At 38.9% G+C, this 52,946-nt stretch carries 37 protein-coding genes (1 of these 37 cut by a window edge); 16 read left to right on the forward strand and 21 right to left on the reverse strand.

Annotated features, from left to right (window positions below; all coding sequences use genetic code 11):
- Positions 1–351: the 3' end of an SDR family oxidoreductase gene (locus tag MM239_RS02680; RefSeq protein WP_241346379.1), read on the forward strand. The gene continues 522 nt to the left of window position 1, outside the view; the window shows 351 of its 873 coding nt (coding positions 523–873); its start codon lies beyond the left edge, outside the window; it ends in the stop codon at positions 349–351.
- A gap of 60 nt (positions 352–411) precedes the next feature.
- Here MM239_RS02680 and MM239_RS02685 read toward each other — a convergent pair whose 3' ends face one another.
- Complete coding sequence (locus MM239_RS02685) at positions 412–927, reverse strand: hypothetical protein (protein ID WP_241346381.1); 516 nt, start codon at positions 925–927, stop codon at positions 412–414.
- 523 nt (positions 928–1,450) lie between these two features.
- Between MM239_RS02685 and MM239_RS02690 the strand changes: the two genes are divergently transcribed.
- The 5 genes from MM239_RS02690 (at position 1,451) to MM239_RS02710 (ending at position 10,833) form a co-directional block, all read left to right on the forward strand.
- Positions 1,451–1,831, forward strand: coding sequence for an HYC_CC_PP family protein (locus MM239_RS02690; protein ID WP_241346383.1), 381 nt, complete (start codon positions 1,451–1,453; stop codon positions 1,829–1,831).
- A gap of 275 nt (positions 1,832–2,106) precedes the next feature.
- Positions 2,107–5,973 carry an efflux RND transporter permease subunit gene (locus MM239_RS02695; protein WP_241346385.1) on the forward strand — a complete coding sequence of 1,289 codons (3,867 nt, stop codon included), beginning with the start codon at positions 2,107–2,109 and terminating at the stop codon, positions 5,971–5,973.
- Positions 5,974–6,190: 217 nt separating this feature from the next.
- Entirely contained in the window at positions 6,191–8,095 is a 1,905-nt protein-coding gene (locus tag MM239_RS02700) for a four helix bundle protein (protein ID WP_241346387.1), read from the forward strand.
- Between the two features lie 148 nt (positions 8,096–8,243).
- Positions 8,244–10,007: an efflux RND transporter periplasmic adaptor subunit gene (locus tag MM239_RS02705; RefSeq protein WP_241346389.1), complete on the forward strand. Its 1,764-nt coding sequence runs from the start codon at positions 8,244–8,246 to the stop codon at positions 10,005–10,007.
- A 268-nt stretch (positions 10,008–10,275) separates the two neighbouring features.
- Positions 10,276–10,833, forward strand: coding sequence for a DUF2911 domain-containing protein (locus tag MM239_RS02710; RefSeq protein ID WP_241346391.1), 558 nt, complete (start codon positions 10,276–10,278; stop codon positions 10,831–10,833).
- Here MM239_RS02710 and MM239_RS02715 read toward each other — a convergent pair.
- Both MM239_RS02715 and MM239_RS02720 read right to left on the reverse strand, forming a co-directional pair.
- Positions 10,830–11,471, reverse strand: coding sequence for a hypothetical protein (locus tag MM239_RS02715; protein WP_241346393.1), 642 nt, complete (start codon positions 11,469–11,471; stop codon positions 10,830–10,832). The two genes, MM239_RS02710 and MM239_RS02715, sit on opposite strands and share 4 nt — an antisense overlap.
- Before the next feature lie 435 nt (positions 11,472–11,906).
- Positions 11,907–12,554, reverse strand: coding sequence for a DUF4494 domain-containing protein (locus MM239_RS02720; RefSeq protein WP_241346394.1), 648 nt, complete (start codon positions 12,552–12,554; stop codon positions 11,907–11,909).
- 150 nt (positions 12,555–12,704) lie between these two features.
- Here MM239_RS02720 and MM239_RS02725 point away from each other — a divergent pair, with 150 nt between their 5' ends.
- On the forward strand, positions 12,705–14,996 hold the full coding sequence (locus MM239_RS02725) for a patatin-like phospholipase family protein (protein ID WP_241346397.1): 2,292 nt from the start codon (positions 12,705–12,707) through the stop codon (positions 14,994–14,996).
- Position 14,997: 1 nt separating this feature from the next.
- On the opposite strand, the gene MM239_RS02730 is transcribed toward MM239_RS02725, so the two are convergent.
- Positions 14,998–17,016, reverse strand: coding sequence for a monovalent cation:proton antiporter family protein (locus MM239_RS02730; RefSeq protein WP_241346399.1), 2,019 nt, complete (start codon positions 17,014–17,016; stop codon positions 14,998–15,000).
- A 305-nt stretch (positions 17,017–17,321) separates the two neighbouring features.
- Positions 17,322–17,801 (reverse strand): Mpo1 family 2-hydroxy fatty acid dioxygenase, encoded by a 480-nt coding sequence (locus MM239_RS02735; RefSeq protein ID WP_241346401.1) that lies wholly within the window; start codon positions 17,799–17,801, stop codon positions 17,322–17,324.
- A 90-nt stretch (positions 17,802–17,891) separates the two neighbouring features.
- Here MM239_RS02735 and MM239_RS02740 point away from each other — a divergent pair, with 90 nt between their 5' ends.
- The 3 genes from MM239_RS02740 to MM239_RS02750 are packed head-to-tail and all read left to right on the forward strand — an operon-like array spanning position 17,892 to position 21,146.
- The gene (locus MM239_RS02740; protein ID WP_241346403.1) at positions 17,892–19,010 is read left to right on the forward strand and encodes an NAD(P)/FAD-dependent oxidoreductase; all 1,119 of its coding nucleotides are present in this window, start codon (positions 17,892–17,894) and stop codon (positions 19,008–19,010) included.
- 55 nt (positions 19,011–19,065) lie between these two features.
- Positions 19,066–20,547 carry a Na+/H+ antiporter NhaC gene (gene nhaC, locus MM239_RS02745; RefSeq protein WP_241346405.1) on the forward strand — a complete coding sequence of 494 codons (1,482 nt, stop codon included), beginning with the start codon at positions 19,066–19,068 and terminating at the stop codon, positions 20,545–20,547.
- Complete coding sequence (locus tag MM239_RS02750) at positions 20,544–21,146, forward strand: 3'-5' exonuclease (RefSeq protein ID WP_241346407.1); 603 nt, start codon at positions 20,544–20,546, stop codon at positions 21,144–21,146. The genes nhaC and MM239_RS02750 overlap by 4 nt, the downstream gene beginning before the upstream one ends.
- Here the strand turns inward: MM239_RS02750 and MM239_RS02755 are convergent.
- Positions 21,136–21,732, reverse strand: a complete 597-nt coding sequence (locus tag MM239_RS02755; protein WP_241346408.1) for an IMPACT family protein — start codon at positions 21,730–21,732, stop codon at positions 21,136–21,138. The genes MM239_RS02750 and MM239_RS02755 overlap by 11 nt on opposite strands.
- Before the next feature lie 84 nt (positions 21,733–21,816).
- On the opposite strand from MM239_RS02755, the gene MM239_RS02760 reads away from it, so the two are divergent.
- From MM239_RS02760 to MM239_RS02770, 3 genes are read left to right on the forward strand one after another with little or no spacing between them, the layout of a single operon-like run.
- Complete coding sequence (locus MM239_RS02760; RefSeq protein ID WP_241346410.1) at positions 21,817–22,218, forward strand: sugar 3,4-ketoisomerase; 402 nt, start codon at positions 21,817–21,819, stop codon at positions 22,216–22,218.
- Complete coding sequence (locus tag MM239_RS02765; RefSeq protein ID WP_241346413.1) at positions 22,172–23,134, forward strand: hypothetical protein; 963 nt, start codon at positions 22,172–22,174, stop codon at positions 23,132–23,134. Before MM239_RS02760 ends, MM239_RS02765 begins: the two co-directional genes overlap by 47 nt.
- Position 23,135: 1 nt before the next feature.
- On the forward strand, positions 23,136–24,113 hold the full coding sequence (locus tag MM239_RS02770; RefSeq protein WP_241346416.1) for a glycosyltransferase: 978 nt from the start codon (positions 23,136–23,138) through the stop codon (positions 24,111–24,113).
- Here the strand turns inward: MM239_RS02770 and MM239_RS02775 are convergent.
- The 5 genes from MM239_RS02775 to MM239_RS02795 are packed head-to-tail and all read right to left on the reverse strand — an operon-like array spanning position 24,065 to position 31,290.
- Positions 24,065–25,336, reverse strand: a complete 1,272-nt coding sequence (locus MM239_RS02775) for a M16 family metallopeptidase (RefSeq protein WP_241346417.1) — start codon at positions 25,334–25,336, stop codon at positions 24,065–24,067. The genes MM239_RS02770 and MM239_RS02775 overlap by 49 nt on opposite strands.
- The gene (gene porV / locus MM239_RS02780; protein WP_241346418.1) at positions 25,333–26,547 is read right to left on the reverse strand and encodes a type IX secretion system outer membrane channel protein PorV; all 1,215 of its coding nucleotides are present in this window, start codon (positions 26,545–26,547) and stop codon (positions 25,333–25,335) included. The genes MM239_RS02775 and porV overlap by 4 nt, the downstream gene beginning before the upstream one ends.
- A complete protein-coding gene (gene porU / locus MM239_RS02785) occupies positions 26,544–29,909 on the reverse strand; it encodes a type IX secretion system sortase PorU (RefSeq protein WP_241346419.1) in 3,366 nt (1,121 codons plus the stop codon). The genes porV and porU overlap by 4 nt, the downstream gene beginning before the upstream one ends.
- A gap of 29 nt (positions 29,910–29,938) precedes the next feature.
- Positions 29,939–30,640 (reverse strand): CDP-diacylglycerol--serine O-phosphatidyltransferase, encoded by a 702-nt coding sequence (pssA, locus tag MM239_RS02790; RefSeq protein ID WP_241346420.1) that lies wholly within the window; start codon positions 30,638–30,640, stop codon positions 29,939–29,941.
- Entirely contained in the window at positions 30,637–31,290 is a 654-nt protein-coding gene (locus MM239_RS02795; RefSeq protein ID WP_241346421.1) for an MBL fold metallo-hydrolase, read from the reverse strand. Before MM239_RS02795 ends, pssA begins: the two co-directional genes overlap by 4 nt.
- Before the next feature lie 59 nt (positions 31,291–31,349).
- Between MM239_RS02795 and MM239_RS02800 the strand changes: the two genes are divergently transcribed.
- From MM239_RS02800 to MM239_RS02810, 3 genes are read left to right on the forward strand one after another with little or no spacing between them, the layout of a single operon-like run.
- Entirely contained in the window at positions 31,350–32,402 is a 1,053-nt protein-coding gene (locus tag MM239_RS02800) for an NAD(P)/FAD-dependent oxidoreductase (RefSeq protein WP_241346422.1), read from the forward strand.
- A 21-nt stretch (positions 32,403–32,423) separates the two neighbouring features.
- A complete protein-coding gene (locus tag MM239_RS02805; protein ID WP_241346424.1) occupies positions 32,424–35,849 on the forward strand; it encodes a biopolymer transporter Tol in 3,426 nt (1,141 codons plus the stop codon).
- A gap of 22 nt (positions 35,850–35,871) precedes the next feature.
- Positions 35,872–36,750, forward strand: coding sequence for a YicC/YloC family endoribonuclease (locus tag MM239_RS02810; RefSeq protein ID WP_241346425.1), 879 nt, complete (start codon positions 35,872–35,874; stop codon positions 36,748–36,750).
- A 121-nt stretch (positions 36,751–36,871) separates the two neighbouring features.
- Here the strand turns inward: MM239_RS02810 and MM239_RS02815 are convergent, their stop codons facing one another.
- The 10 genes from MM239_RS02815 to tatA form a co-directional block, all read right to left on the reverse strand.
- The gene (locus MM239_RS02815) at positions 36,872–37,546 is read right to left on the reverse strand and encodes an energy transducer TonB (protein WP_241346427.1); all 675 of its coding nucleotides are present in this window, start codon (positions 37,544–37,546) and stop codon (positions 36,872–36,874) included.
- Positions 37,547–37,617: 71 nt separating this feature from the next.
- Positions 37,618–37,998, reverse strand: a complete 381-nt coding sequence (locus MM239_RS02820) for a VanZ family protein (RefSeq protein ID WP_241346429.1) — start codon at positions 37,996–37,998, stop codon at positions 37,618–37,620.
- On the reverse strand, positions 37,991–38,368 hold the full coding sequence (gene gcvH, locus MM239_RS02825) for a glycine cleavage system protein GcvH (RefSeq protein ID WP_241346431.1): 378 nt from the start codon (positions 38,366–38,368) through the stop codon (positions 37,991–37,993). Before gcvH ends, MM239_RS02820 begins: the two co-directional genes overlap by 8 nt.
- Before the next feature lie 54 nt (positions 38,369–38,422).
- Positions 38,423–45,502, reverse strand: a complete 7,080-nt coding sequence (gene sov / locus MM239_RS02830) for a T9SS outer membrane translocon Sov/SprA (RefSeq protein WP_394801480.1) — start codon at positions 45,500–45,502, stop codon at positions 38,423–38,425.
- A gap of 70 nt (positions 45,503–45,572) precedes the next feature.
- A complete protein-coding gene (gene ruvA, locus MM239_RS02835; RefSeq protein ID WP_241346433.1) occupies positions 45,573–46,172 on the reverse strand; it encodes a Holliday junction branch migration protein RuvA in 600 nt (199 codons plus the stop codon).
- Positions 46,169–48,442, reverse strand: a complete 2,274-nt coding sequence (locus tag MM239_RS02840) for an NADP-dependent malic enzyme (RefSeq protein ID WP_241346435.1) — start codon at positions 48,440–48,442, stop codon at positions 46,169–46,171. The genes ruvA and MM239_RS02840 overlap by 4 nt, the downstream gene beginning before the upstream one ends.
- A gap of 21 nt (positions 48,443–48,463) precedes the next feature.
- Entirely contained in the window at positions 48,464–49,573 is a 1,110-nt protein-coding gene (locus tag MM239_RS02845) for a DUF4837 family protein (protein WP_241346437.1), read from the reverse strand.
- 69 nt (positions 49,574–49,642) lie between these two features.
- Positions 49,643–51,052: a LysM peptidoglycan-binding domain-containing protein gene (locus MM239_RS02850; RefSeq protein ID WP_241346439.1), complete on the reverse strand. Its 1,410-nt coding sequence runs from the start codon at positions 51,050–51,052 to the stop codon at positions 49,643–49,645.
- Between the two features lie 14 nt (positions 51,053–51,066).
- On the reverse strand, positions 51,067–52,494 hold the full coding sequence (gatA, locus tag MM239_RS02855) for an Asp-tRNA(Asn)/Glu-tRNA(Gln) amidotransferase subunit GatA (RefSeq protein ID WP_241346441.1): 1,428 nt from the start codon (positions 52,492–52,494) through the stop codon (positions 51,067–51,069).
- Positions 52,495–52,506: 12 nt separating this feature from the next.
- Positions 52,507–52,713, reverse strand: a complete 207-nt coding sequence (tatA, locus tag MM239_RS02860) for a twin-arginine translocase TatA/TatE family subunit (RefSeq protein ID WP_241291522.1) — start codon at positions 52,711–52,713, stop codon at positions 52,507–52,509.
- Positions 52,714–52,946 lie beyond the last annotated feature (233 nt).

A 52,946-nucleotide genomic window follows, 5' to 3' on the forward strand; every position in this document is an offset into this window, starting at 1 on the left:
GCTATGACGAGGTCACTTGCTGTAGAATGGGCAAAATACAATATCAGGTCAAATGCTATTGCTCCTGGACCATTTCCCACAGAAGGAGCTTGGAGTAGGTTGTTGCCTGGGGATTTGGTTAAGAAATTCGATCCCGCAAAGAAGGTACCAGTGGGTAGGGTTGGCGAACATCAAGAACTAGCCAATTTAGCTGCATATTTAATGTCAGATTATTCTAGCTATGTCAATGGCGAAGTGATTACGATAGATGGAGGTGAGTGGCTTCAAGGCGCTGGGGAGTTCAATAACCTAGAAGCAATTCCTCAAGAAATGTGGGATATGCTTGAAGCATCTAGAGGAAAAAAGCCATAAGCCCCAAATTGCTTTGGGGCTATTTGAAGACAAAATGGCAATTCAGCAAGCTTAGATAAATCAGATACCTTGCATTTTCAAAGCTTGCTTGTACCTACGCTTTAGCTTTCGGTCAAGCTGCCGCACCAAGTAGTTTAAATTGTAATTGGTGTCATTTGAAGATTCTTTGAAGACAGTTTCCACTATTTCATCATTAGAATTCCTTATGTTGAGTTGGATAAGAAATTGATCATTTCTTTCGCCATAGTTTTCAGTAATGTCTATAGTGACATAGAAGTTTGCCTTATCAGTCTTTGAGTCTTTCGTTACATTAAATTGTGAAAAGCTATAGTTTTGGCGAAAAGCATCCTCCAGCTTTTGGTTGAAATTATCAGTTTGCCTTTTTAGACGATCAGCTCTCCTGTTTTGGTTATACTTTCTGTGTAGATTGATGTCATCATCTCTGTCAGAAAGAAATACATATAATGTGTCATCATGCAGGTCTTGAATGTCCTCTAGCTTCATCAAACCAACTAGTGATGGGGCGCATGCATTGGTTAAAATGATAAATCCGAATATGAAAAGTCTCTTGATCATGTTTATTAAGAATTTGAATGAATGTATACCAATGAACGTGAAGATTTGTTTCTAGTTCTAAAGGATTATAATATATAAAGCCGAACAACCAAAGTGGTAGTCGTTTTTGGTTGCCATACTTGATATCCTCAGCAGTGATAAAACTATTTTTGACACCTTTGATCTGCTCAGAAGTTTTGTTTTTCCCACCTATTTCAAAAGTATATTTACGATCTACTCGAAAATCACCGTCCTATATATACTCGATAGTATGTCTATAGGAAACTTGAATGAGGAAAAATGTATCCCTTAGGTTACCCAAATCTGTATTTTTTGGAGTAAATGCATATTGAAAGTTGGTGTTTTCTAAGTAGATTTTCTCTGATTTTTGCATTTAGGTAATGCCCTTTATATCCTTATACAGGTTTTTAATTATTCCGATTGGCTATACTTTTTGTATATTCAACAAAGTTGTAAAGATTGACAAAAATTTTATACATTTAACTCTTATAGCTTTATTACATTTGAAGCGTAATTTTATACTGTGAAGTCATTGATCAAAATAGCACTCCTTATCTTCTATGTGTTTTTCAACGCAGGGTTTAGCTATTCCATGCATTTTTGTGGAGATGATTTTCAGAGAATTAATGTATTTGCAGAATACAAAACTTGCTGTGAGTCCAGTACCCCGATGCCAGGCTGTTGTGACGATGTTTCGAATTTGGAACTTCCCAATACAGATCAGCAGGTTTCTGATGTTTTATATTTCCAACCTCGGGCTTTTGAGCAGTTGATCGCTGATTTTTCATTTGAATTACCCTTAAATTTTACTGCTACAGAAGAGATAACAGCCTTTGCTGATTCCTCTCCCCCCATATTTCAAGATACGCCGATTTATATTTTTTGTCAGGTATTCCTGATTTGATTTTGTACCCTATTTAATAAGGTATAGCCTCGAAGGCACAAAGATTCAATTTCTTCTAGTTTGTAGATCCAGTTTGAAGACTTGGCAGGTTTTCAAAGCCTGACAGGTTTTGCCAAAGCGCTATCCGCTATTCCCTCATTTAAACAAAACTAATTCTAGTTTTGGAAATCTAATACCCACCAATATCTAGTCCGCCGCAGGCGGAAAAGTATCCATCAATATCTGTCTCTATCATTCAAAAGAGTTGGAGATGGATTAAGTTAAATTCAGAATTGATGTTAAATAATATCATAAAATTCTTCCTCGAAAATAAACTGGTGACCATCATCCTACTTGTCCTTGTAGTGGCTTGGGGAGTCGTGACAGCTCCTTTCAACTGGCATACCGGTTTTCTTCCTAATGACCCTGTGCCGGTCGATGCCATTCCTGACATCGGGGAAAATCAGCAAATCGTTTTTACCGACTGGATGGGACGCTCTCCGCAGGATGTGGAGGATCAGATTACTTATCCGCTGACCACATCCCTACTTGGAATGCCGGGAGTGAAATCTATCCGAAGTACTTCTATGTTCGGCTTTTCTTCTATTTACATCATTTTCGAAGATGATGTGGAATTCTATTGGAGCCGATCCAGAATTTTAGAAAAAATCAACTCCCTTCCTTCAGGATTACTTCCAGATGAGGTACAACCCAAGCTCGGACCTGATGCGACAGGTCTTGGACAGGTATATTTTTATACTTTGGAAGGCAGGGATGAAAATGGCAATCCAGTCGGAGGTTGGGACTTGCACGAACTCCGTAGTATTCAAGATTATTATGTGCGCTATGGCTTGGCTGGGACGGAAGGAGTTGCTGAGGTAGCAACCATAGGTGGGCATGTCAAGGAATACCAAGTTGACCTGGACCCTGTGGCCATGAAGGCCCACAACGTCTCCATGATGCAGGTGATGAATGCGATCAAGCAATCCAACCTCGATATCGGGGCCAATACCATGGAGATCAATCAGGTGGAGTTTATCGTCAGAGGCTTAGGTTATGTGAAGTCTCTGGAGGATATTGAAAAGGCAGTAGTGAAAACTACCAACAATGTTCCCTTGAGAATCAGGGATATTGCCAAGGTGAATATTGGGCCTGCAAGTAGGGCTGAAAGGGCTATTTTGGATAAAGGAGGTGCCGAAGCAGTAGGTGGCGTGGTAGTGGCACGCTATGGAGACAATCCTCTTCATGTAATTGATGCACTCAAAGCCAAAATTGATGAAATCACCCCGGGACTTCCGAGCAAAACGCTCGAAGATGGTACGGTCTCCAAGGTGACAATAGTACCTTTCTATGACCGTTCTGGCTTGATTAAGGAAACCCTGAATACGCTTAAGGAAGCCATCAGCTTACAGATTTTGATCACCATTATTGTGATCATGGTGATGGTGTATAACCTTCGGGCTTCGATTTTGATCTCCGCATTGTTGCCATTGGCAGTTTTGATGTGTTTTATCATGATGAAGTATGTGGGAGTGGATGCGAATATCGTTGCACTGTCAGGGATAGCCATAGCCATTGGGACCATGGTTGATTTGGGTATTATTCTGAATGAAAATATCCTTCGTCACCTAGAAGAGTCTGATGATAAAAAGTCCAAACTCCAGATCATTTATGATGCGACCACAGAGGTGAGTTCGGCGATCTTGACGGCTGTGATGACTACGATTGTCAGCTTTTTGCCCGTATTTACCCTGCAGGCAGCAGAGGGAAAATTGTTCGGGCCATTGGCTTATACCAAGACCTTTGCTTTGATCGCTGCCTTGATCTTTACTTTGGTCTTTATGCCAGCTTTTGCCCATTGGGTGTTTGGCATGAAAGTGAAGTCTAAGAATTATAAGGCGGTACTGAATATAGCGATAGCAGTTTTGGGCTTTGTGCTACTGTTTTACTTCCCTTGGGCGGGATGGGTCTTGTTGGCTTTTGCAGCCAATCATTTGATCCATCACTTTTTCCCAAAACAAACAAAAGAGGCACACTACAAAAATCAGATCGCCATGCTGATAGCAGTGGTAGCGGTGTCCGTTTTATTGGCAATTGAGTGGAGACCATTGGGTTTAACCCAATCTGTATTTGTGAATTTCCTCTTTATCAGTCTAGTAGTAGGTTTGGTTTTGGGGGTATTCGCCTTGTTTATCCACTACTATGCGCAACTGCTGAACTGGTGCTTGGAAAACGCTAAAATATTTTTACTGATCCCCTTGACAGTCATTCTTTTGGCTTTGAATATATGGTTAGGGTTTGGAAGTATTTTCGGTTTTGTGGCTACCGGTTTTGACAAATTTGGAATCAATATCCGGACCACTTCTGTATGGTCAGGGCTGACCCATACTTTTCCTGGCATGGGTAAGGAGTTTATGCCAGCCTTGAATGAAGGCTCTTTTCTCTTGATGCCAACCGCTATGCCTCACGCTGGCGTGGAGGCCAATATGCAGATTGTGAAACAGCTTGATATGTTGGTACAGGCCATTCCGGAGGTGGAAATGGTGGTTGGAAAAGCAGGCCGTGCAGAAAGCCCGCTTGACCCAGCTCCTATGTCCATGTATGAAAATATCATCAATTACAAAACCGAATACCTACAGGATGATGATGCCCGCAAACTCCGATTTGAAGTAGATCGAGAGGGAAATTATCAGCTTGAGGTTAATGGAAAAACCTGGTGGTACGACCGTCAGGATGGCGCCATTTGGGATGAAGAAAAGAATTACATGGATGAATCCCAGCGCAGGTCTGTGGCCAAAAATATTGCCAAATATTTGCTGCCAAATGAAAGACGAGGCCAGTACTTCCGTCAGTGGAGGGATGAAATCCGCACACCTGATGATATATGGAATGAAATCCAAGTGCGTACCTCCAATCTTCCTGGGGTAACTTCCGCTCCTAAACTCCAGCCTATCGAAACCCGCTTGGTGATGTTGCAGACGGGAATGCGTGCGCCCATGGGAATGAAGGTAAATGGCCCCGATTTGGAAACCATAGAGGATTTCAGCTTGAAGTTGGAGTCGGTGTTGAAAGAAGTGCCTTCCGTAAAGTCTGAGGCAGTTTTTGCAGACCGTTCTTTGGGTAAGCCGTATCTGGAGATTGATTTGGATAGAACCCAACTGGGTAGGTTTGGGCTGAACATTGCCGATGTGCAGGAATTTATCGAAGTGGCTATAGGCGGAATGGTCTTGAGTAAGACTGTGGAGGGTAGGGAGCGCTATGCTATCCGTGCCCGATATGCTCGAGAGTACAGGGATGATCCCGAAGCTTTGAAACGGATTTTGGTCAGCACGCCTACAGGTGCGCAGATACCTTTGGGGCAATTGGCAGAGATCAATTACAGACCTGGACCAATGATGATCCGTGGGGAAAACACCTTCTTGGTGGGTTATGTGCTTTTTGATAAGCGAGATGGCTTTGCTGAGGGTTCCGTGGTAGATGATGCGCGCAACTTTATCCAACAAAAAGTTGACAGAGGTGAGTTGAAAGTACCAACTGGGGTATCCTATACATTCTCCGGAAGTTACGAAAATCAGATCCGTGCTGAGAAGCGACTGGCGATCGTGATACCACTATGTTTGGCGGTGATTTTCCTAATTCTTTACCTTCAGTTTCGTTCCACAGCCATGGTCTTGATGATCTTCTCAGCCATTGCTATGGCATTTTCAGGAGGTTTTATGATGCTTTGGTTGTATGGTCAGGATTGGTTTTTTGACTTCAACTTCTTGGGGACCAACATGCGGGAACTCTTCCAAATGCGCACATTCAATCTTTCGGTGGCAGTTTGGGTGGGCTTTATCGCCCTCTTCGGTATCGCTACTGACGATGGGGTAGTGATGGGGACTTACCTGAAGCAAAGCTTTGAAAAGACCCGACCTGAGCATGTCAAAGAAATAAGGAAGGCAGTTCTTGAAGCAGGCATGAAAAGGGTTAGACCTTGCCTAATGACTACAGCAACGACCTTGCTTGCTTTGCTTCCGGTATTAACAAGTTCAGGCCGAGGCTCGGACATAATGATTCCTATGGCCATTCCTGCATTTGGGGGGATGGCGGTGGCTTTGATCTCTTTATTTATAGTGCCGGTGCTTTATGGGAAACTTAAGGAGTATGAGTTAAGGATGTAGATTTAGAGTTGATATTAATTTGTATTGTGTTGTATTTCAGGAGTTTATTTGGGTTTAGAGAAGTTGTTGGGGGTAAAAAAGATATTCATAGGTATCAGGTGTTTGTGGGTATTGTACTGGTTTTCAGGTGTTAAGTTTGAATGGTTAGCTGGTTGGTAGTTGGGAAGATGGGATAGGTAATATTAGTAGTCTTTGGTTTAAGTTAAGTTTTAATGCTATGGAAGAGAAAAGAGGATATATACAATTGGAGGATTTGGAGGTGTATAAATTGTCAAGAGAGCTGTCACGGATGGGATGGGCTATTTATAAAAAAATGGATTGGCAGACACGGAAAATAATTGGAGATCAATTTATTGAATCGACGGATTCTATTGGGGCAAATATAGCTGAGTCTTATGGTCGGGTTCATTATCTGGATAGAATCAGGTTTCTCTACAATAGCAGAGATTCTATGATTGAGGCTGTCAATCACTTTTTAAGCTTAATACTTGAAATAGAAATTATAGCAAAAGAGGAGTTTGATAACTTCAAGCAAGTGTCTGACAAACTTTCACTAAAACTCAACAACTACATTCAATCTATTTACAATTCAAAAAACGAATCGAAAAAGCTTAATACAAAGGGGGTATTCCATATTCATAAAAAGGGTTCTCTAGAGAAACGATATCAATCAATATCCAATATCCACAAATATCTAGTTCTGACCATATTTCTATGTATTTCCACCATATTTCAATTACAAAGTCAAACTTTAGAAAACTACTTAAATGAAGCAATTGAAAACAATGCGAGTTTGCAGGGTAGTTTCAAACAATATCAAGCCAGTCTTGAAAAAACAAAGCAAGTAAGTCTTGAGTCACCCCAATTGAATATTGGTGTTTTTACCAGACCGATGGAACTGTTGATGGGGAATCAGCGGGCGGAGGCTTCGGTGATGCAGATGTTTCCTTGGTTTGGGATGCTCAGGACGCAGAAAGATGAAGCTACATTAATGGCGGAAGCCAAATACGAGGAATTTAGACAGCAGCGGAATGTGCTTCTTTATCAGGTCAAGGAGACTTACTTCCAATTGCAGCAATTGCAAAACACCATTGACATCACTTCCTCAAATTTGGAAATTTTAAAATCCTTGGAGCAATTGGCCATTATCCGCTATCAGGGAGGAAGTACTTTAGAAGCTGTTTCATCTGTGTCATCAGCGGTAAGAAGACCAACACGTGGCACCCAACAGGGAAGCGGAGAAGATGGAATGGGCATGGGAGGTGGAGGTTCTTCCGCTACTACTTCAGGTCAATCCTCAGCTGCAGCTTCCATGAACAGTATGGGTTCGGGTGGAGGTTCTGGTAAACTCACGGATGTACTCCGTCTGCAAGTTCAGGTCAAAACTTTAGAATCTGATTTGGAACAGCTGGAAGTGGACAAGCTCCCATTGACAGTAAAATTCAATCAACTATTAGGCAGAGATAAAAACGAAGTTATAGCCATAGATAACCGGTTGGAAAGTCAAAAAGCTATGGGTTGGGAAGTAGAAATGCTCGAGCAAATCCTGGAAACCAATCCCATGCTGTTGATGCTGGAAAAAGAAGGTTTGGCCTATCAGAAGCAAGGTGAAATGGCCAAATTAGAAGGTAAACCCATGTTTGGGTTGGGATTGAATTACATGGTGTTTTCACCAAGGTCAGAAATGGGTGTGCCTGGCGGCATGGGAGGAATGGATTATATGCCTGCTGGTATGGGCAACAACATGATCATGCCTATGGCGAGGATTTCTATGCCGATTTACCGTAAAAAATACAAATCTATGGAAGCGGAATCCAAGCTTTACTGGGAGGCTAATGAAAGACAAAAAGAAGATCTGCAAAGAAATCTGGAAACTGAGTTTGAGATGATTCTTGCCTCCATTAAAGATGCGGATAGAAAAATCAAACTCTTAGAAGATCAAATCGAATTGACCGAGCAAACGCTAGAGTTATCCGTGACTTCATACGCAACAGAAGGTAATTCCTTCGAAGAGATCTTGAGCATCCGAAGAGAATTACTGGATTTTAGCTTGAATCTGCTGAATATCAAGATTGAAAGGGAGATTCAGTTGGCTAGGCTGGAGACATTGGTTGGAATTTGAATTGATATTGATATAAAATGATATTAATGATATTAAGATATCGGCTTTCGGTGCCGTGTCATTGATTGGATCCATGTTTAGGAGCGAATTCAATGTCTATGAATATCTATTAATAAAATGGATTAGAGGTATACTTTAAAAAAACATAATGAGCAAAAATAAGCAAATAGTAATCGTAATCCTAAGCTGCCTTTTCTTTGGGGCGGTAGCAGGATATCTGATTCGTGGGGGAAGGGAAGAGCATCCTGACCATGAGCATACGCATATTGACGAAAACGGGGTGGAATACACTTGCTCCATGCACCCTCAAATCCGTCAAAATGAACCTGGGCAATGTCCGCTTTGCGGGATGGCACTTACTCCAGTCAGCAATAAAAAGGGCGGAGAATCCAGCCCCTTTGTGTTGGAAATGACTCCCGAGGCAGTTGCTCTTTCCAACGTGCAGACAGTCAGGGTTAAATCTGGGGCTGGTACAGGGCAACTTTCCCTAACAGGAAAAATCCAAAGTAATGAACAACGTGTGAAAAGTCTTACTGCCAATTATGCGGGAAGGGTGGATCAACTGTTTATCAACTTTACCGGGCAGGAGGTCAGCAGGGGTGAAAAATTAGCTACCCTCTATTCTCCCGAACTGGTAAATGCCCAAAAGGAGCTGTTGGAAACCGCCAAAATCAAAGAGCGTCAACCAGCACTCTACCAAGCTGCTAAAGAAAAACTGAGACTTTGGAAAATTTCGGAAGAGCAGATTGCAAAGGTAGAAAGTTCGGGTGAGGTACAGTCCCAATTTGACGTCTATGCTGATGTGGCAGGTGTGGTGACAGCTAGAAATGTGTCTGTTGGTGACTTCGTCAGCAGGGGTTCTGTGCTTTTTGAAGTAGTGGACTTGAGTACGGTATGGGTGATTTTGGACGCTTACGAATCTGATCTAGGTGCTATCAAAAAAGGAGATGATTTGAGTTTCTCTGTTTCCGCTTATCCGGGAAGGGCTTTCAATGCCAAGGTGACTTACATAGATCCGGTCTTGAACCCAGATACCAGAACTGTAGGAGTCCGTGCCGAAGCAATGAATCGGAATTTTGAGTTCAAACCAGAGATGTTTGTCTCTGCCAATATCTTTACAGGTCAATCGGGTCAGTCAGGTTTGATAATTCCCAAGACAGCAATACTTTGGACAGGGCCTAGATCGGTGGTCTATGCGCAGGTAGGGGATAAGGAAGCTCCGGCATTCGAGATGCGTGAGGTAGAATTGGGGGCAAGGGTAGGGGAAGACTACTTGGTTTTGTCAGGAGTAGAAGAAGGTGATCAAGTGGTTAGTAATGGGGTTTTTGCCATTGATGCAGCGGCCCAGTTGAGTGGAAATTATAGCATGATGACAAGACCGGAAGTGAAGACTTTGGATACACCTGAGGAATTTAGAAAACAGCTCACCGCTTTCGTTCAAATCTATTTTCCTATCAAAGATGCCTTGGTCAAATCTGATGCGGATGCTACCCAAAAGACAATCAGTCCTGCCAAAGCCAGTTTGGCCAAAGTAGATATGAATCTTTTGGAAGGAAAGGCCCATGACATTTGGATGGATCTATTGAGACCTATGCAGAACAGTCTGGATAAAATCACACAGACTTCAGATGTGGAGGAACAAAGGAAGCATTTCGAGACCTTATCCGATAACCTGATTGAAGCAGTGGAATACTTTGGTGTAGTGGGTAAAACCACCTACCGTCAGTATTGTCCCATGGCCTTCAAAGACCAGGGAGCCTATTGGTTGAGCTCAGAAAAGGAAATCAGAAATCCATATTTTGGGGACACAATGCTGACTTGTGGAGAGGTCAAGGAAACTTATCAGCCGGGTAAGAGAGTCTCTTTATCATCTGGCAATCAGCCGGAGGTACAGGTGGGACATAAACATTAAACTGATGTTAGTTGATAATGAGTTGATATTGAGATATTAGTCCCTAGATTGTCGGGATGTCTTCATTATATAGAGGTATATTGGTTTGGGATATTCATGTTTGCCTTGGAATCGAGTCTTTTAAAAGAAGCGGTTTTAGGCTTCTTTGTCTAAAGATTCAAATCTTTGGTTTACTGAGTACTATTGGTCAACATCAATGAATATCTTAATTTAAAAAATCAAATTTTAAAATATAAAAGCTAAAAATTACCTGATCATCTTACTCTTAATGATTATCTTTTCATGCACCTCCAACAAGACTGAGGAGAAGCAAGTAGCAAAAGATGAACATGCCCATCATGACCACAGTGTCCATGCAGGAGCATCTAATTCCAAAAGCCCAAGGACTGCCGCTATGGCCATTATTGGTTCCAACCATATGCACATAGACTATGCTGCTCCCAGTGTAAGAGGAAGGAAGGTTTTCGGTGGGCTCGTGGCCTATGATGAAGTTTGGGTGACTGGGGCACATTCGGCCACAAGTATTTCTTTCAATGAAGATCTTGAGATCGAGGGGGAAGTGTTTCCTGCTGGAAAATATGCGTTATTTACTATTCCTGGTAAAGAAAGCTGGACGGTTATACTTAATACTAATTTTGAACAACATCTAGCTGATGATTATGATGAAGCTAAGGATGTGGCAAGGTTCACCATTCCATTGCATGTATTGGATAATTCCGTAGAACAACTGAAATTTGAAGTGGTAAGCAAAGAAGGGAATCAAGGAGAAATAATATTCAATTGGGCTGACAGGGGATTTGTATTGAATGTGAGATTAGTTAATTAATCAACATTCTCTAAATTCTGTTGATTTAAGGAACTCGATGAGTGGATACTTTCTTGTAATGCATTATCGAGTTTCTGAGCTTCTTCTTTTAGTATCGAAATTAGCTCAGGAATCTCCTCTGGATTATTTTGAGGTTGGATTACCTCTAATATTCCGATGATATTTGCAAGCTTTGCACGCATAAGGTGAGATTGGTTGAAAGTAAGCTTTTTTAGGAACTCACTTTGTTGTTCAAGAATGCTATTAGACTTCTTTTTTTTGATAGCTTTCTTTTTGTCTTTGTTTGATATAATATCATGTCCAAAACCTATCATTTTAATTTGCGTGTTGGGTGAGTTAAACAATTGAAACTCCCAGCGAGTCCGTTTAAATTCTCCCTCAGCTATTCCTTTGATTCTTAACTCCATAGTGAAAGACTCTTCGTTTTCAACTAGGGCTATTTCTGTTCTTTTTTGGAACAAAATATAATCATTGGCATGAAGCATATTTTGTATACTTTCCTGAAATAAGGTGTTTTGATCAAGGGAAATTTGCCTTTTAAACTTTTTGTTGGCATCTATGATGACACCACGTTCACCTATTTTTAAATGATAGAAATAGTTGGATTCAATAATTGGTCTTTTTTCAGTAGCTTTCATTTCGGTGATGGATAGCAGTCACAAAGTTAACGAATAAAAGCATGATAATATTTAAAAAGCAAAAAATATTATTCAAGATGCAAAAAACTATATTTAACATTCTTTTTACAGCTTTTTGAATTAGTTTGAATTATGATTGGAATATGCTGACTGGATATTAAATGTGCTTTTATGGTATTTATCTTATGTTTTTTGGTGAAATACCTATTTTATGGTTTTTTGAATTGGAGTGGTTTTTCCAATTTTTCACTTAGCAAAAACCAGAAATAGACTTCTGGTAGTGTTTATCATAAAAATCCAATCAATTGATGATAGTAGCTTTCTGTAAAATCCGACTATTCTAAAAAAGAAAAGCCTCTGCAAGAGACAAGCTTGACTTGTTCTATATTTGCAGAGGCTAATTATGATTATATTTTAAAGGATTATGGTCTTAATTTAAGCATCTTTTCCTTCAAAGTTGTCTTCATCATCTTCTTCGTATTGAGAAAATTCAGGTGTCTCATCTGCTTCGTTGTCAGCTTCAAACACTTCGTCTTCATTTGTAGCGTCTGCGGGTCTATTTGCTGCCCTAGCTTCATCTCTTCTGTCTTGATCAGCCTTAACTTCGCTTAGAGGTTTGAGATTTGAAGGTGGTGGTGGAAGAAGTTCTTCATCATCTCTTTCATACGGAAAAACCTCTACTATTGGGCTTTCGGTAATATCTGGAACACGGAAAGTGACAAGCATATTATTTAAGCTTTCAAAAATCCGCTCATAGGCTTCCTTTACATCATGGGCTGTGACAAGCATGAACTGGGTAACTTTCTTTTCTTTTCCACTATCTGCATCAGTTATGATGTATGTGATTTTACATTTGTGCCAAATGTCAATATCCTCATATGGAAACACATCTACAATATTACTTTTGCTGATATTTGTAACTTGGAAGTCTCCTCGGATTACTGACCCGAGCAAGTCGTATATTCTTGCTTCTGCCTCGGTAAAAGACACTGCATCCACTAAGTATTGCTCGGATACGTTTTTCAATAGGCCTTCCTCATTCTCCTTGGCATACTTTACTTTACACAGGAACCAAACTCTCATATTTAAAATAATTTTTGTGCTTGCGAAGGTAAGATTAATTGTCAAAAGCAACAATTCAATCGTTATGAAAAGAAAGATTATTTATCTTAGGTCAACTTGTCTGGATCTTCTTGTCCTTCTCGTAATATTTCTCGTATATTCCATTCGAATATGTTAGAAAAAATCCAATATAGCTTTCCAGTTCAGCTTTTACTTCTCCATTTGAAAAAGAATCTTGCATTGATTTTTCTATGGGTGTTACTAACGCTGATTATCACTCAAAACTTTGGGACTGTATTGGGAATTCCATATTTATTTCTTGATCCAGAGTATTTGAATGTGGTCAATTGGAGAGGCTTTTTTCTGATGGGCATTGCATTTGCGATTTTCACCATGTCTTTTCATATGACGACATATATCTTAGATGGTGCTAAATTCAAGTTTTTGGCTGTAGTATCTAGACCATTTATTCAGTTTTGCGTCAACAATGCGCTGATTCCATTGATTTTTTACTTGATCTACATCTACTCTTTTATGAGTTTTCAATTTGATAATGATCCAGATGATTATTGGAGCGTTTTCAATCTTCTGTTTGGGTTTTTAGGCGGTACTTTTTTAAGTTACACTTTGATTTTTGTGTATTTTGGCTTTACAAATAAGGATGCATTTTTGTTGTTTGCGGACTCTGTCGAGAAGAGGTTGAAAAAAAATCCGATTACCAGAGCAAACATGCTCAAGCGAATCAAAGAAAGTAAAGAGTCTAAATACAAGGTGCTTGATTACCTTGATTTTAGGATGAAAATTCGATTTGTAAATAGTGATTTGTCCAAGTTCAAACAGTATCAACTACTTCGTGTTTTTGACCAAAATCACCTGAATTTGTTTATCATCCAATCTATCCTGATAAGTTTAATTCTATTATTAGGGTTTTTTCAAGAATATCCTGTTCTCCAAATTCCAGCAGCTACAAGCGCTACATTGCTGTTTTCGATCGTAACGATGCTCGTGGGGGCAATAGCATTTTGGTTGAGAGATTATTCCACACCGCTTTTGCTTGGGATTTTGATTTTATTTAATGCATTTTCTAATATTCCGCTCTTCAATCGACCTCATACTGCCGTGGGCTTGGATTATGAAGCATCTCCTGCCTCATACAAGCTGGAAAAGCTGGACGCTATCCTTCATCCGGACACGGTGTCCAAGGATAAAATGCAAACCATAAAGATTTTGAACAATTGGAAAGGGAAATTTCCTCCAAACTCCAAGCCAAGAATGATCCTAATCACTACGAGTGGTGGAGGTCAAAGGGCTGCACTATGGACCATGAATGTGCTACAACAAGTGCAGGCTCATTCTGATGGGCAGGCTTTTAAGCATACTCAACTCATCACAGGGGCTTCTGGAGGGATTGTTGGAGCCGCTTTTTTTAGGGAACTTTATCTGCGCTATCAGCAGGGTGATATTCCTAACCTCTTGGATAAAATATACTTGGACCAAATCTCGGCGGACAACCTGAATCCTATCATTTTCACTTTGATGGTGAATGATCTTTTTATCAGGAGTCAATATCATGAATATAATGGACGAAGGTATTTGAAGGACAGAGGTTTTTCTTTTGAGAAGCAATTCAATACCAACACAAAGGGCTTTTTGGATAAATCATTAAAAGATTATGCTGATCCGGAATTCAAAAGTTTGATTCCTATGCTTCCTGTGACTCCATTGATTATCAATGATGGTAGAAAACTGTTCATTTCCCCTAATAGCATGTCGTATATGGGAGTGTCTGTGTCTAGCGTTGGCTCATATAATGAGAAAAGTCAAAGTATAGATTTTAGGCGCTTTTTTGCAGGTCAAGATGCTGATAATTTACATTTTATAAGTGCCTTAAGGATGGGGGCTACTTTTCCTTTTATCACACCAAATATTCAACTCCCTTCTGATCCACAGATGGATGTGATGGACTCTGGATTGTCAGATAACTTTGGGATGCAAGACGCCTTGCGGTTCTTACATATATTTCAAGAATGGATCAAAGAGAATACCTCAGGTGTTACTTTAATTACCATAAGGGATTCTGAAAAATCTTCTGAAATCGAACCCAAGCTTCAGCCTAGAGTTTTTGAAAAATTGATAACACCACTTAAAAACATTTATATCAATTGGGATAATGTACAGACACTAGACAATGAAGTTCTGTATTATAAACATAAAGAATGGCTTCCATTTGATCTTGATAGGATAGAGTTTGAGTATTCTACTAGTCAGTTTATAAGAGATAGGGGATTGGTAGATCAAGAAGGTGGTGCTGCACAACAAGAGCGAGAAATTCAACGTGCTTCACTCAATTGGAGGTTGACTAGTAGGGAAAAAAAATCAATACTTGAAGCAATAGATAGTCCTCACAATAGAGAGGCATTAAAAAAAGTAGCTAGGATAAATTACCTAGCTACTGAGGAGTGAATCAAATGATTTCGACTTCTTCTTCAAAATTTTCCAAAGCCTCTGGGGTTCCTACCACATATACTACATCCCCAAGTTTGAGCTTTTCATTTCCAGTGATTTCAGAAATGGTTTTGCTCCCTTTTTTAATCGCTACGATATTTACACCAAACTTTTCTCTAATTTTTGCCTCTCTTATGGTCTTATCTAAGATCTGACTATTATCTTTTTCAATTTTTAAGCTGACAAAATTGATGTGAGGGAGGTCTATTTTGAATTTCGAACCCCCTTCTGGACTCAATGAGCGAAACATTTCATAGTTGTCTGAACGTACTTTCAATGTAAATTCATCAATGTCATGTTTAGGGATGAGGTATTTGCTTAGTACCCTAGTGAAAATCTCAATCGATGTTTCAAATTCTTCAGGTATCACTTCGTTTGCTCCCAAATTTATATTTGCCTCCATTTCTCCGAGATACCTTGTTCGCACGATAATGTATGGGTTCTGGGTGATATGGCGAATGGACGAGATGATGTTTTTTGTAGCTTCGGGGTTAGATATGGCTATCACAGCTACTCTTGCTTTATGAATGTAAACATGCTCAAGCACAGCCTCATTGGCAGCATCTCCGAAGATGATAGGCTCTCCTTTACTTGCTTCTTCTCTTACCGTTTCTGGATTAGTTTCTATGATGGTGTAAGGGATATTCGCAGATTTTGCAGCCTTGGAAAGATTTCTTCCATTGAGACCATAGCCTATGATTACCAAGTGATCTTTTAAACTTTCTTCATCTAGACTGATATTCTGAATTTCATCAGATTTATTCAGCCTGCTTGCGAACCTATTTGGAAGTGGGAGATTCAATACACCACAAGCTAGATTTTCCCTTTTCTTAAGGACAAAAGGAGTCACTGTCATGGTCAAGATGGAAATAGCGAGAAAGTATTGATAAGTTTCTGGGTCTAATAATTCATATTTCACGCCTTCTTTAGCCAAGAGTAGTGAGAATTCACCGACTTGGAATATTGAAAAGGCAACCATAAAAGCTTCTTTATACCCCTGACCTATCGCTTTGACCGAAAGTACCACCATGAGGAACTTTACGCCAAAAGTAAGTAAGGTCAATGCAAGGATGATTACTATATGTTCCCAAAGGAATGTGATGTCAAACAACATCCCTACTGAGACAAAGAAAAAGCTCAAGAAGATCTCTCTAAAAGGAAGGATTTTGCCTGTCGCATGGTGACTATAGTCTGATTCACTGATGATCAGCCCTGCCAAAAATGCGCCTAAACCTAATGAAAGTCCTAAAAGAGAGGTTAAGTAAGCTACTGCAAAGCAGGTTAATATGATGCAGAGTAAAAACAATTCCTCGTTTCTTGTTTTCGTGATGCGAAAAAGCAATTGAGGCATGATGTATTTGGCGCTTATGATGGTGAATACAATTACCACTGCACCTTTAATGGCCATATACAACAAGGAAAGGGCTATATTATCAGACTCTCCAGCCAGCATTGGTGTAAATAGCATCAAAGGAACAATGATGATATCTTGAAATATCAAGATTGCTAGTGTTGTTCTTCCTGGAATGGTATTGACTTGCCCTGACTCTTGTAGCATTTTGAGTACTATCGCCGTACTACTCAAGGCAAAAAGAAATCCAAAAAACACTGCCACATTCCAATCAAAGCCAAAACTATATGTTAAAAGTGTAGTCGCTGCAATGGTCAATACCACTTGAAGTGATCCACCTATAAAAACAGCTTTCTTGATTGATAAAAGGCTTTTTAAGGAAAATTCCATACCTATCACAAACAGTAGTAGGATCACACCTACTTCAGACAATACTTCTACAGCAGTAGAAGCATTCACTAAAGAAAGCCCGTAAGGTCCCGCCAAAGCTCCAGTAAAAAGAAATCCAATGATAGTAGGGACTTTGAGCCTCATAAAGAGGAGAATTACCAAAGTGGCTAATCCAAAAATGACAACGATATCAGAAAGTAAAGGGATTTCAGCACTCGCTATAATCAAGTTATTCATAAAAAAAGGTCGTAATTAAATAGTTGTAATAATTCTTTAACCCTCGAAAATACAATATTTATGCTGATTTTCCGAATACTAGAAAGATTTGAGTTTTTTCTTTAATGGTGATTTTACAGTTTTTAGGCTTCTTTTTGCTTCGTTTCCTTTGCCTTCGCATCTCTCAAATACAACTGTTATTTGAATTCTTATAAATCAAACCACTCCCTTGTTTTGTGTCCCCACAAAACAAACTCCAATATACTCTATGTCCTCAAAGAGCAATTTTTAGAAATCTACCTCATTGCAGTGTGATCTATAGAATATCAATAGGCAAAGCCCACCTTTTTATAAATGAAATGCATCAACCATGCTGGGCCAATCAAAAGAAATTGAATGTCTTTCAAGAATGAGGGCTTTTTGCCTTCAATTTTATGTCCATAAAATTGAAAAACCCATGCTAGGATAAAAATCCCTATAGATATACTCCATAGTGGAATTGGAGACACCAAGTAGATCAAGTTTGCTACAGCCAAACATAGCGCAGAGAAAAAGAACATTCCTAGTGCCAAAGGTGGTGAAATGGTAAGGTAATATACTAAAACTATAGCTAAGACAATTGTCGCCCAGTTTGCGAAGTTTTGTAGAAATGGGAGGTATTCTTCAATGAGTCCTGAAGGAATGCTGAAAATCAGTCCTACTATGCTGAAAAAAATAGCTGGAACACAAATCCAATGTATAGTTTTGTTAGTTTCATTTTGATGACTTAGTCCATATTCATTCAATAAGATGTCTATTTTTCTCATGATAGTGCTTTGTAGATTGCCATTCTTTTGGAAAATCATTCTTAATTTAATAAATAGTAATGATAAAATATCTAAACAACTAGGATAAATATGTGGAGCTACTGGGAAAAAGCGTATTTGGTAAACTATGATTTGATCATCATAGGTGGTGGCATAGTGGGTATGTCTACAGCGATCTGGTACAAAGAACAATATCCTGAATCGGCTGTTTTGATATTGGAAAGAGGTTTACTTCCAAGCGGCGCAAGTACAAAAAATGCAGGTTTTGCATGTTTTGGAAGCTTGACAGAGTTTGTTGATGATTTGAAAATAATGAGTGAAAGTGAAGTTCAAACACTGGTTAGAAGACGGTATGACGGTCTTTGTGCAATGAGATCATACTTTGGGGATAGCCGTATAGGATATAATCCTTCAGGAGGATTCGAACTCATTTGCCAAGGTGAAGAGGCTGTTCTAGACCAAATACCCAAAGTTAACAAACTTCTCAAACCCATATTTACCGAAGATGTTTTTGAAGTATTGGATGATATTGAAGACTTGGGGTTTGGAGAGCGAGTGGTGAAAATAGTGAAAAATAAGTTCGAGGGTGAACTAGAGACTGGGAAGTATATGGCTTCATTGATGAATACTTGCCAAATTAAAGACATTAGAATCATCACTGGTGCAGAAGTTATTGAAGTTGAACCAGAAGTTTTGGTGAAAGACCCACTCGGAGCATCTCCGAAAGTATTTTCAGCAAAAAAAGTGGCTGTTTGTACCAATGCTTTTACAAAAAGGTTTTTGCCAGCACTAGATATTCAACCCGGTAGAGGAATGATAATGGTGAGTGATGAACTTGCTGGCCAAATACCATGGTCTGGATCTTTTCACTATAATAAAGGGTACGTTTATTTCCGGAAAGTTGGTCAAAACAGGATACTCATAGGTGGTGGGCGCAATGTAGATTTTGAGGGAGAGCGTACTACTACATTTGGAATCAACCCAAAAATCAAAACTTACCTACAAGAACTGGTGCAGCAATTGATCTTACCAAATCAGGATTTTAACATGGAGTTCGAGTGGTCAGGAATAATGGCATTTGGAAAAACAAAAGAACCAGTAGTTAGGAAAGTTTCAGATAAGTTGAGCGTAGCTGTTCGTCTGGGTGGAATGGGAGTGGCTTTAGGTTGGGAGTTGGGAAGGCAGCTGGCAGAGAGTTTTAGTGAATGATATTTTCCAAAATTTTGTTAATTTCAAACTTTATATGAATTCCAAAAAATATTGAATGGTAAAGATGCGTAAAGAACCTGGTCTTTTAGAGGCTTTGGTACCGATTTTATTTTTGATCATACTACTCGTAATCAATATTAGTATTTTCGGCACAGATGGGTTGGATGGATCCAATCAGATTGTATTGATTATTTCTTCTGCGGTTGCAGCTTTGATTGCAGTGTTCAGGTTGAATATCAAATGGGAAATACTACAAGATGGTATTGTAAAGAGTATTAGCTCTGCGATGTCAAGTATATTGATTTTGTTGTTGATAGGAGCACTGGCGGGGACTTGGATGCTAAGTGGAATAGTGCCAGCAATGATTTATTATGGGCTTCAGGTATTGAATCCTACCATATTCTTGATAGCGGCTTGCATCGTTAGTGCTATAGTATCTATAGCTACTGGGAGTAGCTGGACTACGGTAGCCACAGTTGGAGTGGCACTTTTGGGAATAGGCAAAGCACTTGGATTTAGTGAAGGGATTATTGCTGGAGCGATTATTTCTGGTGCTTATTTTGGAGATAAGATGTCTCCACTTTCAGATACTACGAATTTAGCTCCGGCCATGGCAGGGACTGATTTGTTTACCCATATCAAGCACATGACCAAGACCACGGTTCCGTCGATCTTGATTACTTTGGTGATTTTTGGAGTGATTGGTTTTACCTCAGGAGCAGAGGGCTCGGTAGAGCAAGTAAAAGGTATTTCGAGTGTGATTTCAGAAAAATTTAATATTAATGGCTGGCTTTTTATTGTGCCAGCTGTGGTATTGGTTATGATCGTAAAAAAAGTGCCAGCAGTGCCAGCCTTATTGGCAGGAGCACTTTTGGGAGGATTGTTTGCAGTGATATTTCAGCCACAGATCATTTATTTGATCGCAAGTGAGGAGTCATCCAATTATGCCTACAGCAGTTTTAAAGCTGTAATGATGGCCTTGTATGGGGAGATCAGTGTAGTGACATCCAATGAAGTAGTCAACGAGCTGCTAGTTACGGGAGGAATGGCAGGTATGTTAAATACCATTTGGCTTATCATATGTGCAATGATCTTCGGGGGGATTATGGAAGAGAGTAAAATGCTTGCAGTATTGGCAGAAGCAGTGATTAGAAAAGTACATTCTATTGGTTCATTGGTAGCATCAACAGCCGCTACATGTATGTTTTTCAACGTGACGACATCGGATCAGTATTTGGCTATTTTAGTTCCAGGCAGAATGTATGCCGATATTTACAGAAAAAGAGGCTTGAAGCCAGAGAACCTTAGCCGAACATTGGAGGATAGTGCCACGGTGACTTCTGTACTCGTACCTTGGAATACCTGTGGGGCCACGCAAGCCTCCGTACTGGGGGTTGCCACACTTACTTATGCACCTTATTGTTTTTTCAATATTATCAGTCCATTTATGACGATCATGTATGGATACTTCAAGCTAGGGATCAATTTCTACAATGAAGAAGAAATGGAGGAAATCAAAAAAGAATTCAAAGCATGATTCAAAAAAGCATAACCAAGGAAGAGGTTAATGGTTTGCCTTTAGGGCAGTTCGATGGTGAAATAGTTTTAGTAGATACCTTAGCGTTGATTGAAGAAGCTGTAGAGGATCTTTCTACCTATGATTATATTGGTTTTGATACAGAGACTAAGCCAGCTTTTAAAAAAGGAGTTCATCACCATGTAGCTTTACTGCAATTGGCGACACCAAATGTTGCCTATCTGTTTAGATTGAATGAAATCAGCTTGCCTAGTCCAGTGCAACAAATTATGGAAGATTCTAACATCTTAAAGGTTGGTGCAGCAGTACTTGATGATCTTCGAGCTTTAAAGAAGCTATCACCTAGTTTTAAACCTGCTGGATTCTTTGACCTCAACGATGAGCTGAAAAAAGTAGGGTTTGAAAATATTGGTGTAAGAAACCTTGCCGCTATGGTACTTCATTTTAGAGTTTCTAAATCAGAGCAAGTATCCAATTGGGAAGCACCTGAGCTTACTGATAAGCAGCAATTGTACGCCGCCACAGATGCTTGGGTTTGTCTAGAAATATATAAGAAGCTTCAGTTTGGTGGGTACTTAGATGAGCTTTTCAATCGATGATTTGTACTTGATCTAAGTCAGTAATCCTACTTTCGAATACATCCACAAGTGTTTTTCTTACATTTAGTGTTATAAGGCAGGTGTTATCAAATTGTTGGTTTAATATCTCTAAGTCCATATCCTTGATGAGTTTCATCACGTCATTCATGGCAAGATAATCGAACTTTAGCTGAAATTTTGATTTGACAATTTCCTCTATGATGTTATTGTTTTCTAAGGCTTCAGCAGCAGCAGTTTTATAAGCCGCTATCAAACCTCCCACCCCTAGTTTTGTCCCTCCAAAATACCTCACCACGACAACAAGTGTGTTTGTTAGTTGATTAGATCGTATTTGACCTAGGATGGGATCTCCAGCCGAGTGATTGGGTTCGCCATCATCATTTGCTCTAAACCTATCCTGCTCTGCGCCTAAGATATATGCGTAGCAGTGATGCCTGGCGTCGTAGTACTTTTTTCTCAACTCATCCAAATGATCTCTAATATCTTCTTCATCTGCTACGGGAAAAGCAAAAGAGATGAATTTGCTGCCTTTTTCTTTATATAGGCCTTCGGATATGCCAGATACTGTGAGGTATGTGTCTTCCATGTTTATTTTCAGGTTCTCAAAATTAATAAAATAGCAATCTTCATAGTCCTTAAGTGTGAATTTTTCTCTTAATTTTGAAGATCTATGAGTGATTTTACTTTCCCTAGGCTGCTTCACTTTGATGGTCAAAACCGTTTAGATGGTCATATCCGGTTTTTGAGTACAGGAGAAGATTTTGATTTTGACGTCAAGAGGGTCTTTTGGATTAGTGGAGTGCCAGAAAATGCTGTCAGAGGAGTTCATGCCCATAAAAAAGAAGAACAACTTTTGGTGGCAATATCAGGCACATTGATTATAGATTTGGAAGATAAAAGTGGGATAAAATCCAAGTTTGTACTAGACGAACCTTCCAAAGGCTTATTCATTCCGGCAATGCATTGGTCTTCTGTGGAGTTTGCCCATGATGCTATTCTTTTGGGTCTGGGAAATATGCCATTCGATGAAGAAGACTATATCAGAGATAAAGATGCATTTGATCAAGCTTGAAGAAAAGTGGGATAAAAACACCTCATTTACTTTGAATGAAGTAAATGAGGTGAGGCATGATTATTTTTTACAATCCTTCAAAACAGTTGAAACCAAGCACCTACTTCAGGCTTGTATAATCAAAAAGGGCAACCGCATAGCCTTGATCACTTTTTCAATTAATGATGAAGGAGAGGCTTTTTCATTACCACAGACTCCTTTTGGTGGCTTGTGGGTTGATGGGAAAATTGACTCGGATAGTTTGCTCGGATTTATTACATTTTTTTCAACAAGCTTGAAAGAGCTGGGATTTTCTAAGATTACAATCGTGCAAGCACCCAGGGCATATGGGGATTCCTCTGGGTTATTTACTTATCTTTTATTCAAGTCTGATTTTCAGTTACAAAGAGTGCTTTGTCATCAGTTGATGAAAGGGAGAAAGCAGATAAAGAAATGGATAGAAGGGAATTTTCCCCAATTGATCAAAAAGGCTAAAGAGAATAAGTATAATGTGAGCATGGGAAATGTTCAAAGTTTTTCTTTTTTGGATGAAATCGCTTCGTGGAAAGAGGATAGAGGGCATATACCTCATAAGGATTTGGATAGGTTAATCTTTCAAGTTTCCAATTTTCCTGAGCGTTATTTTGTGATTACCATTATCCAAGAAGGGAAGGCTGTCGCACACGCCTTGGCAGTAAAGCTAACCCATGATGCTTTGTATTATTTCTATTCAGCAATCAATCCAAAAAATCAACAAAACCTGACGGGGAAACTATTGATAGCTAGTTTGATTAAGCTGGCAAATGAGCAGAAAGTTAGTTTACTAGATTTTGGGTCATCTGAAGTTACCGAACAGATCAATCATAAGTTGATGTACTTCAAGGGGACATATGCTGAAACCTTTGATAATAGAGAAACTTGGGTCAAAGAATTGTGATATGATTGATCTTTCTCTAGTTTCTATAGTTTGCACTGTTTTCAATCAAGAAGAATACGTAAAGGCAGCACTCGACTCGGTGGTCAATCAAGGGTATGAGAATTTTGAATTGATCATACTTGACAATGGAAGTCAAGATGGCTCAGTTGCTGTTATTAAAAGTTGGCTGGAGCAACATCAATCTTACAGAATCACTTTTATCTCATTAGATTCTACCATTGGTTATTGTAAAGCTTTCAATATAGGACTGGAAAGGTGCAAAGGAGCATATGTTATTGACCTTTCTGGAGATGATTTAATTTGTGAAGGGCATTTGGAAAAAAGTATTCAACTTTTGCAAGGAAGGAGTGGTGTTGGATTTAGTTTTTCAAATTTGACTTTGTTTGATGATGCTGGGAAACTTTATCCATATTATAGTCTTGAAGAAATGAAGAAGATGAAATTGTCTGTTGAGCAAGGTGATTTGTATACAGCTGTAATAGCTGGCAACCCCATTTCGGCTTCGACAGCGGTATTTGATTTGGAAATACTTAAGGGGATAGGTGGGTATGATGAGTCTCTCTCCTATGAGGATTTTGATGTACTAGTAAGGTTGACCAGATCACATAAGGCGCTGTTTTCTGATCATATTGGTATACAAAAGCGCATCCATACTAATTCGTATTCACAACGACAGTACATGCCAAGATACTCCAAAATGTTGCCTTCTACCGTCAAGGTTTGTCAAAAAATTAAAGCACTCAACCAAACAGGGGCTGAAGATGAAGCATTGATCAGAAGGGTTTCATATGAGCTGAAGCATGCTTTTATGTCAGCTAATTTTGAAGCCGCAGCTGATCTATTGAGCTTGTTGCAATCTTTGTCTCCAAATAGTTTACTGGCCAAAGTAATGCCTCATGCCATTGGTTATAGGATAGATGTGTCATTTTTTTACCCTACGATAACCTCAATTAGGTCTTGGGTGTCAAAGTACTTTTGAGCTACACGCTGTACATCCTCAGCTGTGAATTCTCTAATATAGGCTAGTTTTTTAGCATAAAAGTCCATATCTAATCCTGCGTGATGCACAGTCTTGAACTTATTGATTAATTCAAATGGACTACTAAATGTAGAAAGGAAATTGCCAATCATGTAGTTTCTTACTAACTCAATCTCTTCTTCAGGAACCAAGTTGGTTTTTAACAAATCGATCTCTTTGTATATCTCCTCTATCACTTCATGGATATAAGCTTTTTGTACATCAGCCATGATCACCCAGTAATCCGCTTGCTTCAAAGATCCTATGGTGCTGTAAATCCCATAAGTATGTCCTTTGTCTTCACGTATGTTCTTTATCAATCTTGAACCAAAATACCCGCCCAATATTGTGTTGAAAATGGTGATAGGGAAATAATCTGGATGTGTTTTAGCAAGCAAATGGAAGCCTATTCTTAAAGAAGATTGAACAGCCTCTTCTCTCAATTCATATTGTCTTTCTTGAGGCTTATTTTCAAAATTTAGTATTTCTTTTTCTGTAAAAGTCACATTTAATTTCCCCAAGGTTTCTGTAATCAATTCAAGCTCAAAAGCACCGAGGTTTCCTGTTAGAAATATTTCTGGATTAACCAGAAGAGACTCTTTGTAGTATTGAATAAGGTCTTGCCTTTGTACATCAGCTACATCAGATTCATCGGCAATCTGGCCATAAGGATGGTCGGCACCAAAAAGCTGTTGTCTAAATTGCTGACTTGCACTTACAGATGTCTTTTCTTTCTGAATGCTTATGTTAAGTGCTTTTTGAGATTTTCTTTTGGCTAATTCTTTTTCGGGAAAAATGGCATCAGTAAGCAATGAGCTAAAGATTGGGAGAACTTTAGAGAAATGCTTCTTGGTAGTGAGTAATGAAATGCTATTGTGCTCGAAACCAGAAGAAACATCTACCTCACTTGCGAAGAAATCAAAAAAGTCATCGATTTCACTTGCGGTCATTCCACGAGTCCCCTCCATGATCATGTGAAGAGTGAAAAATGAGGTTAACTTTTTGTCGCTACTTGAATGAGCAAGCTGGGCATCTGTGCAGATTTCTAATCTACATGCATCTATTTCAGGAGTTGGTATAAAATACAAATGGACTCCGTTTGCCAGAGTCCTTTTGATTGGTGAAGGAAGATTGATGTCCTGTGGTATCTGAAAGTCAGGAGATTTACTTCTGTCTAATATCATCTGTTGAATATGTTGTAAGCTAGTGAAAATCTTAAAGTTTCTGCAAGTGGATGATTTTGCTCCATAGGTACTAGATAGGAGAAGTCGAAGCCTAGCATCTTATAGTTGAATCCTACGCCCATGGTAAAATACCTTCTTCCGCCTTTGTTGATGTTTTCATGGAAATAACCTGTCCTCAAAGCTAATTTTTCATCATATAGGTATTCCATGCCAAATGAAATCATGAATTCTTGTAACTCTTCGCTAAATCCTCCTGGAGCATCAGCAAATGAGCCAAACATTCCAGCAATAAGTGGTCTATTGGGATCCTTACCTTCTAGGATCTCAAGATCACCATTAGGATCAGTATACAGCGTACCATCTTCATTCCTTCTATATATCGGAGGTGTAGGGACCATTAGCTTATTGAAGTCCAAAGCAAAAGTCAAAGAATTGTATTGATCAAAAATAACTTTGTAAGATGTTCCTATTCTAAAATTCGTAGGAATGTAATCTAAATCTTCTGAACTATTGTAAGTAAGCTTCGGTCCAATGTTCGATATCACAGCTCCCCAGGACCAGACGCCTTCTCTATTGCCAAAGAATACATCTTTGGTATAATACAAGCCTACATCTGTTCCTACTGATATCCCTGGTCTACTTTCAGAACCAGTTGAAGAGGAGATGTTTCCTGATAAGTTGGAATGAATAAATCTTGCGGAAATACCCAAGCCCAGATTTTCTGAAAGTCTTCTCGAGTACGTACCACCAATAGCAATATCCCTGGGAGTAAATTCTCCCAACTCTTCCCCTCTCTCATTGGTCAGTTGGATGTCACCCATATTGAAATACCTCAGGTCAAAACCGAAGGCAGAGTTTTCATCAATTTTTTTATAACCTGTCAGATAGCTGACAGACATATCATTGACCAATCTTCCTAGCCAAGGTGAGTAGGAGAGGGAGAATCCCATGTCATTTTCAACGAAAGCCAATTTTCCAGCATTCCAATGTGCAGAATTAGCATCAGGTGAAGTGGCTACACCAGCATCGCCCATTGCTGAATGCCTGCTGTCTGGTGCAAAATTCAAGAAAGGAACTGCTGTGGTGATAACTCTACGATTTGGGTCTTGACCGGCTATGATCGTAGAATTTTGTGCCAAGACATTCGCCGAGGACAAGCATACCATTGATAAAAAAAATGGCTTGAATAATTGGCTTATCGATATTTTCATTTAATCAATATTTTTCCGCTAACTGTATCAGAAGATTGATCTGATTCTGATACTAGCTCTATTTCGTAAATATAAGTTCCTTTTATGGGATAATTTGTTTTGGAATGGAAAAAAATCCATTCAAGATCATTGATCTGGTGATCAGCCTCAAGATAACGCTTGCTTGTTTCATATATTTTGCTGCCAGTCACACTATAAACTTTAAGATTGATGGTTATGTTTTTACCTGTTTGATTATGCCTAAACCTAAATTTACTGTAGTCTGAGGCAGGGTTAGGGTAATTGGAGATTTCTAGGACTTTTGCCTCTAAGCTTCCTTGAATCATGATCTCTTTTTCACTTACTCCAAAGTTGCCAACATTGTCCCAAGCTTCTAGCCGTATAAGATTCCTACCTTCTTTGAGACCAGTTACTTCTGTTTCAATTACACCCTTTTCAAAGGAATTTTCAAGTGATAGGTAATTATGATTTAGTATAATAGGATCTTGGTCATTTATATACATTGAGATATCTTGTCCAAGGTTATTACTTGACACGTTTACCCCACTTTGATCGAAGAAAGAGGCTTGCATCTTGATGTTTGATGAGGTCATCGTGAGCAAACTTTCTCCATATTTATAACCAAATTTCAAGTCGATTTCGGGACCGATTGTGTCAGCTTCAGTGGTTTGTGAGCCACCGATTAGTACTTGATCTGCTCCCATAGCTTCTGAGCCATCTTGTAATGTTGCAAATACAACCATCTTGCCATTGCCTATGGTGTAGTCTATGTTTTTTGGGATGAAAATTGAGGCTTCAAAATCCCCGCCAATTATTTCTCCTGTACCTTTAAACAATACATGTCCTTCATCAGAGAAATCGGTAGGACTACTTTCATCGCCTAAAGTCCTTCGGGTAATTGGCTTATCTGTAAGTGTAATTTGATATGCTCCTGATTGCAAAACTTTTGCTCCTGTAATAGGGTCTATAACTATCCCAGTCAAATTAACTTGTTGCATAGCTTTCAGTGTATCTATTTGCATGTCAAATTGGATATCATAGTATTGAGTAACTTGACTTTCTAGTTCGGGCGTTGCTAGCTTTAGCGTTGGGTCTCCAAGAAGGGAAAAGTTGCGATTGAAAGGGCCATTGAGGCTATTATTTTTAGTTCTTTTGAAAATCTCCCCTAAAGTAAGCGGTTGGCCATTTGATTTTTCAAACACAGCTTCAATAAAGGCTTTGTTGAGCGTAAAGTTGACACTGGAAAAAACAGGTCTTCCTGTGGTAAGCAAACCAATTGCACCTTTTCGAACTGCAAAAAGCATTTCTTCAGCTCCTGATCGAATAAACGGACTATCATGTTTTCCAAACTCACATGTAGCAGTTACTATCAAGGGAAGCAAATTGTTTTCAGGCCAATTTCTAAAGTCGGTGATTTGGAATACTTGTTCAGCGGTCAAGGTACTCTCATTACCATGCCCAATATAGTTCAATAGCAAAGTGCCTTGTTCGATGGCTTCTCTTAAGGCTTCTCTGGCTTGAGGTGAGGTTTGTCTTCCGCCACTTCTTACTTGTTCGAATCTGTCTAGGTATATTTTCTCAATTTGATATGCTGGATAATTTGTTTGAATATAAGAAGCATGGCTCTCTGCATCATTGAGGTGGATGTTGCTGTCTCCGTCATCTGCAAACATGGTGATTTTCCTTTTCCATTCTCCCTCATGTTCTATTTGTAATTCATAATTGATAATTTTGGAGACTGCCTCTCTAGCCTCACCGCTGTTGATCGCAGGTATTCGTCCCACACCGATTAGTAGGTTTTGATCTCCATCTGTGGATTCTTCCCACTCACCATCTCCCCAGTCCAAAAAACCAAAGAAGTCGTCAGACGAATAGGTGGCTAAGGGGTTGAGGCTGTTTCTTGAGCTGTAAGAAGGAACTAAGTTAGGTCGAGGGCTTTGATATTTGTTTTTGTGGTCAATAGTACTTTTCCCTAAAAAGAGGACGTGCTCAAGTCTGTTTGCTTGATGATATTGGTAAGCAAGATAGTTTCTTATCGCAGTAACATCATAAGTGCCATAAGAGAAATTATCAAATATGTCTTGAAGTTCTATTACTTTGGTTTGGATGCCCATTGTTCTTTTGTGAGCAGCGAGCCGGTAAGCTTCATGGGTGAGCGAAGGGTGACAAATTATCACAAAACTAGGTTTATCATCCCCTTTTCGGAGAGATAAATTTACTGGCAAAAAATGAGTTAAGCTTGGAGTTTGAGCTGAAGAAAAGATTACAGCTTTTTCACCTCTCTGAATGGTAACAGGAGAATCTGCTGAGCTGATGCTATGAGAATTCCTGATTCTCCAAAGTTGTAGATTTGGATTTGCTCGAATTGATATGGGGTTAGATCCAGAATGGAAATACAAACCTTCCTCTAGCTGATTGCTGTCAAAAGGGACTTCAGCCGTCAATGAGTTGATATACAATGCGCCATTAGGATCTCCAGTTTGGTAGCTGATTACTATATTCAAGAGGTTAGATCCTGATGAATTGAGCTGATAAGCAAACATACCCTCTCGGCCTTTTATTCCATAAGTGCTATTTGGTATAGGGGCTATGGTTTGTGGGTCTTGCTCCTCTCCGTTGATTGATTTTCGAATATTATTTTCTTGAAGGGATTGTGCCATCAAGTCAATTTTAATATTAACAGGATTTACATGTTCAGAAGGTATGGGGATAGATTTATTGTAAGTTTGACCAGAGAAGATAGGCTGACTATACCAGTTTCTTCCAGAAGTCAAAAGGTTGGTTTGCTCCTCTTTTACGGAGATAAGTTGCTGGATCATTCCATAGGGAGCCTGACTTTGAGAAGGTTCATTGTTAATCTGGCGTGGAGTATTCGACCTTCCGATAAGGTAGTATGCAGTATCAGCATAAAGGTGATGTTGGTACTTCCAGCTATTTTCACCAGCTAAAAAAGTATATGTATGAGGACTCTCAACATAGAAGAATAGCTCGTTATTTATTGCTTTTACAGGGATTTCCCTAAGATTGAGATCAGCGCTGTCTAATTTTTGAGGCAACATGCCTGCATTTCCGAAAATACTAACTTGATTCAAGTTGTCAAAACCAAGGCTATTGAGTTGACTTTGAGCGATTTTGTAAACACCAGATTTTGTAATTGGGAATTTATAATAATTGTCTTGTGCTTTTGAAGAGCAAATAGTTGAAGAAAAAATCAAAAAGCTTATCATGCCTAGCAAAGCATACTTTCTTAAATGAAGACGGTTTTTGAAAGCTGATGGTAGAAAGTTCCTTTTGGAAAGGAGTTGAATCTCCGCATTGGATTCTTTAAGAATCAATCTAACTGTAAAATTGCAGAAATTCATTTTTTATCAAGTGAAGCGCGTGAGATGTGCTAACTCTTTTTGTTTTTTACAATAGCACCTTCCAAAATAGAAAGGCCAATGTAAGAAATTATCAATAATGGCACACCTGCCAAGCCAAGCACGGAAATGCAAATCAAGGCTATAAATATAGTCAAGTATCTGAAAACATTGTTTGAAACTGTAAAGTCTTTGAATTTCAGGGCAATCAAGGGGATCTCTGCAACGAGTAACAGTGACATGATAATACTTATAGCCACTAAGCTTATGGGGTTGATAAGCCATGCTAATGTCTTAGGAAAGCTATCATACAAAAATGGCAGTGTGCTTATCAGTAAAGCATTTGCAGGAGTAGGTACTCCAATGAATCGATCACTTTGCCTTGTGTCTACATTGAATTTGGCTAACCTTAGCGCTGAAAAAACTCCAATTACCAAAGCAAAGTAAGAAAAGGTAGGTGTAGGATCCACACTGCTGATCCATTGAAAAATGATAAAAGCAGGTAGAACTCCAAAAGTAACTAGGTCGGCTAATGAATCAAGCTGTTTGCCGATTTCACTATGAACCTTTAATATTCGCGCTAAAAATCCATCTAGAAAATCAAATATGGCAGCCAATATGATGAAATATGCTCCATAATGAATATTTCCATCTAATACAAAATGAATACCTGTCATGCCCGAAAGCAAATTCAGGCAAGTGATGAAGTTTGGGATATGTTTTTTGATCATCAAAATCTTGCTCTTTTGCCAACAAATGGATTGTGCTCTTTTTCAAAACCGATACTTGTCTCTTCCCCATGCCCTGGGTAGACAACCAAGTCATCAGGCAAAGTGAAAAGCGATGATTTTATATATTTTATCAAATCATCATGATTGCTTCCAGGAAGGTCAGTGCGTCCAATGCTACCTTGGAAAAGGGTATCACCTGCAATACAAATTTTGCTAGGTTCGTGATAAAAAACCAAGTGTCCGGGAGCATGTCCTGGGATAAATTTGATTTTCAATTGGGTATTTCCAAAATCGATGGTGTTGTTTTCATCGATGAAGTGATCAGGTGCTGTTTCTTCAAAAGCTGGAAAGCCGTAGTTAGATGCGTATGCTATCACAGACTTCAGTACTGGCACCTCATTTTGATGAATCAAAAGTGGTACATTAAATTTTCTTTTGATGAAAGCATTTCCTAGAACATGATCAATATGGCAATGCGTATTGATGAGGTATTTGACGGTCAATCCCTCATTTTCGATGAATGTCAAAAGCGTGTTTTGCTCTTCTTTTTCATAGCACCCTGGGTCAAAAATCACAGCTTCTTTGGTTTCATCAAAGAGGATATAGGTATTTTCCATGAAAGGATTAAAAGTAAAACAGCGAAGTTGTAACATAAAGTAGAATGATTTTGAATTATCTGTCAAAATAACAAAGAAAGAATTTATTTTTGGGCATGGAAGTAGATTTTTTACTCATTGGTCAAGGGATAGCAGGCACAGTGCTATCGTATAGGCTTATCAAATCTGGCTATAAGGTCATGGTATTGGATCAGCCTGAACTTAATCAAAGTAGCAGAATTGCTGCTGGTCTGTACAATCCAGTAACTGGACGCAAAATGGTAAAGACATGGAATGCAGACTTGTTGTTTCCCGAGATTGAATCACTTTACAAGGAGATGGAGCAAGTATTGAATACAAAGTTTTTACATTCATGTGGGATATATCGACCATTTTTAAGTGTTGAGGAGCAGAATGAGTGGATGGGAAATAGTGGAGACGAAAAATTTGAAAAATATATCAACGAAATAGCTACCATTTCGAGACACAAAGAATTGGTTGATGAATTTGGAGGCGTGCTCTTGAACCATTCTGGCTATTTGGATGTCAACACCATGCTTGATGCATATAATTCGTATTTATTGGATCGAAATGCCGTGAGGCTGGAAGCATTCGATGAGCAATATTTAGAATTGGAGGAAAACCAAGTCAACTATAAAGACATAAGGGCTAATAGTATCGTATATTGTAATGGGTTGGGAAGTATGAAAAGTGATTTCTTTGCGTTTTTACCATTTGCACCAGTTAAAGGAGAAATATTGGATATTAATCAACCATTTCAGCCCAAAGAAGTTATCAATCGAGGAGTATTCAGGATCACATTACCTCAAGGACTCCTTCGAGTAGGGTCCACTTACTCATGGCATGATTTGGATGAAGGTCCAACAGCGCGAGCAAAAAACGAAATATTAGAAAGGTTAGACAACCTGATGAAAATCAAAGAGAAGGAAGTTGTGAATCATAAAGTTGGGATTAGACCAGCAACTAAGGATAGAAGACCATTTTTGGGAAAACATCCAAAGCATGAAAGCGTTTATATTTTCAATGGTTTTGGAGCTAAGGGTGTGTCGCTGATACCATATTATAGTAAAATGATGGTCGATTTATTAATTAATAAGAATGAACCTCATTCAGATGTAAACATAAGTCGTTTTTTTAAGTATATTTAGAATCTAAGCGAAAATTGACTAATGAAGCAGATCTTACGCTACTTTATCTTATTTGTCGGGTTGATATTATTTTCCAATTCAGCCAATGCCCAATTTGACCAAGAGAGATTTGGTAAAAATAGAGTGCAACACAATAATATCGATTGGTACTACTTTAGTTCCAATAATTTTGAAGTCTATTATTATGATGGAGGTGTAGCAAATGCGCGCATGGCTATTGATTATTTGGAAAATGAATTTGACAGGTTGACGCAGTTGATAGGCTATGTAGCTTATACCAAGCCGAAAATTTTTATCTATAATTCACCAGAAGAAATTTTACAAAGCAACTTGAACCTCAACAAGGATGAATACACCGTTGATGGTCAAACATTTTTCAGCAGATTACTAGGAGAAGTTGCATACCCTGGCACTTGGGAGCAGTTCAAAAATGATCTTCTGTATACTACTTCCAAGGTGATCATTGAAGAAATGCTCTATGGAGCGACTATAGCAGATGCTTTTCAATCTAATTTGATCAATAGCTTCCCTTCTTGGTATGTGGATGGAATAGCCATGTATATAGGTTATGGCTGGAGTATGGAAATGGATGATTATATCAGGCATTATTTCAAAAAAGATAGAAAAAATAGAATTCATAGAATAAAGGAAGGTGAATCTGCACTTGTAGGTCAGTCTATTTGGAATTACATTACAGAGAAATATGGGAGGAGATATGTTTCAAGTATATTGAACCTAAGTAGAATAAGTAGAAATGAAGAGACGAGTATAGCAAATACTTTAGGGGTCAACTATAAAGCATTTGAAGAAGATTGGAAAAAATACTATGAGCAAACCAATGAGTCTGTACGAGGAACATTCAAAGACTTTAATGAGTCAAACGTAATCACTAGAACAAGATTCAATCATGTTGGAGCTATCAATGATATCAAGTTCAGCCCTGATGGGAAGCACCTTGCTTATGTAGTCAATAATGGTGGAAAATTTCAAGTAAGAGTACAAGAAGTCGCCAATAAGAGGGAAAGGATAATTTTGTCAGGTGGAAGTAGATCAGATCATCAACCTGTAAATTTAACAAGCCCTGTAATTGCATGGAGAGATACCTTAAACTTGACAATAGCAACTTTCAGAAGAGGTACAACAACTTTGATCCAGCGCGCCATTGATGGTTCCAATCAAGATAAGATTTACCTGAGAAATATTACACAAATCAAAAGTATAGACTACAATTCCACCGGACGTAACATGGTTGTATCTGCTTTGACAAACGGCAAGACAGACATCTATACTTTGAATGTGCGTGGAGTAGGTAAGAGGCTGACCAATGATGCATTTGATAATTTGGATCCAGTATTCTTGAATGATTCTACAATCATTTTCACATCTAATAAAACCACATTGCCGGATTCGGTGATCAATGTAAGGTATCCTGATGTCAGAGAACTCCCCGACTATTTTAATCTGCACAGAATTGACATTACAGATTCATCTGAGGTGATTACAAAATTGACAAATTCAAACTATAGGAACCTGAGGCCTTCCGTGATGAATGCAAACTTCATCCTACACTTAAGTGATCAAAGTGGGATAATGAACCTGATGAGATCAAGTGCCAATGGTTCTATCTCTAGTCAAATGTCAGCTTTCAACAGAAGCCTTGAAGCTTTTGATTATAACTCCAGGCTAAATAGGGTCGCCTATTCTTATCGTGATGGTAATCAAAGTGTGTTGATCGTAGAGCCATTTTCTAATTCCGACCAGTTTACTCCAAGTACTCCGAGGGTTCAACTGCAGCAGGCAAAGCTTCTAAACGAAAGGATAGCAACAAGAAGAATAGAACAACAAGAGTCTAGGTCTTCAGCAGAAGTTAATGAGCAAGTGATTGAAAACTTAAAACCAGAAGAGACAAAAATTGACACAGCTTTGAATATCAGGTTGGAGGATCTGATGGTAGGTGGACGTACGACTAATCCACCTAGACCAAGACAAGGCATGACTGGAGTGCAAGATACGACCACTAGAGTGCCTGTGCTTCAAGACACGATTCCACCAGTTACCAATCAAACAGGCAGTATCAATACTGAAAGGCTAAGGTTTGAAACAAAGGGTGGAATAGATACTGATAATTATACATTTGATACTATTCCTTCTATAGAGCAACTCACGGAAAGGCCAAGTCCAGTGGCATCAAGAAATTCTTTGTTGGAGAATTTTAGAAGACAATCTATGCAAAAGCGAGTGGTAGGGCCAGCAAAGATGAACCCGCAGTTTATTACTACTAGCTTGAAAACGACGTTTGTTGTAGATCCACTCAGAGGATTTGGTATTAACCTAAATGGACAGATGTCTGATCTTCTAGATAATCATCGTGTGGAAGGAGGAATTATGACAACACTTGACTTTAGATCTGGAAGCGATATCTTTTTTGACTATCAATATCTAAAGCAAAGAGTTGATCTTAGGGCAAGGTTTGATAGAAGGGCAATCCAAGTAGCTGATGGAGATTTGACTTTTCAGAGGTATGTATTAACCAAGTCGGAATTAGGGTTTTCTTATCCTTTCTCGGTGCATAGCAGAGTGATGTTGGCACCATTTGTAGCAAAAACTCAATATTTCAATCTAAACCCTGACTCATTGTTAAGAGCAGTTATCCCTGAGCAAAACAGGTTTGATGTAAACTATGCAGGAGCTAGGTTTGAATTTGTGGTGGATAAAACAGAGCAGTTGGGCTTGTATATGCAGCAAGGCTTGAAAGGAAAGATTGGAGCTGTCCATTATCAAGGGCTAAATGAAAGTGAAAGATCATTTACAAATGCGTATTTAGATCTGCGGAATTATCAAAAAATCCACAAAAATATAACTTTGGCGACAAGGTTGTATGGAGGGACATTTTTCGGTAAGAACCCTCAGACTTATCTAGTAGGAGGAATGGATAATTGGCTTTTCAACCAATTCTATAGACCACCTGCAAATAGACCTGAGGCTTCTCCGGTGAGAAACTCAGGAGGGGTAGAGAATTCTAACATTTTATTTGCTGAATTTGTAGATTTAAGAGGATACAATTATGACGAAATCAGAGGAAGAAATGTAATTACATTCACCTCTGAGCTTCGTATTCCTTTATTTTCTTATCTCTCAAGAGGGAATATTACATCAAACTTTATCAAGAATTTCCAACTAGTGGCTTTCTATGATGTTGGTACTGCTTGGAATGAATCACCACCATGGGAGCGTATCAATGATCAAAATACCGAAGTCATTAACTCGGAAGGTTCTCCATTTATCATCACGATAAATAATTTCAACAACCCTTGGTTACAAAGCTACGGTGCTGGTTTGCGAACCGTTTTGCTCAATTATTACGTTAAATTTGATTTGGCCAGACCTGTGAGAAATTTTCAGACAGACGACCTTAAATTTTATGTAACCTTAGGTTACAATTTCTAAACCAATTGATTAAAAAATAAATATGCTAAAATCAATGACAGGCTATGGATTGGCCGGTTTTGAAGATGATACATTTGTGATAAGTGTTGAAGTCAAAACACTCAATTCAAAATTTCTGGATCTTTCGATAAGAAGTCCAAGACAATTTTCTGACAAGGAATTTGAAATCAGAAATCTTGTAAGTGCTAAACTTGAAAGAGGTAAAGTGAATTTGTCCATTGATTTTTCAAGAAAGTCTTCAGAGGACTTGCCTGTAGGATTCAATGAGCCTCTTTTTGCTTCTTATTTTCAGAAGTATTTGGGATTAGCAGATTTGGTAGGAGCGGATAAGGCAGATTTGTTCAAGCTTGCTGTACAATCCCCAAATGTGATGATTCAGAACCTGGAAAAGACTTCTGTTACAGAGGATTGGGAAATAGTGAAGAAGGTAGTGGAGGAAGCATTAGATAATTGTGATGCATTCAGAAAAGATGAGGGACAAGTCTTAGCGCAAAAGTTCAAAGAAAATCTATCGATAATCAGAACTGGATTAGAAAGTATCAAAGAAGAAGATCCAATTCGTAAAGACAGGATTAGGAAGCGTATCAAAAACAATTTCAAAGAGTGGTTAGAGGAAAATAGCTTTGATGAAAATAGATTTGAGCAAGAGCTTATTTACTATTTCGAAAAATTAGATATTACAGAAGAGATAGTTCGACTTGCAACCCACTTGGATTACTTTGAGAAAAATTTAAAGGAACTTCAAAGTCAAGGGAAAAAGTTAGGTTTTATCAGTCAAGAAATAGGAAGAGAAATCAATACCATTGGTTCAAAAGCAAATGATGCATCAATTCAAAAGCATGTCATTGTTATGAAAGATGAACTTGAGAAGATTAAAGAACAGGCTCTGAACATTCTGTAATTTGATTAGCTCCTCAAAGTTGGATTCAATAAACTTTATGCTTGAAAAAAATGATGAGTTTGTGCTAAAAAAAGTGTTTGTAACTAAAAAAGGGGCTTAAGCCCCTTTTTTAGTTTTATGATTAACCAAGTTTAAACTTGATCGGTAATCTCATTCTTACCCTTACTGGTCTACCTCTTTGTTTTCCAGGTTCCCATTTCGGTGCGTTCTGAACTACTCTCATAGCTTCCTCGTTACAACCTCCGCCAATTCCTCTCAGTACTTCAACGTCTTGAATTGTACCATCGGTGTTGACAACGAAAACTACGTATACTGTACCTTCTATACCCATTCTTCTTGCTTGAGTTGGGTACTTAAGATTCTTTCTCAAGTATTCGTTCCAACCTTCATATCCCCCTGGAGGCATTGGTACGTTTTCTACCACATCAAAGATTTCATCAGCTTTTTCCACTACAGGTGCATCAGCTATTACAATTTCTTTGATAACAGTCTCTTCTTTTACGTCCACATCAAAATCCACTTCGATTTTTTCTTCAATCTCCACTTCATCTGGAACCTCCTGAATGATTGGTTGCTCAACTGGTGGTGGTGGCGGTGGTGGTTGCTCTGTAATCGGAATATCCAGCAATTCTTCAAAGTCATCTGGAACTTGTCCTAAATCTTTCAGCGCAAGTGCATCATAAGACTTGTGCTCAAAAGCAAGTAGAACTAATCCCACGCTGACAAGAAGACCCAAGTTCAGGAACATCCCTGACCTTTTGGTTAAATCCGCTTTTGGCGTCTTCTTAGCTTCCATGGTTGTTTACTTTATAAAGGTTATTAATTTATTTCCTTTTGGAGAGAACAATTCTAGTTAATTATTTTTACTTATACAAGTTTGTTATCGTACTTATATAAAATATAAAAACAAATTATTCCAACGGCTCCTCCAGCGATATTTGCGGCAATGTCCATAAAGTCAAATGTCCTCATAGGAACCATACCCTGCAAATACTCTACTAATATAGCAATAAAAATTCCAAAAACTAAATAAATAGTGAAAAATGTTTTAATATTTTTCTTCTTTGGAATTCTCATCCACAGGAACAATAGAACAAAAAATAGTCCAAAGTGGGCTATTTTGTCAATGTGTGGTATATTAGGAGCCTTTGGGAGTTCATCTCCTGGTTTAAGCATCAAGAATAATAATATCCCTAACCAGCTTAATCCAAGAAGTAATTTATTATGCTTTTTTAGAAAATTAAGCACCAACTAGTGCGGCATAATCATCAGCTGATAAAAGGTCTGAAGGAAGATCTCCGGAGAACTTCACCTTGATCATCCATCCAGCTCCATAAGGGTCTTCATTGACTACTTCGGGAGCTGATTCTAGCTCTTCGTTGAATTCGATGATTTCACCTTCCAGAGGCATAAATAGATCTGATACAGTCTTTACTGCTTCTACTGTCCCGAATACCTCACCAGTGGCGATGGTCTCTCCGACAGTTTCTACTTCCACATAAACGATGTCACCCAGTTCTCTTTGAGCAAACTCAGTAATTCCAATGGTAGCTACATCACCATCTACTTTTACCCATTCGTGATCATTTGTGTACTTGAGGTCTTTAGGAAAATTCATAGTTTGTTTTTTATAAGGTGCCCAAAAATACAAGCTTTGAGCGTATGATAAAACCTATTGTGCTAAATTAAATCGTAATTGTCCACCAAAGGCAGTTGAACTTCTTCTGAAAGCTGTGGTTACCCTTGGATCATTGATGTTTCTATCAAAATAAAGCGTAATGTTAAGGTTTTGATTGATTACATAACCGACCGTAGGCCTAATGGTAATATTTAAGTTACCATTGGTTACTGTACTATTTTCCTCTATTTTTCGCTGTATCTGTCGGGTATCTACCACTCTTGTGTTGATTCTAAATTGAAGGTCATTTTCGAGTACCTCTTGTCTGCCCTGTATTTTAAAAGGAATTTTCACACCTGATTTGGTGTACCCTAAGTCAAACCCAAAGTCTCTGCTTCTCTGCTCTGTCACTTGAGCATTAGAAAAATTCAATCCCAAATTTCTTTCTGAGTTATACTCTACTGCAATATTTAATCGATCCTTTGTCAAGAAATCAATTCCAATAAGTGGTGCAAATCGTTCAGTCAATATCACTTGATTCAATATAAATATGGGTATATACATTCCAAACTCATCCGTAAGCGTAGCTCCAGGTATATTCTGTACTGAATTGAATAGTTCTAATCCAGTTTGGTAAAGAAGAGAATTGGAAAAATTGCTTACTTCATACGTAGAAGAATATCCATGAGTGATGTTGATACTCGAGAAATATTCTCTCACCGCTGGTATTTGAGAAAGCCCTTTGTAGTCTAGCCTCCAATTTGGAATAGGGAAAGTAGGGAAAGGATTGAGGCTCATGGTATTAGGGTCTGCGCCACCATAAGCGGCTAAGAATGCAAGACCTAGTACATCTTGTCCGTTGAGAGCATACTCACCACCAGATGAATTGCCAGCATTTAGCCTTCCTTGAATGATGCTACGGTAGCTTTCAAAATCAGTAAATAGTCTAGAATTATTGAATCGATCGTCTCTGGCAAAAGTGGTTCGAATCATAGAGTAAGTAATGCTATAGCCTCCCATTCTATTAGGGCTCAATGATCCATATTGACCAGGATTGTCAGCGGAGTTTCTAAAAATCTCACTATACTCACCAGACTCCCTTTTTCTTGCTTCAAATGCAATTCTAAAGTCTTTGAATGGTTCTGCTATACCATTTATTTGTAGGTTTTTAGCTTGATTTTGTCTGAATTGTTGCGTGAGTTCAGCGCTGGATGCCAACAGCCCATTATCAGCTATTCCAAAACGCATGTTTGGATTCTGACTACCCATAATAAAGCCGAACCCCGGATTTAGGAAGCTTCTATCCATGCCCAATAGTCCAGTATTGGCCATGTAACCAGGTAAAAACGTTCCTTCAATAATTGAATACCTGAAATTGACATCTTTTACCATTGTTAAGAACTTGATGAGCTTATTAGTAAAAGGTGTTCCTATAGTATCCTCTGCATTTACAGCAGGCCTTCCAGGTATAGATGGTCTTTTTGGTGCAGTGAGTGCTCTGTATTTCGCACTTTTATTGTACAATTTGGTGAAGTCTAGTTTCCCTTGGTAAACTTGTTCTCTGGTATTTTGAATCATGTTACCTAAGGTGTCTCGCTGACCAATAGCTCCAGTCATCCAAGTATAGTCAGCTGCATACCTTACGTCTGCATTGACCCAATCTACCACTGGTATTTTATTCAGAGGGATTTTGTAATTGACATCTATTCTATGATTGTAATTTGTCGTTCTACCTAGCCTCCTGATGTTGTTTCTGATAGAGTCAATCTTTGCTTGTGAATCAATATCACCTTCTGGTTCATCTACTACAGCCATTACCCTGCTCATAAAATCTACCCTGAGATTTTTGGTCAAATCCCAATTCAAGTTGTAAAACCTGTTGATAAAGAAACTTTTTTGGAAAAATGGATCAACTCCGTCTGTGGTCAAATCATCATTTCTGTATTGTGTCCTCATAAATCTCCTATCTACGTCTATCCTTGCACCGACTTGACTAGGTGAAAAGTTGAAATTGATATCTTTGATTAGTTTAAGGTATTTTCCGTCCAGGAATGAAGCATTCTTGAAAGGCTCAAAAGAAAGTGGTTTTGGTTGATAGTTGTAAGCTATATTTCCTACATATGTTTCAAAGGTGTAAGACTCTGTATTGATATTACTTTGTCTCACAGATCCATAGGCATAAGAGAATGAAAAGTTGCTTAAATCATATATTCTGGAGTTTTCTTTCTCTGGATTTCTATTTTTGCGGACGTTTGTAAAGCCAATGTTTCGACGTTTGACTTGGTCTAGGACTTGTGATCGATATAGTGCTCGATCTGCATCATTGGTGAATTTACTTAGTGCAAGTTCAAATGGGACATCTTGGTTTAGTGGGTCAAATTCTGGCCTTGTACTTGAATTTTCCAAACTAACGTACATTGGTATGCTTACATTGATGGCTTCTGGGAGTAATTTTTCTACACTCACATTTGCAGAGACATCATACTGAGTAGTAGATTCTCGGGCCCTTTGACTGAGTCTGGTTTCTAATCCACCAAACCCAAATGAATTGTGTCTTATAGAGGTGGAAATGGTCGCCACATCAGCGATTTTGGTGTTTAATATAGCATTTGCTGCCCATCCTGCTGACTCATTGAATCCAGTAGTTCTTAATTCATTTGCCCAAATACAAACCGATCTTGAGGCAGTTCCTGATTCGCCTGGATTTCTGATCCCAATCATCATTCCTTGGATCAAGCTCAATTCAGGCCTACCCACTACTGTGACTTTGTATTGATTCACATCTTGGGTGAAAGGTAAGTTTAGTGGGACTCTTTGATTGTCACGAGCTACTTTTACACCAACAATTTCAGAAATAGCAATGTCTATTTCATTTTCCAAAGGCCAGATTTGTCTAGGATCTCTAGTGCCTTTAGGAGTAATTCTAAGAGGTACTTCGATTTCATAGTAGTTGTCTGTATAATCAGTCCCTAATCTTAGGAAGGCTGTGAGTTCACCATCTTCGGCATCATCACTATCAGCATGGAAAAACATTTTCAATCTCTCGAATTGAACCAAATCCTGGCGGGTGTTTTTAAATACTGCCCTTGCATCTCTAGCCTGTAAGTCTTCTACACATAGTCTTAAGGACTGCTCATTAAGTTGTCTTTCGACAGTAGATAAGTTATCTCTATCTCTTGTAATTCCAGGAGGAAGTACATAGGGACTTTGCGTAGCACTTCCTTGGCTGTTTTCTTCAATATTTACCACGCCAACTGTTAAGTTGGAATTGTCTGGCTCTGGAATTTCAAAAAATCCTCTTTCAAATAAAGATTCCTGAAAGACCCTCCATTGAGACCCCACAAGTCTAAAGTTTGCCATTCTCATCACTACAGGCTGTTCGAAGTCAGTAAGGTATGTTCTCATAAACCTAATGGACTTGAATCCAGAGATATCACCTTCAACACGATCAGGGGTTCTCACTGGAATTCTGAAAAGGTACCAACTTACTTCATCACCACTTTGAGTTGTGGTGACTCTATCTACTATATAGTTTGAACCTACTTCTAGTTGACCAGGCCTGAGGTCTATTTCGTATTCATAATAGCTCTCAAGTTCGTTGATTGTGTTATCGTTATTGAGGTCTTCGTTGTTTGGTAAATTTGAACCAGATGGAGTATAAGCAAGGTTTTGATTGGCAGTGATTGGTGTATTCCCTTCCATGCCATTGAAATTTTTGTAACGCTCAAGGATTTTCACATTGTCTTGATCCAAGTTTTCGTCAAGGTAATATTGGAAATTATCAGCCGATGGATCACTCATGATTTGGTTCATGGCCAGTTGTGAGACATTGAGCCTGTTGATAAATCTACTTCTGAAGAAATTTACCTCATCTTCATCTTTTAATCCATCAAGACCTACATCTTGATTTTCTCGGGCTTCTGGTGAATTGTCAAATGCTGGAATTAAAAATTGCTCTCGCGTAATTCTTCCCCACTCTGTAGTAGGGGTATTTGAAGGATCACCATCTGCAGGAAGTCCATTTTCAAAACCATGTCTACCGTCTTTGATCAAGTCTTCTGAAACATCTCCAAGATTGAACCTTAGCTTACCACCTGTAGTGTTGTTTGCATTGAATCTTCCGTCAAGGACTCTTCCATTTTCTCCTTGAATGAATGGATCCAAAAGCCAAAATTCTATGTATTCAATATTCGTTCGGTCAAAATCTACTTCTGTTGTAATTGCTCTGGTAACACCTCCATAATTGTTTCTTGGATTGGGTAATAACCCTTCGGAGGTTAAGCCAGTGTTATAATTATACATTCCCCGCTCATGTGGGAAATACGCCATTTCAAACAGTGGTTCTGGTACGATTATAACATCACGATCTCTTCTAGGGAAGATTTCTTGAGGAATCACCCTTCTTACATAGTGGTTTTGCCTATCCTCTCTAGTAATATTGGTAGGTACTCCTGGTCCTGACTCTCTATAGAATACATTGTCAATATTGTACCATGATATTTTTGCTCTTCTGTAGGCATTTCCCAGCCTGTCTTCTGTAAGATCGCTGAGGTCGAATTGATTGTCTTCTGTTTTTGGTGTAGCTGCTAAGTGCCAATTTTGCGCAGCAGCTCCACCAAGGTTGAACGGAGTGATTGCTGTCTCAAAATCATCAATGTAGGCAGCTTGTTCACCATTTACCCTGTTTGACGTCCCAGGGAGTAGTTGAGCAAATTCACCACTGAATTGGACCAGAGAGCTTTCTTTTGTATTTGTGAAAGGTAGAGCGTCAGCAAGTTTGGTTAGGAACCTTGATTCGTCACTGTAGTTGGCGTCAAGTCCCCACATGCTGTTTCTCAATGTTTCACTTCCAGCTGCAATTCTTGTGATGTTTGGCCGCTCATTAAGGTACAAAAAGGTACCCCCAAGGTTGAACTTGTCATTGAACATGTAATCTAACCTTGTACCAAGTAAACTTCGGGTTTGAAACGACACTAAATCTGCCTTTTCAAAAGAAACATTGATTCTTTTTCCAGACTGAAGTATGCCTTCGTTCAGAATTGTAAGTCGGCCAATGTTATAATCTATTGTATAATCCACACCTTCGGTCAGTGGTATATTTCCCGCTGTAACTACAACCGATCCAGGCGAAATATTCAAACCTGGTAGCATGATGTCAGAGGCTGATCCAGCTGTTAGACGTCCTCTCAAGAAATATTTATTGAGTCTTGTGACAAGCTCTGCATCAGCTTGTGTAGTTCTATACAATGTGTCATAGACAAACTTATCGACAAGTGCTGCTTCATTTGGAAGAAACCTGTTTCTTATTGTAGCGCCAAAAGGTTCTAAGACAGGGAATACGACCATTCCCCTGTCTGGGAAAATGGTGATGCCTGGAATGAAGTCAAAATTTCCATCAGGGGATGGGTCATTTTGTGGATTAAGGTTGTCTAACCCGGTGACCCTTATCAGAGGCACATTTTTTAAGTTTTCACCTTCAAGTAAACTTGGATTGTCTAAACCTGTCCTATCGTCCCTATAGATTACTTGTAGCTGAAAACCATCTTTTTGAATCTGACTAGCATTTAGATTATAGACGTTTTTCATCATTAAATCCCAGGTAGGGAGACGTGTGTTGATCCTTGCTGGTCTCAACATTTTCATGAAAATGATCTGATCTTCTGGCCTATTTTGGTAATCTTCAGACAGTTCTCCTACCTTATAAACTGTCCCGTTGTGTGTGTATTCATAGGAAACAGCTAAAACCTCATCATTTTGTAGTTTTCTAACCAAGGATATATAACCCAACTCTCTATTGAAAATAAATTCATTAGCAGCTAGCTTCCTAGCACCATTGACTTGCTCAAAATCTGATCCTCTGACTAAGTTAAGTGTGGATTCAATCGCAGATGATCCGGTATCAAATGGCCTAAAAGATGGATTTCCATTGAGGTTACTGTAGAGTAAGTTGGCGTTATTGGCTGCTGGTGATCCGGGAGTACCCGCTCCAATGTTAGCATTATCTGGTCTGAAAATACGCTGACCTTCTCCCAAGTCCATAAATGCAGCAAAATTCCGGAGTGTTTCGGTGTTGTTTGCACGGTTCATGATATAAACTTCCACCCTGGTGATGTTGACACCAGAGAGAATTTGAGGGAGTCCACGAAGCCATCTTTCATAGTTGTCACGGAAAAAGTGAGCTAGGAAAAAATGTCTATTCTCATCATATTCAGAGCCTTGTACTTCAAATGACCTTCCTTGCCCACCGCCTTCTATAATAAGTTCATCTCTTCTACCTCTTTGAGTTGAGGCGACGCCTGTCACAAATAATTTACCGAATTGAAGTTGAGTTTTGACACCAAAGAGGTTTTGAGCACCCTGAATAAGGCTGTTCTGTACAGGCATACTGACATTTCCTATCTCAATGGACTTGATGATATCTTCTTCATATCCAGTGTATTCTACTTTCAGTTGGTTTTGGAAGTCGAAGGAATTGTTGGAGTCAAAATTTGCTCCTAGTTTCATTTTTTCTCCTAGCGACCCATTCACAGACATTTGGATTTGCTGATTGAAATTGAAGCCTCCATTTTGTTGCTGTCTAATAGGTATGGCGGGATTGTCTACCCTTCTAAATATTGCTCCCAAGTCTAGGTTGACATATCCAGTAGGTGTGATGTTGATTTGATTTCCACCGAAGATTCTGTCCAGACTTGGGCTAGTTGTCACTGGAGGAATTAGTCCTCTTCCACTAACAGCACTTTCACCATCTACTTCTCTTGATCTATTTCTCCAATACTCTTGCCTTAGTTTGAACTCTTGTAACTTAGCGTATTCATCAAAATCATATTGATATCCAGGAGTAACATCCGCAGAATCTAGCTCCTCTTGCACCCGGTATCTTAAGGTGGAATCCATTTCTACTTGTATCCTTTCTTGATTAGGAGTGATAGGGTAGAATGGAGACCTGTAAGTAAATGGGTTTTGACTTTGGAACAATGGTCTTGTGTAGAGATTTGGCCAAAGCAAAAATGATGGGAGTTGTCTGCGTGTATTTAAAGAATCTATCTTGGCAGCTGTGCTATCTGATTGAATCTGTTGCCCTTTGGAAGGAGACAATAGTATGCATACCAACAGTATTGTAAGGACTGATGGCACAAAAAGACGTATGCGAACTAGGGGTAAAAAGTTACTGCAACAAAAGCTCAATTGTTTATCAATTAAAGGACTAAGTAGACTTTAAAGATGCTTTAATTAAATCTTCTAAGGAAATTTCCGAACCATTTTTTTTCAAAATCGTAGTAATATTTTTTTCTGCCGTTGCTTTCGGAAATCCCAAAGTAATTAGAGCCTGTAACGCCTCCTCTTTGATTTTATTGTTATGATTTATAAATCCTACAGAAGGTGAGCCACTCTCTAAAATCACATCTTTTTTGACTTTGTCTTTTAATTCTAAAACAATTCTTTGAGCTGTTTTAACACCTACACCTTTTACATTTTGAATTGTCTTGAAATCTTCTTGCACTATGGCTGATTCAAGTTCTTCGCTGCTCAAAGAGGACAAAATCATCAGACCAGTATTAGGACCAACGCCACTGATTGATATCAGGTTGAGGAAGAGTTTCTTTTCTTTTTCTTCTTTGAAGCCGTAAAGTGTATGTGCATCTTCTTTGATATGCAAAAAAGTGAGGAGCATAACTTGCTCCTCATCTTTTATTTTTGAATAGGTTTGAAGTGAAATTTTCACTTGATAGCCTATTCCATTGATATCAATAATTACATAAGTAGGGTCTTTGAAGACCAATTTACCTTTTAAATATGCGATCATAATTGATTTGTAGATTGAGCATCTACTACTGCGATGGCTACCATATTGACGATTTCTCTTATAGAGCTACCAAGCTGAAGTATGTGCACGGGTTTGTTCATCCCTAACAGCACGGGACCTATAGCTTCTGCATTTCCTATTTCTGAGAGTAATTTGTATGCTATGTTTCCAGAACTTAGGTCAGGGAAAATTAGTGTATTAGCCTTTTTTCCAATCAATGCACTGAATGGATAATTTTCTCTTTGAATTTCTTCATTGAGTGCTACGTTAGCTTGCATTTCTCCCTCGATTACCAGGTCAGGGAATTTCTGCTTGGCAATTGCTGTAGCTTTGGCTGTTTTGGATGCAATATCACCTTTGGCTGAACCAAAATTGGAATAAGACAACACAGCCACTCTTGGGTCAATGTCAAAGAATTTCACTCCGTTGGCCGTAAGCCCAATAATCTCAACCAATTCCTCTGCGGTAGGATTAAGGTTCACCGTAGTGTCAGCAAAGAAATATGGGCCTTTGTCTGTGTTCATGATGTACATTCCAGCTACCCTTTCAGTGCCTGGCTTGACACCTATAACATGTAGCGATGGCAGGATAGTTTTGGGATAATCCTTGGTCAAGCCTGAAATCAAAGCGTCAGCCTCACCCAGTTCTACCATCATGGCACCATAGTAGTTTCTATCTCTCATCTGCCTTATGGCTTCTTTGAGCGTCAATCCTTTTCTTTGACGTTTTTTAAATAGGATCTCTCCATACATTTGAAGTTTCTCAGGCTGACTGTATGGATCAATGATCGTTACATCATTTAAGTCAAGCTTATTTTCCAAGATAAGCTGATTGATTCTTTCCTGATTTCCTAGTAGGATTGGGATTGCGATTTTTTCATCGCGTATCGTTTGAGCTGCTTTAAGTATCTTGACATTATCCGCTTCAGCAAACACGATTCGTTTTGGATCCTTCTTGGCCCTGGCAATTACCCTTGACATCAATCGCTGATCTATGCCGATTCTTTCCTGAAGTTCAAGTTCATAGGCTTCCCAGTCCAAAATTGCAGATTTGGCAACACCAGATTCCATAGCTGCTTTGGCAACTGCTGGAGAAATGGTGGTAATTAGTCTTGGATCAAATGGTTTCGGAATCAAGTAAGTTGGACCAAATGCAAGTTTATTGTCTCCGTAGGCTTTGTTTACGATTTCCGGCACAGGCTCTTTGGCAAGCTTAGCTATTGCTTTAGCAGCTGCAAGTTTCATTTCTTCGTTGATAGCTGTAGCTCTCACATCCAATGCACCTCTGAAAATGTAAGGGAAGCCAAGGACATTGTTGACTTGATTTGGATAATCCGATCTGCCTGTCGCCATGATTAAATCCTCTCTTGCCGCCATGGCAATTTCATAAGGGATTTCTGGGTCAGGATTTGCTAAGGCAAATACGATTGGGTTAGGAGCCATCACTTTTATCTGATCTCCAGAAACAATGTTTCCAGCTGACAGACCCAAGAAAACATCCGCATTGAATAATGCTTCCGTCAAAGTGGTGATGTCTCTTCTAGTGGTAGCAAATTCACTCTTTATTTCATCTAAGTTGACACGGTCAGTTCTAATTGCTCCTTCCTTGTCACACATTACGATATTTTCTCTTTTTACTCCAAGACTCATATAGAATCTGGTGCATGATACGGCTGAAGCACCAGCACCATTAACTACTAGTCTAATATCTTCAATGTTTTTTCCAACAATTTCAAGTGCGTTTATTAAAGCTGCACCTGAAATGATTGCAGTTCCATGTTGATCATCGTGCATCACAGGGATTTTCATCTGCTGCTTGAGTGTAGTTTCGATTTCAAAACACTCTGGCGCTTTGATGTCCTCTAAGTTTACGCCACCGAATGTTGGCTCTAGGGATTTGATGATTTCGATTAGTTTCTTTGGATCTTTTTCATCAATCTCGATATCAAAAACGTCAATTCCTGCAAATTTTTTGAAAAGAACTCCCTTTCCTTCCATTACTGGCTTGGAAGCTTCTGGACCTATGTCTCCGAGTCCTAGAACGGCTGTTCCATTTGATATAACTGCTACAAGATTACCTTTTGAGGTGTATTTGTATACATTTTCTTTATCAGCTTCAATCTCCTTGCATGGCTCTGCTACTCCGGGTGAGTAAGCAAGTGCCAGGTCAAGTTGACTTGATAATGGTTTTGTTGGGATTACTTCTATTTTCCCCGGACTGCCCAGGGTGTGATAATTTAAAGCGTCTTCTTTTCTAATTTTAATCGCCATAAAGGTATGTAGTTTAGTCTTTTAGCTAGATTTCTCTTCCTTTGGGATGATATCTGTTGCTAAAAGTAGTGTTTCAATTTCTCGTATAGCTTCTCGATGGTTTTGACTTGGGAAGTATACGAAGCCTTCCATATAGTAAAGCTTTCCTTTTTCAGTATCCACGATGGTGTAGGACATGAATGAGCCTCCCATTGATAAATTAGCTGTTTTCCAACCGCCTCTCAACTCAACAGCATAATTGCCTTTGATGTTGAAATTGGTAAATAAGGGTGTTGGGTCAACTTTTTCAATGGTTAGATAGGAATTCCTATTGTCTGGATCACTGTACAAATGTGCTTTAGCTATGCTTTCTCTAAGTTTAATAATTTCCTCTGGAAATACTTGCTCTTCACTTGTATAGTCCATTTCATAGAAAAACAGACTGATGTCCGCCCTGTCAGTTCTTGGGGTTGGTTGTCGTAACCAAAGAAAGTTATCTTCTGATTTTGCAACTTGATAGGAGGTCGGTACTTGTATATTGAGACCTAGTTTTTCTCCAGCTACTCTTGCAGCTCCGCTTTTTCTTCCTAGGATTAATTTTTCTAAGCGCTCTCTCTCTCTTACATGAAAAAGGTTCTGAATCTTGCTCTTGTTGGCCTGGAGGTTTTGAATAAGGGTCTCATCATTCCTTCCAAAAAGGTAAATCAATTCTTGACCTATGGCATGCTCATCAGCACTTCTTAGCATATAAAGTGAAGGATCTTCAGCAGCTTTTTCTTTTGACTCTTTACTGAAAAGTGCATTGATTCTCTGACTTCCGGAAGATCTATCATCAAATGTAGTGACATACACAACATTGGTAGCTTGCTTCAATATGCCCGTAACAGCTCTCGGATCTACTCTTCTGACCGTGAACATACTTTCATCTCTAATAAGCCCTTTTACATCTGCTTGGAAAATATCTTTCAAAGCATCTCCCACAGGTCCTTGCCATTTGGTAGAGTCAATTGCCAGGATGATTTCACCTATGGCTCCTCTGGCTTTTGGTTTATTTGCATTTTTACTTTCTTCTGAATTATCGCAGGAGGATATCGAAATCGTGATAGCAAATAGAACAAGGATTGCTGGAAATATTTTTTTGATTGTTTTCATAACGTTTTTGTCTGTGTTAGCTACTAATATAACTAAATAAACAGTAAACAAAAATAATTAATTAGTTGATTAGCCAATTATAAGCTTTTGCCCTGGTTTGATTTGATTAGAATTAAGATTGTTTAGTTTCTTAATCTGATCAATTGTCACTCCATCTAGCTTTTTAGAAATCAACCATAAAGAATCTCCAGGTTGTACTGTGTAAGTTTTTGTGCCATTAGAATTCTCGGCTAAAGTCTGCTGCGAAGGAGTTACGGGAGCATTTTTTGAATAAATTTTTAGATTTTGACCAACTCTAATCGTATTAGAACTTAAATTATTCCATGATTTGATATTGGTCACAGTAGTGCCATGTCGTGAGGCTATACTACCTAAAACATCTCCACTTTTAACTCTATAAGTAATCAATTCTCCCGCACTAGCAGGAGCATTTGTTGATTTTGGAGTTTCCTTACTGAAGTTATTTGAAGCTCTCAACACAACTTTTCTTTCATCACTTAATGCTACTGCATTTTTAAATTCATCCTTATTTTGAGCGATGAAGTCAGCCTTCGAAGCTGGTACTTTTAGAGCGATGTGCTTATGAGAAGAAGGAATGAGTCTGTTTTGGATGGAGGGGTTAAGCCTTTCTAAATCTTCTACACAAATGTTGGTTAATGCAGCAAGTTCTTCTAAATCTAGCTCTTGATTGAATTGAATCTTTTGATGAGCAATAGGGTAGGTGGGTTCTTCAAGAAAAAGGTTGTGATCCGCAGCATGTCTCATGATATACATCATGGCCTGAAACTGTGGTACATAGCTTCTTGTTTCTTTTGGGAGATAATCATATACACCCCAGAATGTCTGCTTTCCTCCAGACCTCCTGATCGCTTTACGCACATTACCTGGGCCACAGTTATAAGCTGCTAGTGCCAGTTCCCAGTTCCCAAACATTCTATGCAAAGACTTAAGATACTTAGCTGCGGCATCTGTAGAAAGCTCTGGATCCATTCTATCATCTATGTCATTGTTGGCATTCAGGCTGTACATCCTGCCAGTGGCAGGCATGAACTGCCATAGTCCCATAGCACCTACTCTAGATTTGGCTTTCGGGTTCAGTCCTGATTCTATGATAGAAAGATATTTAATATCTGATGGCATGTCATGCTTGTCAAGGACTTCATCAAACATGGGGAAGTATACGGCTTCTCTCTCAAGGACCATTCTGGTGTAATCACGATTTCGAACAGCGAAATAGTTGATGAATGAAAAAATTCTATCATTCAGTTCAAAAGGCATGTCAGTTTCCATAGCCCTAATCTTCTTAGCTACTTCGTCAAATGTGAAATCAGGAATGTATTCATATTGATAGTTTGGAGCTATCATTTCTTCTTGAATTCCCGTCGTGTTGAGATTGTATAACTCCTGACCATGAACAGACATGCTACAAAGCAAGAAAGTTGGCAGTACCATAGAAAGTGATTTGAAGAAGTTTTTCATGGTCAGGATAAATGTTAATTTTCTGATTTTGTCAAATAATTGGCAAAAGCATAAAGCTCTGCTTCTTTAAAGCTATTTGCCATGATTTGAAGTCCTATAGGCAATCCCTTTGCGTCTGTCCCATTAGGAATGGATACTGCTGGTACACCTGAGACAGATGCTTGTACAGTGAAAAGGTCTTCTAAGTACATGGCTACAGGATCATTGCTATGCTCTCCAAACTTAAACGCCGTAGATGGCGTAGTTGGCATAACAATATAATCATATTTATTCAATAAGTCTTCAGTGAATTCTTTGATTAACCTTCTTACTTTTTGTGCTTTGGTAAAATATGCATCATAGTAGCTGGCACTCAAAACAAATGTTCCAAGCATGATTCTTCTTTTCACTTCATCACCGAAGCCCTCAGACCTTGTAAGCTTATACATGCTTTCTAGGTTGTGAGCATTTGGTGTTCTGTACCCATACTTCACGCCATCAAATCTCGAGAGATTTGAACTTGCCTCTGCTGTAGTAAGGATATAGTAAGTAGGTAGGATATATTTCAAAAGTGGGAATTGTACTTCTTCCACCTGATGACCTTCTTGTCTAAGCTTGTCCAATACACTTAAGGTATTAGCCTTGATTTCAGGTTGCAAGGCTTCAGACTCGATTGTCTCTTTGAGGTAAGCAACTTTTGCTCTTTTTTCAAAATGCAGCAACTCACTGTATGCTGGCACAGGTTTGCGTGAAGCAGTGCTGTCAAATTCATCTGTTCCAGCCATGATCTCCATTACTAGGGCATTGTCTGGGACATTTCTCGAAAAAACACCAATTGTGTCAAATGAAGAAGCGTAGGCTATTAAGCCCCACCTAGACACCCTTGAGTATGTCGGTTTGATACCAACCAAGCCTGTAAAGGCCGCAGGTTGTCTAACTGATCCACCCGTGTCAGTTCCTAGTGATACTGTGCAAAGGTTTGCTTGAACAGCTACAGCTGAGCCTCCAGAAGATCCGCCTGGAACTCTTGTCTCATCTGCTGCATTGAGTACTTTTCCATGTGCAGAGTTTTCGTTGGAACTACCCATACCAAACTCATCGCAATTCAGCCTGCCTATGATTATTGCATCTTCATCTATAAGTCTTTGAACTGCGGTAGCAGTAAATTGAGACTCAAAGCCTCCTAAGATTTTACTCGAAGCATTGACTTCTTGGCCTCGCAAGCAAAGTACATCCTTGATGCCTATGACCATACCCGCAAGTTTCCCAGCTTTTCCATTGGCCAACTTCTCATTGACTTTTTCGGCTTGCGCCAAAGCGTAATCAGTATAAACTTCAACGAAGGCGTTTAGATGCGCCTTCGTTTCAATGTTTTTGAGGTAATAAGTTACAATCGCTTTACAATCCGTCTCTTTGGTTTCTAGCGATCGTTTTATTTCGTCAAATGATAGGAATTTTTCCAATTTTTGAATCTTTTAGTCTTTTTTCTTATTGTCATCCTTCAAACCTTCTTCGAGGTCGTTTTGGATTTCCTTGGTAGCATCTTTGAATTCTCTGATTCCTCTACCCAGCCCTCTTGCTAACTCAGGGATTCTTTTGGCACCGAAGAATAGCACAATCACCAATATGATAAGTATCATGGATCCTGGACTCATTCCTCCGATAAAACCTAATGTAGTCATGATCTTGTTATTTAGATTTTGAATATGGTACAAAGATATAAGAGTACTAGGCTATCACAAAGGATTTACTGTACTGATATTCTTTATTTTTTATAAATATACGAATCAATGTCGTTTAGTTAAGGATTAAATTGGTTTATAATTCATATAATGAGGTTTTTTTGGCTTTTTGAGCCTGGGTAGCTTTCTACCTGGTCTTTCAACTTCCCGAGTTTTGTAGACTAAATCATCGA

The organism is Belliella filtrata, assembly GCF_022549775.1.
GTDB classification, from domain to species: domain Bacteria; phylum Bacteroidota; class Bacteroidia; order Cytophagales; family Cyclobacteriaceae; genus Belliella; species Belliella filtrata.

What these genes read in the sequence shown, in the direction of transcription:
- MM239_RS02685 (WP_241346381.1), bottom strand. Translation starts at nt 927, where the DNA reads ATGATCAAGAGACTTTTCATATTCGGATTTATCATTTTAACCAATGCA.
- MM239_RS02695 (WP_241346385.1), top strand. Translation starts at nt 2,107, where the DNA reads ATGTTAAATAATATCATAAAATTCTTCCTCGAAAATAAACTGGTGACC.
- MM239_RS02700 (WP_241346387.1), top strand. Translation starts at nt 6,191, where the DNA reads ATGGAAGAGAAAAGAGGATATATACAATTGGAGGATTTGGAGGTGTAT.
- MM239_RS02705 (WP_241346389.1), top strand. Translation starts at nt 8,244, where the DNA reads ATGAGCAAAAATAAGCAAATAGTAATCGTAATCCTAAGCTGCCTTTTC.
- MM239_RS02710 (WP_241346391.1), top strand. Translation starts at nt 10,276, where the DNA reads ATGATTATCTTTTCATGCACCTCCAACAAGACTGAGGAGAAGCAAGTA.
- MM239_RS02715 (WP_241346393.1), bottom strand. Translation starts at nt 11,471, where the DNA reads ATGAAAGCTACTGAAAAAAGACCAATTATTGAATCCAACTATTTCTAT.
- MM239_RS02720 (WP_241346394.1), bottom strand. Translation starts at nt 12,554, where the DNA reads ATGAGAGTTTGGTTCCTGTGTAAAGTAAAGTATGCCAAGGAGAATGAG.
- MM239_RS02725 (WP_241346397.1), top strand. Translation starts at nt 12,705, where the DNA reads ATGTTAGAAAAAATCCAATATAGCTTTCCAGTTCAGCTTTTACTTCTC.
- MM239_RS02730 (WP_241346399.1), bottom strand. Translation starts at nt 17,016, where the DNA reads ATGAATAACTTGATTATAGCGAGTGCTGAAATCCCTTTACTTTCTGAT.
- MM239_RS02735 (WP_241346401.1), bottom strand. Translation starts at nt 17,801, where the DNA reads ATGAGAAAAATAGACATCTTATTGAATGAATATGGACTAAGTCATCAA.
- MM239_RS02740 (WP_241346403.1), top strand. Translation starts at nt 17,892, where the DNA reads ATGTGGAGCTACTGGGAAAAAGCGTATTTGGTAAACTATGATTTGATC.
- nhaC (WP_241346405.1), top strand. Translation starts at nt 19,066, where the DNA reads ATGGTAAAGATGCGTAAAGAACCTGGTCTTTTAGAGGCTTTGGTACCG.
- MM239_RS02750 (WP_241346407.1), top strand. Translation starts at nt 20,544, where the DNA reads ATGATTCAAAAAAGCATAACCAAGGAAGAGGTTAATGGTTTGCCTTTA.
- MM239_RS02755 (WP_241346408.1), bottom strand. Translation starts at nt 21,732, where the DNA reads ATGGAAGACACATACCTCACAGTATCTGGCATATCCGAAGGCCTATAT.
- MM239_RS02760 (WP_241346410.1), top strand. Translation starts at nt 21,817, where the DNA reads ATGAGTGATTTTACTTTCCCTAGGCTGCTTCACTTTGATGGTCAAAAC.
- MM239_RS02765 (WP_241346413.1), top strand. Translation starts at nt 22,172, where the DNA reads ATGAAGAAGACTATATCAGAGATAAAGATGCATTTGATCAAGCTTGAA.
- MM239_RS02770 (WP_241346416.1), top strand. Translation starts at nt 23,136, where the DNA reads ATGATTGATCTTTCTCTAGTTTCTATAGTTTGCACTGTTTTCAATCAA.
- MM239_RS02775 (WP_241346417.1), bottom strand. Translation starts at nt 25,336, where the DNA reads ATGATATTAGACAGAAGTAAATCTCCTGACTTTCAGATACCACAGGAC.
- porV (WP_241346418.1), bottom strand. Translation starts at nt 26,547, where the DNA reads ATGAAAATATCGATAAGCCAATTATTCAAGCCATTTTTTTTATCAATG.
- porU (WP_241346419.1), bottom strand. Translation starts at nt 29,909, where the DNA reads ATGAATTTCTGCAATTTTACAGTTAGATTGATTCTTAAAGAATCCAAT.
- MM239_RS02795 (WP_241346421.1), bottom strand. Translation starts at nt 31,290, where the DNA reads ATGTTACAACTTCGCTGTTTTACTTTTAATCCTTTCATGGAAAATACC.
- MM239_RS02800 (WP_241346422.1), top strand. Translation starts at nt 31,350, where the DNA reads ATGGAAGTAGATTTTTTACTCATTGGTCAAGGGATAGCAGGCACAGTG.
- MM239_RS02805 (WP_241346424.1), top strand. Translation starts at nt 32,424, where the DNA reads ATGAAGCAGATCTTACGCTACTTTATCTTATTTGTCGGGTTGATATTA.
- MM239_RS02810 (WP_241346425.1), top strand. Translation starts at nt 35,872, where the DNA reads ATGCTAAAATCAATGACAGGCTATGGATTGGCCGGTTTTGAAGATGAT.
- MM239_RS02815 (WP_241346427.1), bottom strand. Translation starts at nt 37,546, where the DNA reads ATGGAAGCTAAGAAGACGCCAAAAGCGGATTTAACCAAAAGGTCAGGG.
- gcvH (WP_241346431.1), bottom strand. Translation starts at nt 38,368, where the DNA reads ATGAATTTTCCTAAAGACCTCAAGTACACAAATGATCACGAATGGGTA.
- ruvA (WP_241346433.1), bottom strand. Translation starts at nt 46,172, where the DNA reads ATGATCGCATATTTAAAAGGTAAATTGGTCTTCAAAGACCCTACTTAT.
- MM239_RS02840 (WP_241346435.1), bottom strand. Translation starts at nt 48,442, where the DNA reads ATGGCGATTAAAATTAGAAAAGAAGACGCTTTAAATTATCACACCCTG.
- MM239_RS02845 (WP_241346437.1), bottom strand. Translation starts at nt 49,573, where the DNA reads ATGAAAACAATCAAAAAAATATTTCCAGCAATCCTTGTTCTATTTGCT.
- MM239_RS02850 (WP_241346439.1), bottom strand. Translation starts at nt 51,052, where the DNA reads ATGAAAAACTTCTTCAAATCACTTTCTATGGTACTGCCAACTTTCTTG.
- tatA (WP_241291522.1), bottom strand. Translation starts at nt 52,713, where the DNA reads ATGACTACATTAGGTTTTATCGGAGGAATGAGTCCAGGATCCATGATA.